We start from the raw sequence: 53,359 nt of genomic DNA on the forward strand, positions 1-53,359 counted from the left end.
ACTAGTAGCCAAGCATGGGGAAGTGCTATATAAGGAAGCATTTGGTATTGCGAATAAAGGTTTTGGAATTCCGAATCGAACCGACACCAAATTTAATCTGGGTTCGGTAAACAAGATGTTTACTGCAGTTGCGATCATGAGGTTAGCAGAAGACGGGTTGTTGAACGTAAATGATAGGATCGGCAAATACTTGCCTCATTTCCCATCGGATCTGGCTAACCGAGTTACGATTCACCATCTGCTGACGCATACATCGGGAACAGGACTGTATTGGAATGATAAATTTAAGGCGAAATTTACACAACTCAAACGTGTTGATGATTATATTCCACTCTTCATCGAAGACCCCTTATTATTCGAACCTGGAACCAAATGGGCATACAGTAACTCAGGGTACATCATTCTTGGAGCGATTATCGAATCTGTGACAGGAGGGGATTACTTCTCATTTGTAAAAGATAACGTGTATGTACCGGCTAATATGCTCAACACAGATTGTTATGATCTGGAGTATGATGTTCCTAATCTAGCAGTTGGCTATACTCGCGTCGGTACAGAAGATGATGGTCCATGGCGTAATAATACATTTCTCCATGTCGTAAAAGGAGGCCCGGCAGGAGGAGGATACTCCACAGTAGAGGATCTTCTGCATTTCGACATTGCGCTCCGCACAAACAAGTTACTTAGCCCGGAGTGGACTACACTTGCTACGACCGACAAGTTCCTTTCGCAGGAGAGCCCGGATATGAAAATGCGGCACGGATACGGATTTATGGATTTGAGGACGCAAGGGGAAAGGATCATAGGTCATAACGGCGGATTCCCTGGTGTCAGCGCGCTTTTGAACATGTATATGCACAGCGGATATACGTTAGCGGTACTTTCTAATTACGACATAGACCGAGGCATTAAGGGTGTACATCTGAAATTTGATGAGTTGCTCTTTAGAAAGCAGACAGTCTAAACCACGGAGTAACGGACATAGGATTCGCTATTCATTTCCAAAACACCGTATTTCACCCGCTTACGGACATACGATCCGTTAATGGCAGTAAATCCGTAGAAATCGGCTCCAAGTCTTGTGAATAACGGAATCTGTGTCCGATAAACATCCATATGGGCACCTCAGGACGGATATAACGGATCTACGGTCCGAACGTACGTTACTCTTCTAAAATAACAGGAAAGGAGGTCAACGAATGGAGACCCAATACATCCAAATCGCAGCCATCATTGGCACTGTTATTTTAACGGGTGTCGCCATCTTTCAAATCTTGCTCTTGCTTGGATTTCCACTAGGGGAGTACAGCTGGGGCGGGAGGCACAAGGGAGTGTTGCCGCCGATATTCCGTTGGATGAGTCTACCATCGGCCATTCTTCTATTGTTTATGGGCTTTGTCTTATTAATACATACGAAAGTGGTTTCGATCAGCGGCACCCTTATACCTACACATATATGGGTATGGATCATTACGATCTTCCTGGGTCTGAACACATTAGGGAATCTCGCATCGAAAAGCAGAGGGGAGAAACTCGTCATGACCCCTCTATCCGGTATAACTTTTGTATCGTGCTTAGTTGTGTCCATTTTTGGTGGGTGAGAATCAGAGGGCAGATCGGTATCGTCTCCCAGAATAATATTTATTATGATGCGACGGATTTCAGATGTGCCGTTCGTCTATATATGGAATTCACACGATTGTGAAAAAATTTCAGTATGGGAGTGGTTGACCAATGGACGAGAACAACAAGAAAGCAACTTTCTACGACGGGTTACAAGTGAGACTGGTATCAGATCTTCAGAAATCTCTTGCTTATTATCGGGAGGTACTAGGTTGTGAGACGAGTGGTTGGGGGCATGCCAATCGAGGGGGAATGAAATTAATTCTTCAGCAAGCCCGGGATAAGAGTGAGGTCAGGCCGAACCAGGTGTCAGCGAAGCGAGATACATATCCGACAGATTGGCAAGGCCCTGATCTGGGGTGGGATACGTTTGTTCATGTGGATTATGAAGAGTTCGATGCGTTGGTAGCAGAAATGAGAGCAAGCGGAGCTAACATTATCCTGGGACCTATAGAATCGACACATAGCAATGGGGTGCTTTTCAAAAACCTGTATATCCAGGACCCGGACGGATATATCATCGTATTCGGATGATGGTATAAGACAATAGTCATAACCTGAAGAAAGACCGAGTGCCACAAGCGCTTGGTCTTATTGGATATTGTAGAACTTTCCGGCTGCTTATGGCTGAGGTCGTTATTCGAACGTTTTTCAAGAGTTACAAGTCCATGCGGGTGTCAAATAAAGAAAAGGTGTTGACAATTGGATGCTATTGATATATCTTTAAATCAAGATAAATGAATTTAAAGTAAATTGCAGGAGGTGGTTGAGTTGCCAATGTCAGTCGATGAGGGTCAGAACGAATCGCTTAAGTTGTTCGTAGTCCTGTCCAAGGCGTACAAGTCCTTAATGGAGAAGACATCTCGTGATGCCAAGAAGTACAACTTATCTCCTTCGGAATTTGGAATTCTTGAGGTGCTGTATTCCAAGGGGCGAGTTCCGCTGCAGCAAGTAGGAGAGAAGATATTGATTACAAGCGGAACGATCACATACAACATAGACAAGCTTGAGCAGAAGAAGCTGTTACAGCGCGTACCCTGCACGGAAGATCGTAGAGTCGTTTATGCAGAGCTTACAGCAGCTGGGAGCGAATTATTCGATCATATTTTTCCCCAGCATGTGGCWTATATCCACGAACTGATGAGCGGTCTTACCTCGGATCAGAAGCGACAAGCGATTGAACTGCTCAAGCTATTGGGTAAAGGAGCGAAGAACAGCTAGTCGCTTTTTCATGCCAAATATCTTGAATTAAAGAAATTTGAATATGAGATAAATGAAGGGGTAATCTAAGATGAGTGAGTTCAGTCAAGTTGTTAAGGAACGCAGGTCAGCGGTCAAATTTATTCCGAATATCGAGCTACCGCAACAAGAGTTGGAAGACATATTCAGCTTGGTGAAATATGCGCCATCAGCTTTTAATCTACAGCATACGCACTATGTGGTTGTTCAAGATAAGCAAGTGAAGGAGAAGGTATACGATGCCGCGTACAAGCAATACAAGATTCAATCGGCTTCCGCCGTCGTTCTAGTGTTCGGTCACATGGATGCATACCGCAATGTGTCGACCATCAACGAAGGGCTGCTTCATCTGAACGTGATCAGCAAGCAGGAATATGACCAGGAAGTGGAATCTGTTACGTCGTTCTACGAGTCAAGGGGAGACGTGTTTATGCGGGAAGAAGCGATCCRCAATGCGAGTCTATCCGCTCAGTTGTTCATGCTTGCGGCCAAGGAGAAGGGGTGGGATACTTGTCCTATGATCGGATTTGACCCAGCAGTTGTGCAAGATATTGTTCAGGTGCCGGATCGCTATGTACCTGTTATGCTCATTGCCATTGGCAAAGAAGACACGGCAAGGCAGCGCCCGCGCGGTTATCGGAAGCCCGTCGGAGAGTTCGTCAGCTACAACCGTTTTTTATAATCCACCCATTCCATATCACTAGGAGGCATATCAGATGCAAACACGTGTATACACACCTACTATGCAAGCAACAGGCCAATTTGATGGCGGGAAGATTCAGGAGCAAAAACCGATCGGCTTTCCAAGGGAAGGCTCCGTTGTAAAACGTGTCGGTCCGTTATTTTACTGGGCGTGGGCGACGTCGAGCGAAGAGGCGATGATCGGACTACATCCGCATCAAGGATTCGAGATCATGACTTATGTGGTTCAAGGTAAGAGTGTGCATGGAGATACATTAGGTACGAATAGCGAAGTAGGTGCGGGTGGGGTTCAGGTTATGCAGACAGGCTCCGGGGTAAGCCATCAAGAGAAGATAGCTGCGGACTCAGAGCTCTTCCAGATCTGGTTCGAGCCCTATCTGAACGAAGCGGTCACCAGACAGCCTACTTATCGGCAGTATGAGCATCCGGTATTCCCTACACAGGCTGGGTCAGGTACACAAGTGAAGACGGTTATCGGCGAGGGAGCTCCAGTCGAATTGGTGGCCGACGCCAAAATGTGGGATGTGGAGGTCGAAGCGGGTGCACACTATACGCATACGACAGCTGCGGGGCATACTTTAACTGCACTTGCGATTCGTGGACACGGTACTTGGATGAATGCAGGTGAAGCGCAGGGTGTAGACTTTAATCACAAGGACTTCATCCTGGGCGCTGTCGATCTCGATACCGAAGTCGTCTTGCGCAACACGGGTGAGGAGCTAATGCGGCTTATTCTAATTGAAGTACCTACAACAGTAGATTACCCATTCTATCGTTAATAAGTATCCGTTACACGACCGGGAAGCCTTCCCGGTCGTATTGTTGCTTGATTTGCTTTCACTTAACTGGAGCGCTCATTCGTGCCGTATCGCCTTCATATATTCTTCGGGCGATTTGCCGATCAGTGCTTTGAAGTCTTTGATGAAATGGGCTTGATCGTAGTAGCCCAAGTCTTGCGATAACTTCGGCCAGTCTGTGATCTCGCCTTGTTCCATTCGATCGGCTGCCTCTTGGAGACGATACCGCTGAATGACCCATTTCGGGCTGACTCCGACGTAGCGACTGAATAGACGCTGCAAGGTTCGCATGCTTATGTCGAATCGGCTCGCAATATCCTCCACTCGAACGATCTCCCGATCATGGATGGCGGTTTCAACGATTCGATTGATCAATTCAACCCGCTCGTCCTTTTCGGGAAGATGCTCGAGCAAGTAGAGCTCTGCAAGTCGGGCCATCTGGTCCCCATCTTCCTGGGCCCATATTCGCTCCTCCAGCTCAGTAGCTTCAATCCCGAATACGTCCCGGAAAGGGAGGATGTGATCGGTAAGCTTGGAGACCGGCTGCTTCCAGAACGGATAAAATCCTCCAGACCGGAACTTAACGCCCAGTACCGTACCTTCGTCTTGGAGAAAACGAGTAAACTTGGAGCTTGGAACGCCGTAGACCCCGGTAAACAGTCCGCTGGACGTTTTCTCGAAAGATAGGTTAATGTTGGGATACGACAAGATCGTTTGCTCATAAGGGGATTGTCCCCGCAAGTCCCAGCGTACTACCCAATAATGCTCTATCAACGAGGCTAATTCCGGAGCAGGCTCATAGCGCATAAGAGAGAAATTCCGCATGCCGGCTTCCGACTGCAGGATGCCCCTGGTGGACGAATGGTCTGTTGATTTCATAGATTCTCTCCTCATCTGAACGGCTTGTCGCGAATTTACAATACATGAGAAGTTCAAATGCTCTATATTAAGTCTAGCAGGTAGATGCTTCTCCAGCAATCAATCACTAATGTAATGGAGGCTACATGATGGACGATCTCAAGTATGTGCAGTATATCGGAGCCAAGCCGGAAGACGTATGGCGCGTATTCGTAACGCCGGAAGGAACGAAGGCGATCTTCTTCGGATGCATTCTCGATTCTACATTCGAAATTGGGTCTCCTTATGCCTACAAAGGACCAGGCAACGATGGTGAGGAGACGGTTCACGTCTATGGGACCGTGCTCGCGTTCGAGGAGAATAAATTGATGAGTTATACCGAACATCCCGGCCCCACGTATCGCGACAATCATGCTGAACTGGAGACGAGAGTTACACTGACATTAGAGGCGGTTGGCAATTGTACGAAGCTAACGCTGATTAACGATAAGTGGCCGGCGGACCATCCTTCCTACGCAAGTACCAACGATAGTTGGCCTATGATTTTAAGTAATGTCAAGACATATGCCGAGACAGGAAAAACGCTGGATTTTGGCTGGTGATGCGACGAACGGGTTCACAGGAAAGGCGGTGACGTCTGATTGCAGACATTCACCGCCTTTTTTTTCGCTGCGATTCGTGTTCATTCATGACCGTTCTTCTTGCGCTTCAAGTCCCGATTCGTTACATATCACGACGCGATATAGTGCGCAAGCATGAAAAGCCTAAGTGTCCGAACCGCCAGCCAGCTCCGCAATATGTAGCACAACCGGGCAATGATCGCTGCCTAATACATGCGCATCGATCTGTGCGTCTGTTAAGAATGGGCCCAGTCGAGAGGAGGCGAGGAAATAATCAATACGCCAACCCACATTCCGTTCTCTCACCTTGGGCATATTCGACCACCACGTATAAGCGTCATCCTTATCGGGGTAGAAGAACCGATACGAATCGAGGAATCCGGCTTCCAGCAGTTGCGTCATTTTGCCCCGCTCCTCCAAGGTGAATCCGGAGTTGTTGCGATTGGACTTGGCGTTCTTCAGATCAATCTCCTGGTGAGCGACATTCAAGTCCCCGCACACGATTACCGGCTTCAGAGCATCCAGTTGCAGCAGATACGTGCGGAAGCGGTCTTCCCATTCCATCCGATAGTCCAACCGGGTCAGATCGCGCTTGGCATTCGGCGTATATACATTAACGAGATAGAAGGTGTCGAACTCCAGCGTAATGATCCGACCTTCAGGTTCTTCGTCTTCTTCGATGCCATATCGTACGGAAAGCGGCTGTTGCTTGGTGAAGACAGCCGTTCCAGAGTAACCCTTCTTCACAGCATAGTTCCAATATTGCGAATAAGCGCCATCCTGCTCCAGGTTAATCTGGCCTTCTTGCAGCTTCGTCTCCTGGATACAAAATATGTCCGCATCCGTCTCCTTGAAATATTGTTCAAAACCTTTATTGACACATGCCCTTAACCCATTCACATTCCAGGATACCAGCTTCATCCTTGTTTCTCCCCTGTCTGAATGACGATGATAGTTGATTTATTTAGTGTAACATACAACTTGACCCCTGCCGATACGATCGTGGTAATTGTCGCTTTTTTACAATACATGTTTGTCGGATGTCGTGTACATTGTGCATAATCGAGATAGAGGACTGGTTGTACAAGCCATAGATGAAGGGGTGAGAGAATGGCGGTTTATATCGCGCTGTTGCGTGGGATTAATGTAGGCGGGAAGAACATGGTCAAGATGCCGGAATTGAAAAACATGCTGGAAACGATGGGCTTAGGCCAAGTGAAGACCTATATTCAGAGCGGCAATGTAGTATTCGAATCGGCACAATCGGCGGAACTATTACGTGAGCGAATCGAACGGGAGTTCCAATCGAGGTTCGGCTTTTCGGTGACTATAGTATTGCGAACGGCCGAACAATGGCGTCAGCTTATCGAGAATTGCCCGTTCCAGCAGACTGCACTATCGGAGGGGCAGAGCATTCATATTTCTTTGCTGACTGAAGAACCTTCACCCGAAGTGCTCCGCATCCTATCGGAAGCGAATGATGGAATGGATGAGTACGAGGTGCTTGACCAACAGGTTTATTTCCTGTTCCGGCAAAGTGTGCTCGATTCGAGACTGGCCAAAGGCTTGCAGAAGCTGGGGAACACCGTGACATCGCGGAACTTGAATACGATCGTTAAGCTTGATTCCATGGCCGAAGCGATGAAGGCTTGACACAATTAATGGACCGGGTGAGTTAGCACCCGGCCTGTAATTAACGCGTATTCACTCAGGGAGATTGGCTAATCGGACCATATCCTTGTGGTCAATAATCGTCTTCTCATAGTCGGCATGCACGCTATGAATCATCGCCGTGCTTACTTCGCGGAGTGATATGACGACATTTGGGAATAGCCGCCTCAGAACAGGATACATCCAACCCATGTAGCGATAGTAGGGTTGAGCATTGTTCAACCCCGGGATAGGCTGCATATAGCCAGGACGGAACATATATGCTCGTTTGAAGGGCAGGCGCAAGATGGCGTTTTCCGTTCGGCCCTTGACTCGGGCCCACATGCTCTTGCCGTGTTCCGTACTATCGGTTCCCATTCCGGTTACGTAGCAGAACACCATGTCGGGATTCAATCTGGCGAGCAAGCCCGCGACGTGCATAGTAAGGTCATATGTTAACCGTGTATACTCAGCTTCCGTCTTCCTGACCGAGGAGACGCCCAGGCAGAAGAAACAAGCATTGTAACCGCTTAGATGAGACTCGATCGGAGAGAGGTCAAGGAAGTTATCGTGGATAATTTCTGATAATTTGGGGTGCGACATTCCACAGGGCCTGCGGGTGATAACTAACACCTGTTCCACATTGGGATCGAGCAAGCATTCATGCAAGACGCCTTCACCGACCATTCCTGTAGCGCCGGTAATGATCGCTCTAATCTTGTCCTTGTCCTTGCTCTTGGAACCGTCTGATTGCATGGAATGGGACCCCCTTATGCGCGATGCGCGCGTTCGCCCTGTAAGCGATGTTGGACAGAATATTATAGGATTGCTGGAGCATTGTCAATTCACAGAAAGAGCAGGAGGGATCAGGATGGAATGGAATTACTACAATACATTCATCACAGTCGCTGCGGATTGTCCGGCCTCGAAGGGTACGGTTCCGCCAGACAAGAAGGGTGGGAAGACGAAAGCCGGCATTGAGTTCGAATTGGTCTCCGCGAATCCGTATATCTACACCCAGGAAGAGCTGCTGTTTGAAGTGCATATTCGTCACAAAGCCATTGCGCCAGAGGAGCTCGAGGCGCATGGGACGCAGCTCCGAGACGAATTCTACCAAGTGCCGATGCCTTGCTTGCGAGCATCGATGCTGCCCAAGAAGTTCGGGTGGGGCTTGCATTTCAACAAGGCGGGTAAGGTTGCGCTCGTTCCAATCGAGTCTGAACATTATCAGCATTTTGTTGGGGGCCACGAGGAAGAGGTGAAATTGGTGCCTGCGATGCGGAACAATCGCCCGCGTGCCAATATATGAAATTGAATTCCCAGTACCAGCTCTGATCGAGTAACTCGTCAACTTTTATGTGGTGACTTCTACTATCCAATTAACGGTGTTGGAAGCGTCAGCGCCTTCAAGAGCGGAGCAAAACGTCATGGAAATAGAATTGACAACATTAGGAGGGATTGTTACAATTTATTTGCCTCCCGAACCGGGAGCGCTCCCAAATGGACAAATAGGAGGTCGCTATGAACAAGCTAGTTCAGATGCTTCAACAGAAGACGGCGTTGATCGTCAGCCTGCCCGGCAACTCTCTGGAGCTGTTTCAGGCTGCGGTAGAGGGTGGAGCCGACGCGATCAAGATTCATTTCAACATCGAGCATCGCGCGAGTGGGACACAATTCGGCTCTACCACCGAATATGGCGAGCTGCTCTCCGACATGTGCAGGTCCTTTGAAGGTCCGATCGGCGCGGTAGTAGGGGACTCGATCCAGAAGGTCACGCAGGAGGAAGTGAATCAGCTGGTGGTGGCCGGTGCGGATTTCGTGTCCTTGTACGCACACCATGCGCCAGGCTGGCTGCTCAGCAACAACGAGATCAGTAAGATGATAGCCGTGAATGGCGACTATGAGGAAGGGGCCGTGTCCGCTTATCGTTCCTTACCGATCGAGATGTTGGAGGCTTCCATCGTTCCCGCTCAGGAGTATGGAAGCCCGCTGTCCATCCAGGATTTGCTGCAATACCGGTGGTTGGTGGAACGATCGGGCAAGCCAGTTATCGTACCCAGCCAGCGCAGCATACGAGTCGAAGAACTCGAAGCGCTTCAACTGGCGGGCGTTGGTGGTGTGATGATCGGCGCGATGGTGACCGGCAACGACACGGGCTCCATATATGAAGCGACCCGCAGGTTTCGCCTCGGATTAGACCAGTTGTTGCGCTGAGCTTTTTTAAATGGGAGCGCTCACATTCGCAAAAAACGTAGATACGCAATTGGCGGTTCAGCAGGACTGAGTGGGTGAGTTGAACCTGAAGATGCCAAACCAATAGATGAATTTTATTGCTGAATACATTCAAAGAGAAAAATACGTTATTCCGCTGGCGGGCCACTTGGGAATTGAACTCAAGAAAGGGAGTGTAATCACATGACGAGGCAACCTCATATCGCACTGGTTCCATTGGATAGCCGTCCGTGCTGCCAATGGTTCCCTCAGCAAATCGCCGCGATTGCGGGCGTGCAACTGCATACGCCCCCGATCGAGCTGCTGGGGAAGTTTATGAAGTCCGGGAGCTGTGCCAGTATCCGCGATTGGCTGCTCGCGGCCGCCGAACAGGCGGACGGCTTGGTAGTGGCAGCGGATCAGCTCGCCTTCGGTGGCTTGATCGCCTCGCGGACGAACGAGCGGACGTTGGAGCAGGCCAAGGAAACGTTGGACGTGCTGCGGACGATCAAGGAGAAGCATCCGAACAAGCCGCTGTTCGTCTCCAGCGTGCTTATGGGGATTACGATCACCGGGAGAAATGCTGAATACGTGCATTATAAGGAGTTGGTGCAGCAGTATTCGGAGCTATTCGACCGGCACCACCGCTTGAGGGAGGTCGGGCTGGAAGCGGAATTAGCCCAAGTGCAGGCGCAGATTCCGGCTGAAATTCTGGAAGACTTCCTGCAGGCGCGCAAGCGAAATATGTTCATCCATAAGCTGTTGATTGATTGGGCGGCTGAGGGCGTCATTGATTACTTGAACATTACGCAAGAGGATGCGAGCGCCGTCGGCGTGCATATCTCCGAGCAGATGGAGCTGCAACGATACATGTACGAACGTCATGCGCAGGCGAAGTCCATTCTGTATCCGGGCGCGGATGAAGCGACGCAGACGTTGCTTGCCCGCATGTTGCAAACACTCGGCAAGCGCAAGGTCAAAGTGTTCGTACGGTTCACATCGGAGTCCGGCAAGCTTGCCATTCCGAAGTATGAGGATCGTCCAATAGAGGAGACGGTGAAAGCCCATCTCTGGGCGGCCGGTACCGTGATCGTCGACTCGCCGCTGGACTCGGACTTGATTCTGGCCGTGAACCCGCCCATGATGCACATGAACAATGATGGCAAAGAATCGCAGGAGGTGAAAGCGTGTTTCGATTCGAGGCATTTGCTCACCGATCTGGTGGAGAACGCTCGGTATTATATCAAGCAGGGCCGCCGGGTGGCGATTGCAGACGTCGCGCTGCCGAATGCGTCGGATATGGAGCTTGTGCGGTATTTGCTAGACGAGCGACTTTTTACCCGGCTGTACGGTTATGCGGGCTGGAATACGGCGGGCAATACGCTAGGCACTTGCATTTCCCAGGCGGTGGCCCGCACGCTGTATGACCTGTCAGGTATTGGGGTGGGCATGGATATCGACATCGACATCAACATGACTTCCAAGACGGACGTTGTCGTGAAGGCGAATGAGGTGCATACCTCATTCTTGCTGTCACGCTTGCTGGACGAATGGGGCTATCAGGCCCAGGTCCGGGGGGAAACGCACAAGTGGATCGTGTCCCATTTGCCCGTCAGCCCGTGGGATCTGGAATCACACTATGACCAGGTCAATGCGCTCGTCGCGGAGCGTATGGAGGAGCTGTTCGCGGCCACGAAGCCACTGCTTGTGAATGCAGAATCGGCGGCTGCCGGGCTTCTCGTTCGAGATGTGCGGCTAGCGTCTGTAAGTCTGCCTTGGAACCGTATATTCGAGGCTGACATACATGTGGACGTGAAACTGGGTTAAATGGGTTAGGGGGGCCTGGGACCTCGGGACTTGCCGAAATGACGCCACCCAAAAAGAAACGCCTTAAGCTGCACTTTCATGTGCGCGCTGCAGGCGTTTTTTGTTACCTATACAATTGTACCTATCCATATTGCGTACGCACCTTGCATGGATTCAACTCTTGGGCTGCCACACCTTGAATTTGTTCCAATCGGGATCGTAGAAATTGAATTCCCAGTACCAGCTCTGATCGAGCAGTTCGTCGACTTCAATGTTATGACTTCTCGTGTACTCGTACAGCTGTGCGATATCGGACGTCTGGAAGCAGATTGCCGGCATTTCATAATGCGTTACGCCCGCGATCCAATCACCGGTGTGGAAATTCAACGTTTGCTTCGGCGTGCATTCCAGCAGGAATATTTCTTGTTTTCCTGCCAGCAAGTGATCGCCCTCTACGAGGAGTCCAAAGTGCTCGACGAACCACACGGTGGAGCGCTGCTTGTCCGTAACCGGAATGTATACCGCATCGATGCTCGTTAATAGGGCTTTCTTCGATTCTGGCTGCTCCATAGTATCCTCCTGATTATATCCACGATTTTCCGTACGCGTGCTTGGTTCGGTCCTCTTGTCTTCGATCTGAAGATTGTTAATATCCACACCCTCTATAATAAATTCGGTTCCATGCGGGATGTTCCTGCCGGGTTGACAAGAAAAAGAAACCCATATATTATGTATAATTATTCATTAATAATAATAAATATACATTACGAGGTGCAATTGTGAACCATCTTTTAACATTGCAGGAGCTCAGTAAGGCTGATCTACAAGCGATTATTCATAAGGGACTGGAGATCAAGCGCCATCCGGAAGCCTACTACCAAGCATGCTATCGAAAAGGGCTTCTGATGCTGTTTCAGAAAACTTCGACACGGACTTATCTTTCCTTTCAATCGGGGATTCAGCAGATGGGTGGTTACCCGGTTACGATGGATTGGGATTCGAGCAACTTCAGCCTTTCTCCCATCCAATACGAGGCCCGGTATGTCTCGAGAAATTGCGATATCATCATGGCCAGGCTCAAGAACCATTCCGATCTCCTTCAACTGGCCCAATATTCCAACGTACCTGTCATTAACGGATGTTGTGACAAATACCACCCCTGCCAGGCATTGGCCGATCTCATGACGATCTATGAGGTGTCCGGGACGTTCGAAGGGATCACTCTAACGTACGTGGGGATACATAACAATGTGGCGAATTCACTTGTGGCAGGCTGTATGACGTTGGGCATCCACCTGATTCTCGTGACGCCGATTGTGAATGAGCCCTCGTGGGACGAGTCCTTGATGCAAGCTGCCTATAGCAGCGGCTATGTAACGGAGATGGACAGCTTATCTACGGCCGTTGCCCAGTCGGATTATGTATACACAGACACCTGGATCGATATGGAGTTTTATAGCGACCCGGATTACCAGGACGAGAAGGAACGACGCCTTCGGACGATGCTGCCCTTCCAACTGAACCGCGATCATCTTCAGGGGTATTCACCTTATATTATGCATGATATGCCGATTCATCCCGGGTTCGAAATTGCCGAAGATCTGGTCGAATCCGAGAAATCGATCATCTATCAGCAGGCCGAGAATCGCATGCATGTGCAGAAGGCGCTTCTTCTGCATTTGCTCGAATCATCCTCCTAGGGCTGTCCGCCGATGTGAGAGTCACCTCGTTTCGGCTCTTTTTTAATTGAGGGCTTGCTTGTCGTACAAGGTCTTGTAGAGCGCATGTCCGGCAAGGAGGAATATGGAAGGGGTATGCAGAATATGTCCTCCTAAGTAAATCATTGGAACATTTAGGAGGAAAAATCATGGCCTATTGCACACAATGCGGCAACCCTATTACGGAGGGAGAGTCGCACGATTGCACAGCTCAGGAATTGGCAGCTACCGCAACTGTTGCTCAGAAGGGCGAATTTGTCATCGGAAGCTATACACTGAATAATGGAGTGTTGTTGAAGCTTCTGAAGAATCCGTACTCCAGCCTGCAATTGGACCCGACCAAGGATATCCTGTACGGCGTGCTCGGTATGGTCGTCTCCGTTCTCGGCTTCTTTCTATGGGCATTGGCGTTGCAAAAAGGTCTCGTTGACGCGATTTCTTCCGCATTGGGAGGACTGGACTTTTTCGGCGTGGGCTCTACGATCAAAAAGAAGGTATCGATCGCTCCGAACGCTCTGCTGATAGGTCTCGTTTCCATGATTGGCTTGTTAGCGATCTTGGGGGCTGTTGGGAACTGGCTGGGGACGCGCAAGGCGGGAATCAAAGAGATCGTCACTTATTTGGGAGCGATGCAACTGACATTCGGTGTGGGGTATATAGTGGCCGCCATTCTCTTATTTGTCTCGATCAAGTTCTCCCTCTTCCTCTTGATGATCGGGCTGCTGACGACACTGCTGTCCACGGTGATGGCTTCGCATGACATACATAGCATAGCACGGGACAAGCGTATGCCTGCCATCACAGTGAGCCTGACAGGTTACATTGTTGGGGTTGGTGTGATTTATACACTGTTTGCTTAGCGACTTTGCTGTTCGGTCTTTACTCATTTTTCACGAAGATTTCACATGTGGGCCTGCAGACAAAGAGGGATTATGGTCGAATCCGCTAATATCCTAGTAGTGCACCAACTTACCAATAAGGCTACAGGAGCGATTAGGGACACATGCGACAGGAATTAAGCTATTTTCTCCAACTGGCGGACGCCGTCATCATTACCGACCATGCCCATCTTGTGCTTGGCGTGAATGACAAATATGAAGAGTTAACGGGCTTCGAGCACAGTCAGATTGTCGGCCTGAAGGCCGGGTTTCTCAAATCCAAGTTGACGCCGCGGACTACTTATCAGCAGATGAAGGCGATGCTTGCGGATAACAAGCCGTGGTCAGGTGTGTTCATCAATCGCAAGAAATCGAGGGAAATCTGGCACTCGCATATTACGATTACTCCGATCGTCTTGGATGAAGAAACATACTTGGTGGGCGTATTCCGGGATATGAATCAATTGTCGGAAGGCGTTTATTTGTCGGAATCTCGGAAAAGTAAAATCCAGGGCGAAATCCTGAAGGTGCTTGCGATTTCCTGCGAAATCCGCGACCCGGCCATTGAAGAGCATCTGACACGTGTGCAGGAGTGGACGGCTGCCTTGTTGCAAGCATTCACCGATGAATCGGATAGTAAGATGAGCGGTGATTACAAGCAGCATATCGTCAACGCGAGCATCATGCACGACATCGGCAAGTCGGGTATTCCCGAAGGGATCCTCTACAAACCCGGCAAGCTCACCTCTTACGAGCGTAACATTGTAGAGACTCATCCGCTGATTGGCGTTGATATACTGAACAAAATCTCGCATGAGCTTGATGACGAGTTGATGACGCAGGAGCTGCAAGTGGCTCGGAATATTATTGCGTATCATCATGAGAAATGGGACGGATCGGGGTATCCGTACGGGCTGTCAGGTGCAGATATTCCGCTGGAGGCGCAGATCGTGTCGATCGTCGATGTGTATGACGCGCTGACAAGTCGCCGAGCGTACAAGGAAGCGTGGACCTCGGAACAGGCCGTTGACTTCCTGCTAAGTCAGAAGGCGGTTTCGTTCAATTCGGAGCTAGTGGATGTGTTCGTGGAGCAGGTTCTGGGTTAGGAGTCTGCCCAGCGAAAGCATATTCGTGAAGATTTATTCATTGTTGCGGTTATTGCGGGAAAGGGATGGCACTCCACCGCTGTTGAAATCCAAATTGTTTTTAATTTATCTTGTGGTAACAATTTGATTTCAAAGGCGACCGTATACTTTACGTACCATTCCCTTGTCCCTCCATAACCCTATGAATAAATATTCACGATAACCAGATCCTCCGACAGACTCCTAAAAAATAGGTAGGAATAAGAGAAGGCAGTCCTGTAGAGGGCTGCCTTCAACATGTAGCTAAGTATGATTAGGCTTTCAACACATCGTGATCGACATAACGAGCGCCGTTCAGTTCACTTATGATATTGATCGCTACCTTGGCTCCGTCACCAGCGGTGATGATTGTGTGCATACTGACTCCAGCGATCGTGCCAGCGACCCAGATACCGTTAATATTCGTTTTTCCTGTTCCGTCTGTCTGAACGATCGTCTTGATCCGTGGCTCGGTTCCAGGTATAGTCGTGACCCCGATTGCTTCCGCCAAATCTGTGAACATACCGGTTGCGAGTAGTACATGCTTGGCCTCGTAGGAGCCTTCTTCAGTCGTAACAGTAAACCCTTCGGATGCAGCCGTGACGTTCGTCACTTTCCCCTTTACCAACTCGGCGCCGAACTTGGCCGCTTGCTGCTTGCCAATCTCCACCAGATCAGGACCCGTTGTTTCTTTGACACCATAGTGGTTCTCGATCCAAGCTCGCTTGGTCACACTTTGGTCGCTGTCCACGATTAATGTTTTCTTGCCTGCCTTGGCAGCGAAGATTGCGGCGCTTGCGCCAGCAGGTCCTGCTCCGATAATAGCGATTTCGTACATGAGTTACACTCCTCCTTCAGCATGTGTGAATTGACTTCTACAACCACCCCATTATACCACTAAATTATAGTAAGTATAAAATAGTAATCTCCATAATGTGAAGATTTTCTCGGATGCCTACTCACATAGCTGTATCCTTCAACAGATGCCCCGTCAGAATACACACCGCTGTCTCCTCCGGGTGGATGTCACCCGAGGCGACCAGCTTGCGCAGTCCGGCGACGGTCGCGGCAGAGGCTGGCTCGCAACCGATGCCGCTGCGGTCAATGACGGCTTTGGCCGCCACAATCTCCGCATCGCTCACGATGGCGGTCAAGCCTTTCGTCTGGCGGATCGCGTAGTGCAGCGCCTTCTTCCATCCGGGCGGGTTGCCGATATTCAGCGCGGAAGCCATGGTGAGCGGGTGCGGCTCAGGCTGGAGCTCGAGTGCTCCCTCTGTCACCAGACGGTGGAAGGGTGCGGCGCCTTCAGCCTGAATAACGGCCACACGGGGGAGACGGTCGATGAAGCCGAGTGCCAGCAGATCGCGCAGGCCTTTGCCTAAGGCGACGGCGTTGCTCAAGGCTCCGCCAGGTACTACAATCCAGTCGGGCAACGTCCAGCCTAACATCTGCGCAATTTCGTAGACGATACTCTTCTGACCCTCGATGCGCAGCGGATTGATGGAGTTGCATACGTAAGCGTCGAGGCGGCTCCCCTCCGCTACGAAGGAGGCGATACCAGCGTCATATCCGCCACCCGTGATCGGCACGATCCTTGCACCATAGGCCTGCGTCTGATACAGCTTACCTGCGGCCACATGGGCGTCCGGCAGCCGCACGATCGTCTCGGCGCCGGCCAAGGCGGCATACATCGCTAGCGAGGCGGACGTGTTGCCCGTCGAGGTGCAGGTGAAGCGGCGATAGCCTTCCGCTACCCCACGGGAGACAGCCGCCGTCATGCCGTTGTCCTTGAACGAGCCGCTCGGGTTCTCGCTCTGCGCTTTCAACAACAGGCGGCGCACACCGGCATAGCTTTGAACTCGGGCCGGTGTATAGAGGCCGGTATTGCCCTCGTACTTCGTCACGATGGACGAGAGCGGCAGCTCCGGATCGATCAGTTCCTTATACCGCCATACGCCGCTGGCGTAGGGGGTCATCCGTTCGGCCAAGCGGTCGTGGAACAGCCGCTTCAACACATCCATGTCGATTCCACGGTAATCCTGCTCGATGTCATACCACCCGCCGCATCGGCACTGCAGCAGCTGCGATTCCGCAGCAGGCCGCTCCCGACGACAATCCCAACATACCCATCTCATGCGCTTCACCACTCCTGTATACTAAGGTAGCTTTACCATACAGCAGCCAGAAATATAAAACTAATATATAATAATCGTAATATCATATATTAAATTTATGAATGGAGCGTTGTTTCCCTATGAACCTGCATGCTCTCCGGCTATTTCACACGGTAGCCCGGTTAGGAAGCGTGACTCAAGCGTCCAAGGAATTAAGGATTAGTCAGCCGGCGGTCACGATTCAATTACGGAATTTGGAGCGTGAAATGGGATTGGTCTTGATCGAACCAAGAGGCCGAGGCGTCTCACTTACGGAGGCAGGTGAGCTGTTGGCCGAGCAAGCGGAGCGATTGTTCGCACTGGAGCAGGAGATCGAGGCCGGGATCGAGCAATATCGAGAAGGGAAGAGGGGCAGGCTGCGATTGGCTGCGACTTCCTTGCCTGCACATCGGCTCCTACCCCAATGGACGGCTGGCTACAAATTGCGCAATCCTGATCTGGATATCCTGGTGAACTCTTGCAACAGTCAGGAGGCCATTCGGCAGTTGCTCACGTACAAGGCGGAGTTAGCTTTTATAGGTGGAGGAGGGGGGATACCGCAAGAGCTGGAGAGTGAGCTGTTGTTGGACGACGAGATGATCTTCGTTGTGCCTCGAGACCATCCGCTGGCCGACCAGAGCGTGACGCTGGGTACGATGCTGCAACAACCGTTCATCGTCCGTGAGGTAGGGAGCTCAGCCCGCGATATGCTGGAGGGATTGTGCCGGGAGCAGGGGCTTACGCTGAAGATCGGCCTGACATTCAATGGGCTGTATGAGATTATTCGTGCGGTAGCTGCAGGTTATGGAGCCATGTTCGTCTCCGCCCTAGAGGTGAAGATGGCCTTAGCTGAAGGGGCGGTGGCGCAAGTCCATGTCCCTGAGATGAAGCTGACGAATTCAATTCGTCTATGTCGGCGAAAGGGAGAGAAGCTGAGTCCTGCTACGCTGGGATTCCAGACCTGGGTGCGAACGCAGCTCCAGCACTAGCCGATCATGAATACAAGCCCGGCACGGCGGATAGTTCCGCGTCGTACCGGGCTTGTTGTGGGGTTAAGCTTGGATCATCAAAGGGTGGTTCACTTGCTCACTTCTGCGGTTAACTGGTTGTAAGTGTCATCTGTGAGGAACCGCCGAGCGGATACATACGTCTTGACGTAGTATTTCTCGCTGAGCTTGTTTTTCACAATACCTTTGTCCGTAGCTGAATGTACGAACTCGTCATTACCCAAGTAGATACCTACATGGGAGATGCCGGAGCCATCGGTGTTGAAGAACACGAGGTCTCCTTGTCTCAGATCCTCTTTCGCAATCCAATAGCCTTCCTTGTTCTGGGCTTTGGATTGATGTGCCAGCTCGAAACCGAATTTGGCGAACACGAACATCGTGAAGCCGGAGCAATCGAAGCCAGTTTCCGGGGAAACTCCGCCGTACTTATACTTCGTGCCGACCAGCTCGTCCACCGTCGATTCGAGGACCGTTGATGCGGAAGCGCTACCAAGGTGGAAACTTAGTAGAATAACAAGACTTGCGAAAAACAAAAAAACCTTTTTCAAAACGACAAGCTCCTTCCAGTGCCTACGAGGTTAGCTGAGGGTTCGGTTGAAGGTTCCCTATGATCACTTTGAAGCGAGATCAATTCACCCAGATTGGATCCCCCGTTTCCCGGAAATCGGGAATTCGGCAAATATCGATTGTTTTTTTATACCAGGTTTATGTATTCGCCTTTGTCTGGCAAAATCCTCCTTCCTCTGCGAAAAAAATGCGAAAACAAGAAAAAAGCCCGAAATCCTTAGCGGATTTTGGGCTAATCGTGTCAAAAACCGAACTATGTGACGTTATTTTCTGTAAAATAGTGGTATTGCGTCGAAACGGCCCACAGCTTGAACAACATCTTCAGGATGTGGAACACTTGATGCAGGATCAAGGCAGAGAGGCCAGCCCACATTAAGGATGCCGATAAGGTCAGGGCAGTCAGCACGGCGGAAAGTGTCAGCAGCACACCAGCGATGATCAGGACTACAGGCAGACGGCGTATGAAAACACCAATCGTTTCGAGAGCAGGGGCCTGGATCGTCTTGCCAAGCATTAAGTAGAGGAAGATCAGATGGATGAGATAACCGTATACGAACATCCCGACTAGCCAAGGCAGCAGAGAGAGTGCGAGTGATTCGTAGGACGATTGGGTGCTCAGTGCCTTCTGCGCAATCGGATAGAGCCAATAGAGTGGGGCGGCAGTCAGGGCGATCTGGAACAAATAATAGAGCGCGAACATACCGCTGAGTTCTTTCACCCCTTTGAAGAAACGGTAGCCAGCATTCAGGTGCGTATGATGAATAGAGTAGAAAATGCCTGCGTTAATCATGGGTGTAAGAATCATCCTCGCCAGGATCAGTCCACATAAGGTCCAAATATAAGGGTGGCTAATATCGGTTTTCGTTAGTTGGAATTCGCCCTCGGTCAAGAATAGCTGTGTCGCAGAACTGGATAGGTGCCCGCTTGGATATCGATGCATTAAGGGCACGACGATGGATTTGACGAACGATAGCAGCAGCAGTCCCCAAGCGAATTGATAGATCCACAGTACGATTAGTAGAAAATATTGCGAAGTGGTCGTTCGAAAGCCGTCATTTAAATAGCGAAGCATAAGTATTCCCCCCTTACCGTTCATGGCTTACCAAGCGATCCCATCCACAAAAGTCTCAATCAGCTTAACAAGCCCTATGTTCCAGCGAACCTTCCATTTCTCGTTGATTTCGGTTTGATAGAAGTTGTTGATACGCTTGTTCTCCAGAACGAGTGTGTGAGCCGGATCGATAACGACCCATTCCAGAGGAAAGTTGCTTATGAGAGTGAACAGTACTTGAGAATCGGTACCCGCCCATGCGCGTTCCACCGTACTGCCGTCGGAGAAATGGAACTGCACCGGAACGTCTTTGTAAGAGCCCCCCAGCTTACGTACCAGAACGGAGTGTTCATACACAAGCTCGCCGTCGCGTTTCACCTTCTTGGACTGCACTTGATCGATGGAGTAATCGGCCATCAGACCGCCGTACACGAACTGGTCGAAGAAGCCGCTCCAGCTCGTGCTGGTCACATCTTCAAGCGTCTTTTGGAAATCCATGGTGGACGGGTGACGGAACTTCCATCGTTCGAAATAAGTGCGTAACACTTTCTGCATCTGCTTCTTCCCGATCTGATCCTCGATCCCCTTCAGCACCAGCTTGGCACGGATATACACATTGTCCGCATAGTGGCTATGGTTCTCATATCGCCAGGCGTCCTGCTTGAGCGGGGCAGGAGTCGTCATATAGCTCGATTCCAAGGGTAGATTCGGCTTCTCCCCGAACTCGCTCTCCATGACCATATCTTCGGCGTACGAAGTGAAGCCTTCGTCGAGCCAAGCTTCCTCGAACTCATTGCTCGCTACCATACCGTACCAATATTGGTGCCCGATCTCGTGGACGATGACCCGTTCCAGACCGAACCCGGACGTATTCCCGGAGGCAGCCCAGCCTGTGACGAGCGTTGGATATTCCATGCCTCCCGCACCATTCGCTCCATCAGGGGGTACGACGATGGACAGCGTGGAATAGGGATAGGTGCCATACCATTCGCTGTACTTGGCTAGTGCCCGCTTGGCTGCATAGAAGTAGCGATCCTTCAAGTCTTTATGCGCCGGATCGAGATAGAGCTTAATCTTTACGCCAGGGATGTTCGGCGTGGAGAAAGGTTCCTCCGCGTAGACGAACTCAGGTGAAGCGGCCCAAGCGAAATCGTGCACATCGTCAGCGTAGAAGGAGTAGGTCTTCTTTTTGCCATCGTCTGAAGCGGGCTTGGTTGGAAATCCGGTCGCGGCCACTGTATACGTGGACGGGACTTGAATTCTCACATTGTAGATGCCGAAGTCGGCGTAGAACTCCGAGTTCCCATGATACTGATGCAAGTTCCAACCTTCTTCTGTACGTCCTCGAGTGCCTTTGGGCTCGTACACGGCAAGCTTAGGAAACCACTGCCCTGCCATAACAAAATCGTCCTTATACCCCATGCGGGCGAATACACGCGGTAGTTGAACAGAGAAGTTCAGCTTAAGCGTCGTTCGCTCACCAGGGTTTACCGCCTTGGGTAAGCGCACTTTCACTAGGGTCTGATCCTGCTTGTTGCCGTCATCGGGCTGAACGAACTGTAGGGTTGAGGACAAGTCGAGCCCGTCCTCCGCACGAATAGACGTAATATCCATTCGGCCGAAGCTATCCTTGGTCATCTCATCCTGACGGAGCTTGCCGCCGGATTCCTTGTTGAAGGTTGTCCGTTTGGACTGGAACGCATTAGGGTACATGTGGAAATACAGCTCGCTGACTGGCTTACTGCCAGGATTCTCCCAAGTGATTGCTTGGGCGCCTTGTAGTGTTTTGTTGTCGGGGTCCAGTTGGACGGACATGTGGTACTCGACAATTCGGTCGCTCAGAGCCTTCGGCGCGATACGGATTGGTGCGGGAGGTTCGAGCTGATTCCCGGCGGACGGCTCTTGATGTAATGCGGCGCGATCGGAGGAGTTGGAACCCGGCAAGAAGGCCGCTGACAGGGTGCCGAGCGCAAGTACAGTAATGAGTATCCAGAGCGCCGGATGTTTGGACAGGCGTAAGAAGTAGTTGGACATTGACATATTCACCCCGTTGACAAGCTTTCTACCCCATCTATATGTTTGCATTTGGACAAATATTAGCTAAAATGAGTAAAAAGAATGATAATTCCAGAAACGACTGATAGGATGGTGCCGAAATGGACGATCGTGATTCAAATACAGTGCCGGAAAAGGCTCAAGGGCAAGAGCAGGAGCCAGTGAAAGAGAAGAAGAAGCTTTCGCTGAACGTAGTCAGCACTAAGGAGCACCGTGGGTTCGGAGCGGGCACGATTGATCTGAATAACTTGTCCAGCATCATTATCGATGGGGATGAGGCGTATATCGATCTGGGCGCCATCCATGCCAAGAGCAAGGTGGAGAAGGGCGTCAAGTTCAGCATGAACAAGGAGGATGTGCCGAACGGTCGCAAATGCTGGATCGTATGGGTGTATGTGGGACGTGACGATGATGGGCCGTTCTATGCGGGATTGACGGCTTGTGAGATGCTTGTGGATACGGAGGCGCGGCGCGGGTGGAAGATATTAGCCGATCATGTGAACAAGATGGACTATGCGATGAAGCGCCGCGTAATCACAGAGGGCTTGAACGAGACGGAGAAAGCTGCCTTGAAGCGAGTGCTGATTGAGCACAATACGGAATGGTGGGAGCGTACCGGCGAACAGTTGAAAGTAGCGCTTGCCTAGAAACTGGGACCGGGGCCCCCCGCAAAGTAATAGGAGCAGGTTTCGAAGGCCATCTTCACTTTGTGGGGTTGTAAATCCGAGGTCCCCGAAAAGTAATCGGAATACGCTACGATAGCAATACGTCACTTTTTGGGGTAATAAGTCCGGGGCCCCCACAAAGTAATAGGAGTAAGCATCGAAGGCTATCTTCACTTTGTGGGTATTAAATCCGGGGTCCCCGAAAAGTAATCGGAATACGCTACGATAGCAATACGTCACTTTTTGGGGTAATAAATATGTGGCGATTATGTGTCATGCGTTGAAACGAAACCACCTTCTCGAGTAAACTAGGTGGAGTATATCTTCGCACGATATGCTAGGACAGCAAAGAGGAAGACGCGTATTCGCGTCTTCCTCTTTGCGTATCTATTGTCTAACTCCGCTGAGGCCGCTCCCTGTGGAGCTTTTAGACGGAAAACCCGTCTAACTCCGCTGGAGACCGCTCCCTGTGGAGCTTTTAGACGGAAAACCCGTCTAACTCCGCTGGAGGTCGCTCCCTGTGGAGCTTTTAGACGGAAAACCCGTCTAACTCCGCTGGAGGTCGCTCTCTGTGGAGTTTTTAGACGGAAAACCCGTCTAACTCCGCTGGAGGTCGCTCCCTGTGGAGCTTTTAGACGGAAAATCCGTCTAACTCCGCTGGAGGTCGCTCCCCGCGGCGCTTTTAGACGGAAAACCCGTCTAACTCGGCACGAGGTCGCTCCTTGTGGAGCTTTCATCCTCTTTACTTTGTGAGGGACTTAATCATTCCACCAGCGCTTGAAATCATTCCACCAAGACTTCGAATCTTTCTTGCCCGGCTGCGCAGCACTGTCTGGCTCGACCTGTTGACCCGAGCACGATTCCGTCGGTTCCGTGCCTTTCACGAACGATTCCATGCGTGTGTTGGTGGTGCAACCGTTCGTCGCCAGCTTGCCGGTGATTGTGTCGATGTAGACACTCACCACATTGTCGGGCATCGGGAACAGCTTGGGCGGAATCGGCTCCAGCACTTGCTCCGTGAACTCCGCGAAGATCGGGGCAGCCTGATAAGAGTCGATCGCATTGATCGTCTTATCGCGATCATAGCCAACCCACACCGCCGTAGCCAGCTCCGGTGTGAAGCCGACCATCCACGAGTCGGTGTTGGTTGTACCAGTCTTACCGGCGACCGGCCGCTTCAACGTCGAGGCGACTCGACTGGCTGTCCCGCCTTCGGCGAACACGCTCTTCATCAGATTCGTCAGCACGTACGTGGACGCCGGATCGGCGACTTGTTCTTTCTTCGGCTTGGCCTCATACAACACTCTGCCGTTCGGCGTTTCGATCCGGATAATCGCGGTCGGCTCGATCCGGCTGCCCATGTTAGCCAATGTGCCGAAGGCAGAGGCCATCTCCAATGGACTTACCGGGAATGTACCCAGGGCAAGCGACGGAAGCGGTTCGAGCGGGCTAGTGACGCCTAACTTACGAGCCATTTGGATGACTTTGTCAACCCCCACCTGCATAATTGATTGTACAGCGAAGATGTTGTCCGATTTCGCAATCGCTTCGCGCAAATCGATCTCCGCATTCGGATATTTGTTGGCGAAATTGCTCGGCGTGTACGCCTTGCGCCCCTCATCATACGTGAAGACCGTCGGTTCGCTCTTGAATCGTGTGACTGGTGTGAAGCCGGATTGCTGCAAGGCGGTCAAGTAGACGAATGGCTTGAAGGCCGAGCCTGGTTGCCGACTGCTGGAGACGGCCCGATTGAACTGATTGGCATTGTACGACTTGCCGCCAACCATCGCTTTGATGTAGCCGGTTCTCGGATCGATGGCGACCAAGGCGCTCTGCAGCTCATCGTTGCCCTCCATATGCTTCGATACGATGTCTTCAGCCACTTGCTGCGCCTTGAGATCGATTGTGGTGTAGAAACGAAATCCACCCTCGTCAAACTCTTGCTCACTTATGCCAAGCTTCTCCGTGGCAATCGACCGAATATAGTCCTGAAAGTAAGGAGCAGCATTCGTGGGTGTCTTGTTCTCCCGTGGCTGATAGGCGAGCTTCTCTTGCTTCGCATTACGGGCTTCAAACTCGGTGAGATGGCCGTTCTTCACCATCGTATCCAGAATAAGCTCTTGCCGCTGCTTGGCACTGTCAGGGTCGAAATAAGGCGAATAATAGGCAGGTCCTTTCGGGATGCCGGCTAGCAATGCACTCTCCGCCAAGGTCAGGTCGCTCGCGTCTTTATGAAAATACATCTTGGCTGCCGCTTGAATGCCGTAGGCGGAATGGCCGTAATAGATCTGGTTCAAATATTGCTCGAGAATTTGATCCTTGCTGAACTTCATCTCCAGCTGGGTGGCATACAACGCTTCCTTAATCTTGCGACTCCACGTGCGATCGTGAGACAAATACAGGTTGCGTGCCAGTTGCTGGGTAAGCGTGCTGGCGCCCTGCACCTTCTCCAAATGTTCGAGGTTGATTACTGTAGCTCGGGCAATCCCTCTGAAATCAAGTCCGTAGTGATCGTAGAATCGTTCATCCTCAATAGATAGCGTAGCTTGGATGAGAGCGGGGGAGATCTTCGACAAAGGGACGAACTCCCGGTTCTGGCCAGGAGCGGAAGAGACGAGTGCTTCTCCGCGAATGTCGTAGAGCTGTAAGTTTTGCAGCGTCGTGCTGACAGGCAGTGCCTGTGAGCGCAAGTAGAACAGTAGACCGACCAGTCCGATGGTGCAGAGTAGGCTGAATGAGAACATTAGAGTGAACAATTTGCGCAACAGTCTGCGGGGTTTCTTGGTACGCATGCGCGATCTATTCGATCTGGAATCCGCCCTTGAGACAGACTCCGGTTCAGAAGTGGCTTTACTGGTTGTTCGATCGTCCCTCGGCATGCCTGATACTCCCTTTCGTCTCTACTTATCTCCCAAGAGGTTACTCATGGTTACTCTCATTAGCAGGGTAGCCGAAGGAGGACTATGGTATACGTCGGACCGCGCTTCTTAGCTATATCTGCTAGGTAGAAACTGATGTTCAGGAGTCGGGAATGTATTTTTTGTTTATGGAGTGCGACAGAAGTGTGGCGGTGTGGGATGGGGATTGCATTTTTACATCGATTTTATATAATACAATTTGTGCCTTGTGGTACAATAAGGGAGGCCTTTGTAAGCAGAAGCGTCTTCCAAGCGAATATTGTGAGAAAGAAGGAATGAACATGGAATTGTGGTATACGGAGAAACAAACTGAACATTTTGGCATAACGGCTCAAATCACGGAGACCCTCGTTAGAGAACAAACGAAGTTTCAGGATTTAGCCATCATTGATACGATTGAATTCGGGCGGATGCTCGTTCTGGACGGCATGGTTATGACTACGGAGAAGGACGAATTCGTGTATCATGAAATGGTGGCGCATCCCGCGCTGTTCACGCACCCGAATCCGAAGCATGTCCTCATTGTAGGCGGAGGCGACGGAGGAGTAGTCCGGGAGGTGCTTAAGCACCAAGCGGTAGAAAAAGCGGTGCTCGTGGACATCGATGGCAAAGTTATCGAATACTCGAAGAAATTCTTGCCCTCCATCGCAGGAGAGCTCGACAATCCGCGAGTAGAAGTCATCGTCAACGACGGCTTTATGCACATTCACGATCACAAGAACGCCTATGACGTCATTATGGTAGATAGCACGGAGCCTGTAGGACCGGCTGTTGATCTGTTCTCGCGTGGGTTCTATCAAGGGATCTATGAGGCGTTGAAAGAGGACGGTATCTTCGTGGCGCAGACGGACAACCCTTGGTTCAAGGCTGATCTGATCCGCACCGTGAACCGTGACGTTCGTGAGATATTCCCGATTGTGCGCGTATATTGCGCGAACATTCCTACATACCCGAGCGGCTTGTGGACATTCACAATGGGCAGTAAGAAGGCAGATCCACTCGCAGTCGACGAGACGCAAATTCCGGAGCTGGATACGAAATATTACACACCTCGATTACACAAAGCGGCGTTTGCGCTGCCTAAATTCGTGGAAGATTTGATTAAATAAGTGATGTAGGATAGTGAAGCCAAGGTGGGTTTTTGACCGCCTCTGGCTTCTTTTTTCATGTGAGGTCTGTCTTCTTAGGGTAAAGAATTGAATTTACCCCCGCTATATTATACACTTATCACTAACCAATAAACGGGAGTACGGTGGTAATATGACAGCTGGGAAGCGGCAGGTGCGCATCCGGATCGAGAGCAGCGGAGGCGGGCAGTCTTCGAAGCTGCAGGCGGAAGGCGAGTGGTACGAGACCACCACGGGCTCAAGCTACGTGAGATACCCGGAACCCGATCCTTCTCTTGGAAAGACGACCACAATGGTGAAGTGGAACGACAAGGAGGTTCGGGTGCTGCGGCATGGAGAGATCGAGTCGGATCAGACGTTCGTGAGCGGGGCTAGAATGGCGGGTAATTATTGGCTGCCTGCAAGCAGCGATCCAGCGGCAGATAAGATGAGTGGTTCGCAAACCCGCGGCCGTATGCTGCTGGAGTGCGTGACCCGAACGATTGCGCACAAGTCGGTCGAACGGGGGCATTCCGTTAAATGGAAGTACGAGCTCTACGTGGACGGACAATATACCGGCGTGTACAAGATTAGACTCGATATAGAAGAGAAAGAATGATGAATAGAGTACCAGGAATAAGCTACGAAGCATTCACATCACTTTATGGGGAATAGAATTGGGGTCCCCGGAAAGTAATAGGAATAAGCTACGAAGCATTTACATCACTTTATGGGGAATAGTCAGGGAGGAACCGATAATGAGTAGCAGTACAGTGGAACAAATCAAATCCCAGTTGAAAGAAGCGATAGTAGCAGCGGTAGCGACAACGGGTCTGGTTGAAGCGGAAGCGATACCTGATTTCGTGCTGGAGGTGCCCAAGGAGAAGCTGCACGGGGACTTCTCAACGAACATCGCGATGCAGCTGACCCGTCTTGCGAAGAAAAATCCGAAGCTGATCGCCGAGGGCATTGTGGAGCAACTGAACACGGCGAAGGCGGGCGTGTCCAGAATGGAAATTGCGGGACCAGGCTTTATTAACTTTTTCATGGACAAAAGCTATTTGTATCCGATAGTTGGCGAAGTGTTGAGCCAGGATGAAGCATACGGCCGGGTTAATCTCGGGCAGCAGCGCAAAGTACAAGTGGAGTTCGTAAGTGCCAATCCAACAGGCAGCCTTCATCTCGGACATGCCCGGGGAGCGGCTGTTGGCGACGCACTCTGTAATGTACTGGACTTCGCCGGTTACAACGTAAGCCGTGAATATTACATCAACGATGCGGGCAACCAGGTGGATAACTTGGCCAAATCGATTGAAGCACGTTATAAGCAAGCGCTAGGTCAAGAAGCGGAGATGCCGGAGGACGGCTATTACGGTGAAGACATCAAAGGTTTCGCACAGGAGCTGGCTGCTCAGGAAGGCGATCGGCTACTGTCGCTGCCGGAAGCAGAACGCCGCAGCTATTTCCGGACATACGGCTTGGATAAGGAACTGCAGAAGCTGAAGCGGGACTTGGCACGGTTCGGTGTCTCCTTCGATGTCTGGTACAGTGAAACCTCGCTGTATGAGAACGGCATGATTGATCCGGTGTTGAACATCCTGAAGGAAGCCGGTCACATCTATGAGGAAGAGGGTGCGACTTGGCTGCGCACGACACCGCTCGGGGATGACAAAGACCGCGTTCTGATCAAGAACGACGGCAGTTATACGTACCTGACACCAGACATTGCCTATCACCGGACGAAGTTCGAGCGAGGGTTCGACGAATTGATCAACATCTGGGGAGCGGATCATCATGGCTACATCCCCCGCGTGAAGGCGGCGATGGCGGCGCTCGGGTTCGACCCGGCACGGCTGACGGTACTGATCGCGCAGATGGTCAGCCTGTTCCAGAACGGCGAGAAGGTGAAGATGTCCAAGCGGACGGGGAAAGCGGTGACGATGGAAGACTTGATGGACGAAGTCGGCGTCGACCCGATCCGATATTTCTTCACGATGCGCAGCACGGATTCGCACCTGGACTTCGATATGGACCTGGCGATCTCCAAGTCCAATGAGAATCCAGTGTTCTACGTCCAATATGCGCATGCTCGTATTTGTAGTATATTCCGGCAAGCCGAGGAGCAAGGCGTCACGATGCTGCCGATCCACGAGATCGACTTGTCGGCGCTCCAGACCGAGGCCGAGTTCGACTTGCTGCGCAAGCTGGGCGACCTGCCTGAGGAAGTGGCGCAGGCAGCTGAGCAGCATGCACCGCACCGCTTGATCCGCTACGTGTATGAGCTGGCGTCGCTGTTCCACAGCTACTACAAGGCGGAGCGGGTCATCACCGAAGACGCGACGCTCACGCAGGCGCGTCTCGCGCTCTTGGCTGCGTTGCGGATCGACATCCGCAACGTGCTGAAGCTCGTCGGCGTATCGGCGCCGACGAGCATGTAGCTGCGGCGGCTCTGCACGCCGCTAGCCCTGAACTGCGGCGCGCCGAGCGCCCGCAGCTTGTACAACGCGGCGGCGTCCAGCACGCTGCGGCCATACTTGCAGCGCGTGCTGCAACAACAGCGAAGCCGCAGCAGGTTAGGACTGCTGCGGCTTCAACATGCGGAGCACGCGCACGGCGTCGATCTCGCCGCAGCTGCTCGGCTCCTTCGTGCGGAGCCCGGTGATCGGGTTCGATGTTTTGCGCAGCAGCGACTTGATGTCCTTCGGGCTCAGCTCCGGCTTGAGTGTCAGCATGAGGGCGATGACGCCGCTGACGTGCGAAGTCGCCATGGACGTCCCGCTTAGCTCCATGTACTTGCGCTGTAGCCAGGTGGAGTGAATCTTATCGCCTGGTGCATAAATATCGATGGCCTTGCCCCGGTTGCTGAACGGGGCTATTCGCGTATTCCGTGTAGTGGCCCCTACCGCAATCGTCTGGACGAACCGGGCGGGGTAATCAATCTGGGAGCGACGCCCGTCATTGCCGGAGGAAGCTACGATCGAGATGCCGGCTGCATAAGCGTTCCGCACCGCGTCGTGCAGGGATTTGCTGCGATTGCGCATACCGAAGCTCATATTGATGACGTGCATGCGATTGCGCACGCACCAGTCAATTCCGAGAATGATGTCGGAAACGAAGGCTGTGCCATTATGATCGAACGCTTTGACAGGATGAATCATCGCCATCGGCGCGACGCCGACCAAGCCTGAATACGAATTGGAGGCAGCAATTGTACCGGAGATATGCGTGCCGTGACCGTTGTCGTCGATCGGAAGATTACCTCGCTGGATCATATTGACGCCACGAGAAATACGGCCGCGCAGATCGGGATGCATGTAGTCGATCCCGGTATCGATGACGCCGATCCTGATACGGTTACCGCGGGCGTGGCGCCACGATTCCGGTGCCTTGATCTGCCGGACTCCCCATGGGACGGAGGGCGTATCTTCCCGCTGTCCACTCGTCTGCTGAGAGACGAGTCGGGCTTGTGGGGCATGGACCTGGAGGAGGACATCCTCTTCGATGAACCGGATGCCGGGATGCTGGTTGAGCACAGAACCGCTCGGCAGCGTGCAGGAAATCGCATGAATAAGTTGAATCGGTTGGATGGCCGGGAGTGCGCTTAGCGATGGACTCGAACTGTTCCAACTGCGGATGAAGCGAAGATAGTCGGATTTGGTTCTGAAATGGATGATGTGTTTTTTTGCCGGTTCTGTAGAAGGTACGGGGGGTTCTTGCAGCAAGCGCAACAGGGCTGCATCGTTCAACTTCAATTCCTCCCGGGCTCAGTCGAATGGTTTCATGCGCTATCATATGTACAGGGTCTGAAGCCCGATTGAGATTAGTGCCTTTTTTCTCGGAAATAGGCATTTTCAAGTGTCATTGGCCACCAAGCCTCATAGTATGGATGGAGAGTTCATTTCGGGCTCTTGGTATGGTGCAGGGTAGTGGGCGCTGGTCGTTCACTGTCCATGCGGGTACAGTCAAATGCGGGAGCCTTAGCGGGCTCTCGTTTTTTTTATTATTGCTGTTCAACCACGAACACGTGTAATATAGAGGGATACGCAATTGCGCATGGAAGGAACAAGAGAAAGGATCGACACCTTTATGAAAGTAACGATTAAAGATATAGCGAAGATGGCAGGTGTCACGCACCCAACAGTGTCCAAAGCGTTGAACGGAGCGCCAGGGGTCAGCAAAGAAATCAGGCAGAAGATTATGGACATCGCCGAGCAGATGAACTATGTTCCGAACTTGGCAGCCAAACGGCTTGTGGACCGGGCGTCGGACTCGATCGGGCTCATCTGGCCCAAATCGGAAGGCTTGTTCTTCTACCACCTGTGCCGGGAAATTCAGAAGGCTGGCTTCAAGCTAGGCTTGAACGTTATGATCTCCATGGCCGAGCCGCCGCAAGCGCTGCGGATGTTCAACGAACACTTCATCGATCGCGTCCTATTCTGGTGTCCGCCTAACTGGACGCCGACACTCGATTTTATGAAACAGAAGGAGCAATTCCAAGGTAGAATGCTGTTAATGGGAGGCGGGAAGCTGGAGGGAACGCACCGGATCAGCATTGACCGTAGAGGAGGCGCTTATGAGGCAGTCAAGCACTTGGCGGAATACGGTCACACGCGGATCGCGTTCGTCGGAGAACGAGCCGAGAAGTGGCATGGATTCACGCAAGGTATTGTGGAGCTGGGCTTGACCTACAACCCGGAATACATAATAACTGCGGAAGAAGGGGAGTTGTTCGACGAGCACAAGGTAGTAGAGCTGCTGGACAGRGCGGACCGCCCCACAGCATTCGTTGTGGACAGCCAGTCGTTCTCCTTCGAGTTGATGAAGCTGCTCCGCAAGAATGATGTGCGAATTCCAGAGCAGTTCTCGCTTGTCGTGTACGACGATATTCCGGAGATGGGAATGCTGGATATTCCGCTAACAACCGTTGGACCTTCCATACGGGCGCTGTCCGACGCCGCTTTGAAGATGCTTGTGCAGCCCCTAAACAGTGCGGAGTTAGGTCCGTGGATGAACATGGAGATCAAGTGTGAGCTGACGGTGAGAGACTCGACAAAGCCCCTAAACACTAAAGAACACGTGTAATAAAAAGTGTTGACGAATTGTGAAGAGGTGTAATAAACTAAACACGGGTCCAAAATATTCTAAGGAATGTGCTGGACCCGTTTTTAACTCCAATTACGAACACGTGTAACTAAAGGGTCTTCGACTATTTATCCAAGAAGGGGGTTGGCGAGAAAAACAGGAGATTTGCACCTTTTCCCAGACGCTTGACCGCATTACGATGAATGAACCTAACCTTACGTAAACAATCAGGAGGTCTTGTATATGAAAAAGAAGTTGACGTTGCTGGCTACTGTGGTAGCGCTTACTACAGCGGGCTGTGCTTCCAACACTGCATCGAAGGATCCCAAACCAGGTAATCAACCAAGCGCCACCCCTGCGGCTACGGCTACGGCGCCCAAAGAAGTCAGCTTGAAGATCGGTCTTCCGGGCAGCTATGACATCACGAGTAAGAAGATCATCGAAGGCTTCCAGGCGAAATACCCGAACATCAAGCTGGAAGTGGATGAGGCGCCGTGGGCTGATTTTATCGCGAAGATTACGACCCGCATCGCCGGTAACAACCCGCCTGATATTTGGCTGCAAGAGAATGCAGTTATAGCGGGTTACGGGAAACGCGGCGTGGCTGAGAATCTGGAGCCCTACATAAAAAGAGATTTGAAGACTGATGATTATGCAAGCGCTCTACTGGCCGCCAAGACGACGGATGGTAAAGTATTCGGAATTCCACATGGTATTAATGCAGGGGCACTAGCTTTCAACAAGAAAATATTCCAAGACGCCGGCGTTCCCCTCCCAACAGACAACTGGACGTATCAGGACATGATTGAAACGGCCAAGAAGTTGACCAAGGACACGGACGGCGATGGCAAAACTGACATTTACGGCTTCCAGGCCGGCAATAACATTACGTTAGGGTGGTTGCCGTGGATGAAGTCGTATGGAGGTTCGGCGCTAGACCCCACCATGACGAAGGCGATGTTCACGGATCCTAAATCGATTGCAGGCTTGACGGCATGGTCGGACACGATCAACAAGCTGAAGATCAGTCCTACTCGCGAGCTGGCGAATACCGGCAAGCTGTTCGAGAACAGCAAGGCTGCTATGGTGTTCTTCCAGTACTCCAGCCAAGTGGCGTTGAATAAGAACAAGCCTGACCTGGATTGGGATACGGTCAAGATGCCGATTGGTGCAGACGGCAAGCGATTCGTTCCAATGGTCGTCAACCAATGGGTCGTCTATTCCAAGGCGAAGCCTGAGGTGAAAGAAGCGGCCTGGACGTTCCTAAAGTATTACTTGAGCGACGAAGCGCAGACGTTCCTTTCCGAGAGTGGCGCCAGTATGCCAGTGAAGAAAACCGCGCTTGCCGCTGTGGAGAAATTGACGTTCAAGCCGCTCAACAAGAAGGCGTATACGCAAGGCATTCAGGAATCTGGCCAGACGCTTGACGAGAACCCTTCGTGGAACGAATGGAGAGCCGCAGCCGGTCCGATACTGGACGACATAATGGATGGCAAGCGTAAGCCTGAGGACGGCGTGAAAGAAATTCAGCAGAAGGTGCAGCAAATTCTCGACGATAACAAGTAGGCAACTCTCTGATCCAACACTGTCGGCAGCCGGCCTGACTCGGGCAATCGAGCCCGGTTCTGCAGCCGACGGACTAGTCAACAACGATTCCGCAATCATAAACGGGGTGTACCGATGCGCAAACAAGGCTGGTGGGGCTTCATCTTCACCGTACCGTTTGTCCTGCAATTGCTAATCTTCTTCTTGTTCCCGTTCGTCTTCTCCTTCTACTTGACGTTCACGAAGTGGGACTTGTTCAATGCTCCGCATTGGGTGGGGCTTCGCAACTGGAGCCAGATTCTGCATAATAAAGCGTTCTGGCTGTCTCTACGCAATGTCGGCTACTTCGCCGTCCTGTTCGTACCGCTGCAGACCGGGGCCGCCCTCATTTTGGCATACTTGCTGAATCAGCAAATATACGCCAAATCGTTGTTCCGTATGGTGTACTTCCTGCCGGTCATTACGCCTTGGGTAGCCGGAGGCATGATCTGGCTCTGGATCTACAACGCCAATTACGGCATGCTCAACTGGTTCATCGGTTTGTTCGGTTTCGATCCCGTGGAATGGGTGCGCAGCGGCCACTGGTGGCTGGTAATCGGCTCAATCGCCGTCGTGAACGTGTGGAAGGGTGCGGGGTATTCCATGATTCTCATTCTAGCTGGGATGCAGAACATTTCCAAGGAGATGATGGAAGCAGCGCGGATGGACGGGGCGTCCGGCTGGGCGCTATTTTCCAAGATTACAGTGCCCATCGTCTCCCCCATGGTGTACATGGTCATGATCCTGTCTACGATCTCGGCATTCCATGCGTTCGACGTGTTCCTGGTCATGCTGGGCGACATGATGGCGGTGGCCGACCGCAACATGGTGCCGAACATCCTGATCTACCGCGATGCGTTCCTGAACTTCAAGATGGGCAGCGCGTCCGCCATGGCGTGGGGGCTGTTCATCATCATCCTGGCCATTACACTTATTCAGAAAATGGCGGAGAAAAGGTGGGTGCATTATGAATAAACCATCATCTTCGCTAATCTGGACTGCCTATATCGTGCTCGGCATTGGTGCGATTCTGATGCTCATCCCGTTCCTGTACATGGTATCCACTTCACTCATGAAGCCGGGTAACGAGCTGATGATGCCGCCGGAGCTTATCCCGGACCCACTGGTCTGGAGCAACTTCAAGAGCGTATGGGTGGAAGTCAACTTTTTCAAATACACGTTGAACAGCTTATTCGTCACAATTCTCGATCTGATCGGCATGGTGTTTTCTTGCGCCATTGTTGCCTACGGATTGGCTTTCTTCCAATTTCGCGGACGCAACTTGATCTTTATCGCGATGCTGGGGACGATGATGCTGCCTTCACAGATTACGATGATTCCGACTTATTTTATATGGAAGAACGTGGGAGCGCTCGATACGTATTACCCGCTTATCATCAGAAGTTTTCTAGGCGGCGCGTTCGGTATTTTCCTGCTGCATCAGTTTTTCCGTACCTTGCCTAAGGAGCTGTACGATGCCGCTTGGGTAGACGGAGCGAATCCTTGGAAAATCTTTTACAAAATCTACTTGCCCCTATCGAAGCCGGCTTTGTCCGCACTAGCGGTGTTCACGTTCATCAGTGCATGGAACAATACGCTCGAACCGCTTATTTATTTGCAAAGCAAAGATTTGTACACCCTGCCGCTAGGCTTGCTGTTTCTGAAAAATGAAGTCAACAACCGAATGACGATGATTATGGCCGGTGCGGTCATTACGATCATCCCGGTACTGCTAGTATTTCTGTTCGCGCAAAAGTATTTTGTACAAGGCGTGGCCTCTACGGGGTTGAAAGGGTAGTTATTCCATGAGAGCGAGGGATGAATCATGAACAACGAACTGGAAACGAACAAGAAGGTAGATGAGACGGGTACTGGCGGAATCAGCAGAAGGAAGCTGCTTACATCGATTGGACTAGCGGGCGTGGCGGTAGCTTCGACTGGATTGCTTCAGGGTGTGGGCTTAGGTTCGGCTTTTGCCAAAGATGCAACATCTGTGACCGATTCGGTATACGGAACAGGCGGGGGGCCGGATCATTGGAAAGATTTGCTCAACCTCCAATATTGCTTAACCACGACCGTACAAGAGCTCAGGCAGGAAACGAATCCAATCGTGCGCTATGGATACTATGTGATCGATAAAGGACAGGAAGGGCTGTTCCTGTACGATCCGGCTGACTCCACAACACTGGACAACACCGGGACGGTTCTCGTCTCCACGAATGGCAAGCGATTCAAGCGCGTCTATAGCGATACGATAATCGCCACCTGGTTCGGGTTAATAGGCGATGGAGTGACGCCAGACACGACTGCTTTGCAAAATGCGTTGAATGCTGCGACAGGAAGAAAGCTGTTCCTGCCCAAGCAGCAGGGAGCCTATTATTTGACAGGCCAGCTGTTTGTGCCGAGCAACATCGCGATTGAATTGGAGCCCGGAACGATCATTCAGGCTGTAGATAACCTTCGACTTACAGCGCCTTACGAACGGTTGATCCGTATCAAGAACGCGAAGAACGTAACGATTACGGGTAACGGTGCGGTCATTCGTATGAACAAGGCCGCTTATACATCTGGCGAACAAGCCCACATCTTCGACATCGGCGGTTCGGAAAATGTGACCATCGACAATCTTAGCGCCAATGATAGCGGGGGAGACGGCTTTTACGTTGGGGCTTATGAAGCGACACTTCCATATAGCAAGAACATTGTGCTGCGGAACTGTACAGCGAACAACAACCGTAGACAAGGGCTATCTGTTATTTCTGTAGACGGGTTGCTTGTGGAAGGCTGCCGATTCACGAACACGAAGGGTACCTCTCCGCAAAGCGGCGTCGACATTGAGCCGAATAGCGCTGTCGAGCTGCTCAAGAATATTAAGTTCATCGATTGCTTAGCCGAAGGCAACACAGGCCGGGGCTTTCTGGTCACCTTGTTGAGGCCGACCGCCGCGAGCGAGCGAGTGGACATCGTGTTCCAGAATTGCCGGACCAAGGGGAACTCTTTTGGCTATTCGGTCAATTATGGAGGCGACGGCATTAAGGGTGTACAGGGCGAGGTGAAGCTGATCGATTGTACGGCGGACAGCGATCAGTACGCGGGGTTCTCGGACTTGTCCTGCTCGGCTGATAGCGTTAGACGTACTTATGTACGCTGCAAGGCAATCAACTGCAACACGGTCAATATGCCGGACGACGCATACGGGTATGGGTCTTCCTTCATCGTAACGACGGTCCCGCAGCAGGTAAGACTGTCCATCGGCAACGTCGTCTTCATCGACTGCGAGTCGATTGACAGTCGGACTGCTGGACTGATCCGCAGAGGCTTCTCGCTCAAGCGCAACAAGACGGAGATTGTGCGTAACATTGCGTTCACGAATTGCAGAGTAAGCGGCGGCACCGATCATGCGTTGTATTACGTCGATCCTGTGACGGAGCAATTGCAGACCGAGAGCCGGCTGCTGCCAGTCGTGGCTTACCCGGTGTCAGGGGCAGTAAGCACCAGCCATACGGGGCACAAAATCACGAATAAGGGAGCGGCAGGCGGGACGGTATTAACCCTTCCTGTGGCGAAGGCAGGTTACACGTATACGTTCCTGATTGAAGCGTCCAATGAGCTGGCTGTGCAGCCTGCCTCCGGCGGGGCTATACGGAATCCATACGGTTCGGGGTCGGAAGTGAAAGCTGGTACAGTCGGCAGCTCGATTGAACTGCTTGGCCGCGCGGATGGGACCTGGGAAGTGACGAATGCGGTAGGACCTTGGCTCCAAAGCCCGGTTGAAGGGTAAGACATTCATACGAAAAGGCGGAAGCTTGCATGTACGACATATATGAAGACAGAATCCGCATCGAGGCGAAGGAGCTTCTGCCGGAGTTCACATCTCCTTATCAAGATTTCCGAATATACGAATCGTCGGTTACACCGGGTATCCGGTTAGCAATCAATGTGATTAAGCCGGTAAAACCCTCGTACATGCTCGTCCAGCTGCACGGCTGGCATATGAGCATGCCGAAGCCGCAAGAACGACACGTTCCTTATGAGACAAGCGATTATTTAATCGTCCAAGTCGACATGCGGGGCAGGGCATTCTCGCAGGGCGAGCCGGATTGCAATGGGCTAGAGTTAATGGACATCTACGATGCGGTTCAATTCGTGCGTGAGCAGTATGCGTCGTGGATAGCCGATGAGTCGGTTGTGTACTTGGAGGGCGGCAGCGGCGGTGGCGGCAATGTGCTGGCTATGGTGAACAAATTCCCGGATTTGTTCGCCGCCGCATCCGCCTTGTACGGCATTTCCGATTATGCAGTCTGGTATTCGATGGACGAGGTCGGCGAATTCCGCGACGATATGGACATCTGGATCGGCTGCCTGCCGCAGGATGATCCAGAGCGATATCGGTCCAGAAGCGGGTTGCACTTGGCCGAGAACCAATTGACGCCTTTGTATATGGCCCATGGGGATCGGGATGACCGTGTGCAGGTTGTGCAAAGTCGGCTGTATGCCGAGCGAATACATGAGTTGGGACGCAGTTCGCTTCTTCGCTACGACGAGATGGCGGGTGTGGGTGGATTCGGTCATGGAGACAACATGACCGAGGATCAGCGTGCACGTCTTGAGATAGGCAAACGCGACAATAAGCTGCTTCATCGGAAGCCAATCGAGATCCCGCAGCAAGGTTGCTTCACAGTCGGAGGCTATCTGGTGACGAAGAAGTTTCAAGTGTGGCTGGAGAGTATCGATCAACTGGCTTATGTCACGTATGATTGGGATAAGGGGTTGTTCACCGTGAAAGCCGAATCGCCATACATCTATGAAATTATTCTTCAAGGCGGGGCAACGCTTCGCGGGACAGCGGAGGTGGTAGCGTGAGCACGGCACATGCGGTTGTTACAGCTAGAGAAGGCAGCGGGCGATTAGATGGCAAGGTTATCTGGATCACCGGTGCGCTTGGCAAGCTGGGTCTGTCTGCTGTCTCCTTGTTCTTGAATCGTGGCGCCCTTGTAGTCGCGAACGATATTGTCGCTGAGGATGAGGCGATGAAACGGTTGGAGCTGGCGAATGGTGGGCCCAATCTATTGTATGTGCGCGCCGATATGAGCGATGAGACGCAAGTTCGCCAGGCGGTCGAACAGATCGAACAGCGCTTCGGTCGACTGGATGGTTTGTACCACAATGCCTACAGTCAAGTGATGAAATCCGTGACGGATCTGTCGCTGGAAGAGTGGAACCGTGTCATTACCGGTACGCTGACCAGTACATTCCTTACGAATCGGCAAGCATTACCGCTAATGATCGCAAGTGGTGGCGGCGTTATACTCAACACTTCTTCGGTGCTGGGGCAAGTGGTACGCAAGGATTGTCCGGCTTACGGCGCGGCCAAGGCTGGTATCAATCACTTTACCCGCGTCCTAGCAGCCGATTATGCGGCAAGCGGCATTCGGGCTAATGTGCTCGTTCCAGGCGACATCAAGACAGAGGCCGCGCTGGATTCGTTGCCGGCTTCCTTCAAGGAGTCCGTGAAGCGCGGCACTTTGCTGGGCCGGTCGGGTACGCCAGATGAAGTATCGGAGTTGGCGGCATTCCTGTTATCGGAATCTGCTTCCTATATAACTGGATCGTTGTTTACTGTGGACGGAGGGTTTACAGTATGAACTTGAATGATCGTATGATGGGGTGTCCGGATGAGAATCCGGACATTTGGTTGTCTCATTACACGCGCGATGAGCTGAAGCGTATGGGGGAGGCCGGTTGGACAGCCATTATCCCGCTTGCCGCCACCGAGCAGCATGGGCCGCATTTGCCGGTGTCCACCGACACGCTGATCTGTGAAGCAATTGCGGTGCAGGCCGGCGTGTTAGCCACGGCAGCGCTGGCGGAGCGTCCGCTGAAGTCGGGCGCCGGGTTGCTCTTGACCCCCGTGCTGCCGATTGGCTGCTCGAGCCATCATCTGGCGTTCGGCGGCACGTTGTCCTTCTCTTCGGCGACGTACTTGCAGATGCTGCGCGAGCTTGGCGAGAGCTTGGTGCAAGGCGGCTTTCGCCGCATCGTGTTCTTGAACGGCCACGGCGGCAATGAGCCGATGATGCACCAGACGGCACAGGACTTGGCCGTCGCGCACGATGTGTGGACCGCCTCGACCTCCTACTGGAGTGTCGCGCGGTCTGCTCTTGAAGCGTTGCAGGCCCAGGAGATGGGCCTCGTGCCCGGCCATGCCGGCGGCTTCGAGACGTCGCTCATCGAAGCGATCGCGCCGTCACTTGTGCGGCGGGACCGCTTCACGGCCAGCCACCCGAGCCGGCCTTGGATCAATGCCGGCCCGGCCGGTGCATTTATCGGCAGGCATGGTGAGCTGACCGGCGCCGATGGGTTCACCGACCCGCCGACGCCGGCTGACGGTGTCAAGGGTCGGCAGTACTTGGACGCCATCGCCGGTGCGGTGGCGGAGTGGGTCGTCCGGTCCATCCGCTGGATGGACGAGGACGTTCGCGCCCGCGAGGGCGGGGGCAGCCAGCGATGAGCGCGCTGCCCGAGCAAGAGCAGCGGCGCAAGTCGCGAGTGGCGGTGGCGGTCACGGAGTACCGCCACAACTCGCATGCGGAAGTGATCGTCGGCCGGCTGCTGGGCCAGCTCGGCCACGATTCGCAGCTCGACGTGGTTGCGCTGTACGCCGACCAGGTGCCGGCGAACGATATGAGCCGCGACGTCTCGCGGGTGTACGGCATTCCGATCTATGATTCGATCGGAGAGACGATTGCCGCTGCAGCCGCTGGCGGGACGCTGGACGGCGTCCTGCTCATCGCGGAACACGGGGATTACCCGTGGAACGAGAAGCGGCAGAAGCTGTACCCGCGGCGCCGGTTTTTCGAAGAGACATTCCGCGCCTATGATGCGCTTGGTCTGTCGGCGCCGATCTTCTCAGACAAGCATCTGGCTGCAAGTGCAGCGGATTGCGAATGGATCTACCGCCAGCTGAAGCTGCGCCACATCCCGTTCCTGGGGGGCTCGTCGATCCCGCTCGTGCCCCATGTCCCGGCCTATGACCCGGAGCGGCTCCGGGATGTACGGGACATCGTCGTCGTGAGCTGGCTCGGGATCGAGTCGTACGGCTTCCACGGGATGGAGGTGCTGCAGTCGCTGGCCGAGCAACGTACAGGCGGCGAATGCGGCGTCATCGCCGTGCAGGCGCTGGAAGGCCGCTCTGTCTGGGCGGCCATGGACAAGGGCGACTGGCCGGAGGAGCTGATGCTCCGAGCGCTGGGAGCGCTGCGGAGCGAACAGCCCGGCCATCCCCGTGATCACGTCGATGTCCCCGTGATCTTCATCGTCGAGTATGCCGATGGAGTCAAGGGCTACGTGCTGCAACTGCAGCGGTTCATCGGAGAATGGTCGTTCGCCTTCCGCCATCAAGACGGGGCGGTAGTCGCTGCACGATGCGATAGCGGCCTGGAACGGCCTTATATGCATTTCGGCGAGTTGGTCAAGCGAATCGAGCGGCTCGTGATCACGGGGCGTTCTTCAGTTCCCCTAGAGCGCACTTATATGACAACCCAACTGATTGCTGCAGGCATGGAGTCTCTCCATACAGGCAGACGGATGGAAACGCCGTGGCTTGCATTGCCCTATAACCCGATAGAATAATAGTAGAAGATACATAGAGAAGGAGAGATAGCGAAGATGGCAGACTTTACACAATTGTATTATTACAAGCCCGAGCGGCTTGAGCAGCATACAGGCAATCCAACGAGTAAGCCCAGTCCCCGCATCATCGAAGCGGATCTATGCATCTACGGCGGGACACCGGCCGGGATCGCAGCAGCGTTGCAAGCGGCGAGGATGGGGCTGCGTGCGGTTATTGCGGAATTCAGTCGTAATCTGGGCGGGATGACGTCCAGCGGTCTCGGTCGGACCGATGTCGGGAATAAGGCGGCAATCGGAGGTATCGCCCGCGAGTTTTACCGCGAGTTGGGCACGATCTACGGCGGGGAAGAGCCGGATGGCGTTACGTGGGCTTTCGAGCCGCATGTGGCGGAACAGATCTTCACCACCTGGATGGAGCAAGCCGGAGTCCCGGTTCACTTTAATCAACATCTGGCTACCGTGTCGAAGCGGGGAGACCGAATCACTGAGCTTCATATGGAGGACGGTACAGTATATCGCGGCTCGATGTTTGTCGATGCCTCCTATGAGGGGGACCTATTCGCCCGGGCGGGCGTTTCATATACCGTTGGCCGCGAATCCAATGCGACCTACCGTGAGACGTTGAATGGGATTCATTTCGGGCATCCGTCCCATAACTTCAAGGCGTGGATCGATCCGTATGTCGTGGCAGGTAAGCCGGATAGCGGGCTGCTGCCTGGGGTAATGGATGCAGAGCCTGGCTTCCAAGGGCAGGGCGACAAGTCGGTGCAGGCTTACAATTTCCGCATCTGCTTGTCGAATGTTGCGGCTAACCGCATTCAGTTCCCTGAGCCGCCGAATTATAATCCAGCCCAGTTCGAGCTGCTTCTTCGTTACCTCAAGGCAGGCGTGTGGGATGCGATGCAGCTGAACAAGCTCATGCCTAAGGGTAAGAGTGACCTGAACAATCGCGGCGGCGTATCCACCGACCACATCGGGGCCAACCACGCTTGGCCAGAAGCGGACTATTTGGCACGGGAGCAGATCTTCCAGGATCACGTCCACTACAACCTGGGGATGCTGTACTTTCTGGCTAACGATGAACGTGTCCCCTTGCATATCCGCGCGGAGGCGAGACAGTGGGGGCTGCCAGCGGACGAATTCGAGCGTACGAACGGTTGGCCGCACCAGCTCTATGTCCGGGAAGGTAGACGTCTTGTCTCCGATCTGGTCATGACGGAGTACCACTGCCGCCATTATGAAGTCATCGAAGACTCCGTCGGCTTGGCTGCCTATACGATGGATTCGCACAATTGCCGTCGAATCGTGCTGGATGGCCGCTGCATCAATGAAGGCAACGTCGAGATTAATCCGACAGGGCCGTACCCGATCTCCTACCGGGCCATCGTCCCTAAGGCGGAGGAGTGCGCGAATCTGCTCGTTCCGGTCTGTCTGTCGTCGTCGCATATCGCGTACGGTTCCATCCGTATGGAGCCGGTCTTCATGATCCTCGGTCAATCCGCCGCTACCGCTGCTGCCTTGGCACTGGAGAAGGGCTGCGCCCTTCAGGATGTGGATTACGCGGAACTGCGCACGCGACTGACCCTGGACGGCCAAGTGCTCCGCGCTTAGCCAGCTTGGATCTCAATAGCATTAGATGCTTCGCCTCCGCAACTATGCGGAGGCTACTCTACGTTTACCTAATTTTAAAGTAGAACCCGGCAAAAAAGAGTAGCTTCAGGAGGGAATGGGCAGGGAGTGGAAAAGCGAAGCGGCCGCCTTTGAAATATTGGGCCAACCTCTGAAAATATAAATAAAGGCCCAAGATTTCAACAGCGGTTGGAACCCCTGCCCATTCCCTCCAGACGCGCAAACGCATATCGAACTGGCTCCCATCCTTAATCTCACCCTCACTCCGTCACATCGCCCCTACATTTGCCACTTTGAAATTTCTGGACCCTAGTTGCATTTTTATATAAAATAGGTTTTACTTAATGAAGATATTGGGTATTTTAGAGAGATAGACATTTGAATTGTAGTTTACGAATTATCGAAGGGACGTGTGCAGCCCAATGAGCAGCGCATATACGCTGAAATTTTCTGCAGAACAAGCTAAGGAAATGCCGATGGTAGACCTCGCATTTGAGGTGCTGAAGGCATCCAATACCCCGTTTTACTACCGGGACCTGATGCAAGAAATCGCCAAGTTGAAAGGCTTGTCCGATGACGGAGTCATGAATGTAATTGCGCAATTATATACGGAAATTAATATTGATGGCCGTTTCGCTTGCGTGGGAACGAACTTATGGGGACTGAAGCGATGGTACCCTGTAGATAAGTCCGAAGATGGTGTGAACAATACCAAGCACCCGCGTATCATCAATGACGAGGACGACGACGAGGAAGATTATTACACCGAAGAAGAAGAGACGTACACCGAAGAGGAAGGCGAGTACACGAGCCTTGACGGCGAACGAGTCTTCGAAACCGAAGAAGAGGAATTCTTCGAAGCGGACGGTGAAGAGGAAGCAATCGACGGTGAGGGCATTGAAGAGGCAGTCGACGAGGAGCTGGAAGGCATAGCCGAAGGCGAAGAAGAAGACGGCGATTACGAGGATGACGAAGAAGAAGAAGACGGTGACGACGAAGATAGCGAAGCCGACAAATAATTATTCCCAGGTTGAGCCCAAGAGCTAAGCTGTAAGCTTGACAGGCTCCCCTCAAATGGGTAAACTATTTTCTGGGCTACAGATTTACATTCCGTTCATAATGAACGTTTTCTAGAAAGTGCCCCGTGTCCACGGGTGTGCTTTTTATTTTTTTTGGAACCAGACTGATCGGAGGGTATCACACAGTGACCAAATATATTTTTGTAACAGGCGGGGTCGTATCGTCCTTGGGTAAAGGGATTACGGCGGCCTCACTCGGCAGGTTGTTGAAGAATCGAGGGCTCAAAGTTACGATTCAGAAATTCGACCCTTACATTAACGTCGACCCCGGAACGATGAGTCCGTATCAGCACGGCGAAGTCTTCGTAACCGACGATGGGGCGGAGACGGATTTGGACTTGGGCCACTACGAGCGATTCATCGATATTAACTTGTCCAAGAACAGCAATGTAACAACTGGTAAGATATATTCCTCCGTCATTACCAAAGAGCGCCGTGGTGATTATTTGGGCGGCACCGTTCAAGTCATTCCTCATATTACGAATGAGATCAAGGATCGTGTATTCCGTGCGGGTCGTGAGACGCAGTCGGATGTCGTCATTACCGAGATCGGCGGTACAGTAGGGGATATTGAGAGCTTGCCTTTCCTGGAAGCAATCCGTCAGATTAAGAGCGATATCGGTCGAGACAACGTCATGTACATTCATGTAACCTTGATTCCTTACTTGAAAGCAGCTGGCGAAGTGAAGACCAAGCCGACCCAGCACAGTGTTAAAGAACTCCGTAGCATCGGGATTCAGCCGAATGTCATCGTGTGCCGGACCGAGTATCCGCTCACGGAAGAGATGAAGCGCAAGCTGGCGCAGTTCTGCGACGTAGATGCGAATGCAGTTGTCGAGTGTCAGGATGCTGAGACGCTGTACGAAGTGCCGATGATGCTGCGCGAACAAGGGCTCGATGACATCGTAGTCAAGCACTTGAAGCTGGACAACTTCACCCATCCGCCGGATATGCGTGAGTGGGAGCAGCTTGTGCAGCGTGTGAAGCAGCTTCAGCACAAGACAGAGATCGCTATTGTTGGGAAATATGTCGCTTTGCATGACGCCTACTTGAGTATTGTAGAATCCCTAGGACATGCGGGATTTGATTGCAATTCCGAAGTGAACATCCGCTGGGTGAATGCCGAAGATATCTACGATCACAATGTAGGTGAGCTTCTTGGTGGAGTGCACGGGATTCTGGTACCAGGCGGGTTCGGTGATCGAGGTATCGAAGGCAAGATCTCGGCGATTCGTTATGCGCGTGAACAGAATGTTCCGTTCTTCGGGATATGTCTCGGTATGCAGGTAGCAGTTGTGGAGTTTGCGCGTTCGGTCTCTGGATTAGATGGGGCGAATAGCTCGGAAATTCAGCCGACAACTCCTTACCCAGTAATCGATCTGCTGCCTGAGCAAAAAGAAATTGAAGATCTGGGCGGTACGATGCGTCTCGGATTGTATCCTTGCAAAATTTCTGAGGGCACATTAGCCATGGAGTGCTACGAGGATGAACTTGTATACGAACGGCATCGGCATCGGTACGAGTTCAACAATGAGTATCGCGATCTGATTGAATCTGCTGGCTTGAAGATTTCGGGGACGTCTCCGGACGGACGTCTGGTTGAGATTATCGAGATGCCAGGCCATCCGTGGTTCCTTGCCGTACAGTTCCATCCGGAGTTCACGTCCAGACCGAATCGCCCGCAGCCGCTGTTCAAACATTTCGTACGTGCCGCGTTGCAATATGGACAAGCCTGATCTTCATCCAGCTTGAATTCACACATAACTTTTTATGTAAAACCTTCAAAGTAATGTTCAAAGTCGGCAGGAAACCGAGAATTCATATCGAATAACTTTCATAGCTGGAAAAAGATTCGTTACTTTCTCAGACAAGTCGGCTTTGAATAGGGAGGGTTATTAGGTTGGAAAAGAGAAAAGTGTTGATCGTCGATGATCAGAATGGCATCCGTGTATTGCTTGTTGAAGTTTTTAGCTCCGAAGGCTATCAGACCTCACAAGCTTCTAACGGGAAGTTAGCTCTGGAGATAGTTCGCAAGGATCCACCGGATTTGGTTCTTCTGGATATGAAGATTCCAGGGATGGACGGACTGGACATCTTGAAGCACATTAAGCAGATCAACCCTTCTATCAAAGTCATCATGATGACGGCCTATGGTGAACTGGACATGATTAAGGAAGCGACAGATTTGGGCGCTTTGATGCACTTCACCAAACCATTTGACATCGACGACCTGCGCAGTGCTGTGAACAAGCAGCTTCGTTCACCCGATTCTCCCCGATTAGCAATTGGATCCTGATCTAGACTCAGGGTCCATTTTTTCTTTCCAATTTGTTCTTCTGCGCCCCTTGATCGCCGGACAGGCGTTACCATTCTAGATTAGATTGTGCTATAATTACTGCGTGCTATGACAACAGTCCGAGCCCAGCTTCTTTTGGCTGTACAATAAGGCTGTCCATTACTTGGTAGGAGGGTTCACGATGCCACTCGTTTCAATGAACGAATTTTTACCGAAGGCCAAAGCGAATAAGTTCGCTGTAGGACAATTTAACATGAACAACCTGGAGTTCGCGCAAGCGATCACAGACGCGGCGATTGCAGAGAAGTCGCCTTTTATTTTTGGTGTCAGCGAAGGCGCGTTGAAGTACATGGGGTATGAGTATACCGTTGCCATTGCTCAGGCAGCTGCTCAGAAGTCCGGTCTTCCGATTGCCCTGCATCTGGATCACGGTAGCTCGTTCGAAGTCGCGATGAAATGTATCCGCGCTGGCTTCAGCTCGGTTATGTTCGACGGCTCCCACTACACGCTGGAAGAGAACATTCGTCTGACGAAGGAAGTTGTCAAGGCAGCTCATGCTATGGGCGTGTCCGTTGAGGGAGAGCTTGGCACCATTGGCGGCGTTGAGGACGACATTAACGTGGATGAAGAGCATGCGAACTTAGCCAAGCCCGAGGAAGCTATTCGTTTCTACGAAGAGACCGGCGTGGATTGCCTGGCGATCGCAGTAGGTACAGCTCATGGGATGTACAAGGGTGAAGTGAAGATCCATTACGATATCATTGAGAAGGTTGCTAGCGCAATTCCAGTACCGATCGTATTGCACGGCGGTTCCGGCGTTCCGGATGAAGCGATCCGCTTGTCCATTGCAGCTGGTGTTGGCAAGATCAACGTGAACACGGAGAACCAAGTGGCTTGCACAGAAGCAATTCGTCAAGTGTTGAGCCAAGATTCCAAAGTTTACGATCCTCGTAAATATTTGACCCCGGCTAGAAAAGCTATGGTTGAAGTGGTGCAAACCAAAATTCGTTTGTTTGGCAGCAGCAATCAGGCTTAAGATAGAAATGGGGAATTCGCAGCCGAAAGGCCACGTGTTTCCCATTCTCTTCTTGGTGTCTTCTGGGGGGAAATGGACGCATGACGGGAAAATTATTAATTGCAGGGGGACGTCCGCTGCGCGGCACTATTCCGATTAGTGGTGCGAAGAACAGCGCCGTTGCTTTGATCCCTGCAGCGATCTTGGCAGAGACGACGGTCGTTCTTGACAATTTGCCGAAGATCAGTGACGTGGGTATTTATACGGAAATATTGTCTCAGCTGGGAGCTGGCGTACAATGGGATGGCGATTCGATGCAAATCGATCCATCCTCGAYGAAGTCGATTCCGATGCCGAACGGGAATGTGAAGAAATTAAGAGCTTCCTATTACTTGATGGGAGCCTTGCTGGGACGGTTCGGTGAAGCAACGATCGGTCTACCCGGGGGTTGTAACTTTGAACCAAGACCTATTGATCAGCATATCAAAGGATTCGAAGCGTTGGGAGCAGAAGTTTCCAATGAGAACGGCTCGATTCGCATACGGGCGAAGGCGCTGCGCGGTGCGAAGATATACCTCGATGTCGTTAGTGTAGGGGCGACGATTAACATCATGTTGGCTGCATCTCGGGCCAAGGGCATTACTTTGATTGAAAATGCGGCCAAAGAGCCTGAAATTATAGATGTAGCTACATTGCTTAATTCCATGGGTGCTAAGATTAAAGGGGCCGGTACGGAGACGATACGGATTGAGGGCGTCGATGCTATGCACGGTTGCAGGCATTCGATCATTCCTGACCGGATCCAAGCGGGTTCGTATATGATTGCCGCTGCTGCGACTAGAGGAGATGTGCTGGTCGACAATGTGATTCCGAAGCATCTTGAGGCTATTACCGCGAAGTTGCAGGAAATGGGCGTACATATCTATGAGATGGATGAAGCCATTCGCGTAGTTGGACAACCAGAATATGAGAGCATTGATGTGAAAGCACTTGTATACCCCGGGTTTGCAACGGACCTTCAATCGCCGATGACCAGCTTGCTTACACAAGCGAAGGGAATTAGCATTTTATCGGACTACGTCTATAATAACCGTTTCAAGCATATCCCGGAATTGGTTCGTATGGGGGCCAAGATCAAGGTGGAAGGTCGTTCGGCCGTGATCGAAGGCGGTCCGCTCTCGGCAGCCAAGGTGAAAGCAACCGATCTGCGGGCCGGAGCTGCATTGTTCATCGCTGCACTGACTGTGCCTGAAGGGGTAACAGAGATTACCGGAACCGAGTACATTTATCGCGGATATGAGAACCTTGTTTCGAATCTTAGAAACTTGGGCGCTGAGATCTGGGAAGAGGAAGAATAGATTACGTCGAAATCGGCAATGCTGATTTGATAGATAGACGACTTGAAAATTTAATAGTGTGGTGGTAATTAATGATGGATATGCAATTGTCTCAACTCGAAACGTTGAAACTGACTGAATTGTACAAGCTGGCCAAAGAACATCAGATTCAGGCCTACAGCCAGATGAAGAAGAAAGAATTGATTTTTGCTATATTGCGAGCTCAAGCGGAAAAAGGCGGGCTCATGTTTATGCAAGGCGTCCTTGACATTTTGTCTGAAGGATACGGATTTTTACGTCCAATTAATTATTTGCCAAGTGCGGAGGACATTTATATTTCCCAATCGCAAATTCGTAAGTTTGATTTGCGTTCAGGCGATATCGTATCAGGGAAGTGTCGACCTCCTAAGGAGAACGAACGTTACTTCGGATTGCTGCAAGTTGAAGCGGTCAATGGCGAGAAGCCGGAAACAGCCGCAGAACGGCTCCATTTCCCGGCTCTTACTCCTCTTTATCCTCAAACGAAGTTTATTCTGGAGACAACCMCTGCGAATCTTTCCACAAGAATTATGGATATGTTAAGCCCGGTTGGGATGGGGCAGCGCGGCTTGATTGTTGCACCGCCTAAGGCAGGGAAGACCTTGCTCCTGAAGGAAATTGCCAACAGTATTTCTACCAATTACCCTGAGGTTGAATTGTTTGTATTGCTCATCGACGAGCGTCCAGAAGAAGTAACAGACATGCAGCGTTCCGTTAAGGGAGAAGTAATAGCTTCCACATTCGACGAATTGCCGGAGAATCACATCAAGGTAGCGGAGCTTGTCCTGGAACGCGCCCAACGACTCGTGGAACACAAGAAGGATGTCGTGATCTTGCTGGATAGCATCACTCGCCTAGCACGTGCGTATAACTTGGTTATTCCGCCGTCTGGTCGTACGCTCACCGGTGGTATTGATCCTGGTGCATTCCACCGTCCTAAGCGGTTTTTCGGGGCGGCGCGCAATGTGGAGGAAGGCGGGAGCTTGACGATTCTGGCTACTGCCTTGATCGAGACCGGATCGCGTATGGATGACGTTATTTACGAGGAATTTAAGGGAACGGGTAACCTGGAGCTTCATCTGGACCGGAAGTTGGCGGAGCGCCGCATATTCCCGGCTATCGACATTCGTCGTTCGGGTACGAGGCGGGAAGAAATGCTTATGACCAAGGAAGAGCTGGATAAGATTTGGGCCATTCGCAAAAATATGAACGAGTCCCATGAGTTCACGGAGTCGTTAATTAAGAAAATCGGCGAGGCGAAGACGAACGAGGAGTTTCTGGCTACCCTTGAAGCGAAGCCGGACTCGAAGCGCGTGAAGCACTCCGCCTCGTAACGATGCATACTTGCTAATCAGATAGGGGTGAAGCGCATGTATCTTGTATATGCCGATGCAGAGGGGAATGTATTCGATCACCCCGAGCTGCTAGGGCTGGGACGCAGCGGTCACATGATCACAGAAATATTGGAAGATGAGCTCATTCCACTACCGGAGGGCGCTACGCTGGTCAGTTTGCCGGACACGCGCCCGATTGGTTGGAACGAAGAGTCCGGCCAGATGGAACCGTTAGAAGGATACTCCGCCGTAGGGGCGCTCTTGCCGCAAGGCTTTACGCGTCTCTTATTACCTGGCTACGCCAAGACGGACAAATCCAAGAAGTTCCCGCTCTTCGGGTACACCGCCGTCGTCTGGAGAGATGGCGGTTTCTTCGTAGCCGCAGAGCTGACCGACGATCCGGAGCCGTGGAACCCGCGCAACTGTGATGTGGAGGAACTGGAGTCGCAGGTCAAGCGAATTAACGAGCAATACCCAGACAACCGGTTGTATACGCATTTGACGAATTGCGCGTTGGGTTACGAGTGTCTGACGGCCTCGAATACGTTCCTGAACCGCTTGGAAGGTGCGGTGCCGGTTTCGTATTCTTGTAACGCAGGCTGCTTCGGCTGTATATCCGAACAGCCGGACGACAGCGGGTTCCCAGCACCGCAGACGCGGATGAACTTCAAGCCGACCACGGACGAGATCGTTGAGATCATGCTGGAGCACTTGAAGGCACCGGAACGTATCATCAGCTTCGGTCAAGGCTGTGAAGGTGAACCTTCGACTCAGGCCGCATTGATCATACCTGCAATTAAGCGGGTGCGTGAGCAGACGAAGCACGGGTACATCAACATCAATACGAATGCCGGTCTGACCGACCACATGCGAGCGATCGTCGATGCGGGGCTCGACTTGATGCGCGTCAGCACGATCAGCGCGCTAGATGAGCATTACAATGCGTATTACAAGCCAAGAGCTTACACGCTTGCGAATGTGGAGAAGTCGCTCAAGTATGCGACAGACAAGGGTGTGTATACTTCGATTAACTACTTGATCTTCCCGGGCGTAACCGATCGCGAGGAAGAGATTGAGGCCATGCTTGGATTTGCTCGAAGGACGGGCCTTAAGCTCATCCAGATGCGCAATCTGAACATTGATCCGGAGAGTTACATGAACCTGATTCCTCCACCACAAGGAGAGATTTATGGGATGAAGCAGATGCTCGATATATACCGTGCTGAGCTGCCGGACGTCGTTATCGGTTCGTATACCCATGTTCCTCCAATCGCTCACCGTGCAGGCAAATAAAAGTTGCGCAGGCCTGACCTGCGTGCTATAATCTCGTTATGTGTCTATATAACTCTGGTTCGACAAACTGATCCAGGGCGGAAAGAGGTGAAGTTCAATGAAAGCTAACACACATCCTAAGTACAACATTACGTCTGTTACTTGTGCTTGCGGCAGTACGTTTGAGACAGGTTCAATCAAGGAAAATCTTCGTGTGGAAATTTGCTCGGCCTGCCACCCGCACTTCACAGGTAAGCAGAAGTTTATCGATGCTGGCGGTCGTGTTGATAAATTTAAGAAGAAATACGGCGTTTAAGCTACATGCCGTTTCCTGAGATTTCATAAGCATATAACAACTTCTCTTGGTCATCCTAATGGCAAAGGGAGGTTGTTTTTTATGTGGAAGAAGCGAACAGCTGTTATTGGCCTATGGGTTGCTGCTGTGCTCCTGATAGGTGGATGCTCGAACCCATCTACCCAAAAGACCAAGTCCTATTCCAATGACGGTTATTTGGGCTTGACCAACACGAATCCTAACTTGCCGCTCAGTCCGACCTACCATAACTACCAGAGTGATACCGATATGATGAAGGGGGCGCTTGGACTCGTTCCCGGCATTACGAACTCCAGTATTACACTGAATGGTTCTCGTGCCACAATTAAGCTATATGTTCCGAGAGGAACGACTGCTGAGGAGCGCGAACGTATCCGACAAGGTGCTGAAACCGAGCTTACCAAGGCAGCTCCTCGATACCGATATTCCGTGCGAGTAGCTAGGTAATTGGACCGTTGTCTGTGATGCAGAATGCCAGACGAATGTCAGACGATTGCCAGATGATGCAGGTTGCTATTTGCAGCTTGATCAGCTATACTTATTTTTACCGTGCTAGATGGGGAGGTAGCGGTGCCCTGTAACCCGCAATCCGCTGTAGCGGGGTTGAATTCCTGTTTGAAGGTCTTGTCGATGTAAGGCCTGCCCTTTACACGTAGTGTTGACGGTYGGGTCCTCCGCAATGAGCACTTGTGAACCCGGTCAGGTCCGGAAGGAAGCAGCCGTAAGTGAGATCGTTCATGTGCCGGAGGGTAGCCTAACTCGAGCTAACCGGTAGAGGTAACGCTTGGATCGCATTGATCGACGTCAGGTGCACGGTACTTTATAGACTATAGTAGTAAACACGCTGGGGGGACTTTCCTTCCGGTGTTTTTTGTTTAGGCGGAAAAAAAAGGGATCGCGCGAATGATATCGAATTGTATATATATGGATATCCAGCCTGTTCGTAAAGGTGGTCATATTTTGCTGCATAAACTCCATTTACAAGAACATGATTTGAAGCTCTACCTACATAAGCTGCTTGCTCACCCTGCTGCCTGGACGGACTGTGACGGGAGGATATTGGATTGCAACGAGATGTTCGCCGATGTGACGGGAATGGACGAATTGATCGGCATTCAGGTGAATCAACTGTTTCCTGACGATCCGATATGTTTCAATTCAACCGCTCCTCAAGCTTGGACAGAGTCTACAGAACGGCCGGCATCGACTGAACCGACTGAAGAGCATGGCTCCCTGCTGGTCACATTGAGAAGTGTGGACGGAACGGAGACAAAAGGATATCGCAGTCTATACGTGGTCGGGACCGATGAGCAGCAATACTGGCTGATCGTCCTGCATGATTTTGCAACGGGTGGTCTTAGCTTATTGCAGCAATTTGCGGGGATGTTTATTAAGGATGTTAACATGGGAGTCCTGTTGATTGACAGCCGCTTTACACTTGTAGATATTAGTGAAACGGCTTGCCGCATCCTCGGCGTGAATAAAGAGAAGGCTTTGAACCGTCCGGTTGACGATGTGTTCCGGGTCGTTCCGAAGGAGCATCGGCTTGTTCAGCGAACCCTCCTGGATGGAGTGGTAGTACGCAATCACGCCGTTAGTTGGATGAACAATGCAGAGCGTTACGAACTGCTGATGGATTCCAACCTGCTGAAGGACAAGGGTGGGCATATCGTAGGGGCGTACGTCATATTTAAGGACGTTACGAATCTCCGCTCGCTCGAACAGCAAGTACAACGAAGTGATCGACTCGCGATGATCGGTCAGATTGCCGCAGGCACCGCACATGAGATTCGCAATCCGCTTACTTCCATTAAGGGTTTTCTGCAAGTGCTGCAGCGTACGTTCGTGCAGACGGGCATGGAGAAGGAACATGGCTTTACGGAGCTGATGCTTTCCGAGATCGACCGGATCAATGAGTTAGTGAGTGAATTCCTTTTGCTTAGCAAACCGCGTGATGTCTCCTATGATCGGATCGATA

The 53,359-nt window shown here is 51.9% G+C and carries 51 protein-coding genes, 1 other RNA gene and 1 riboswitch; of the genes, 41 read left to right on the forward strand and 11 right to left on the reverse strand.

Features of this window, described 5'->3' with window-relative positions:
* The 6 genes from AC1DWB_RS17850 to AC1DWB_RS17875 form a co-directional block, all read left to right on the forward strand.
* Positions 1-964 (forward strand): serine hydrolase domain-containing protein (locus AC1DWB_RS17850; RefSeq protein WP_477542435.1); only part of this gene is annotated, 964 nt, incomplete at its 5' end.
* 235 nt (positions 965-1,199) lie between these two features.
* Complete coding sequence (locus AC1DWB_RS17855) at positions 1,200-1,601, forward strand: hypothetical protein (protein WP_477542436.1); 402 nt, start codon at positions 1,200-1,202, stop codon at positions 1,599-1,601.
* Positions 1,602-1,734: 133 nt separating this feature from the next.
* On the forward strand, positions 1,735-2,157 hold the full coding sequence (locus tag AC1DWB_RS17860; protein ID WP_477542437.1) for a VOC family protein: 423 nt from the start codon (positions 1,735-1,737) through the stop codon (positions 2,155-2,157).
* A gap of 243 nt (positions 2,158-2,400) precedes the next feature.
* Positions 2,401-2,844: a MarR family winged helix-turn-helix transcriptional regulator gene (locus AC1DWB_RS17865; protein WP_477542481.1), complete on the forward strand. Its 444-nt coding sequence runs from the start codon at positions 2,401-2,403 to the stop codon at positions 2,842-2,844.
* A 70-nt stretch (positions 2,845-2,914) separates the two neighbouring features.
* Positions 2,915-3,544, forward strand: a complete 630-nt coding sequence (locus AC1DWB_RS17870; RefSeq protein ID WP_477542438.1) for a nitroreductase family protein — start codon at positions 2,915-2,917, stop codon at positions 3,542-3,544.
* A 34-nt stretch (positions 3,545-3,578) separates the two neighbouring features.
* Positions 3,579-4,343: a pirin family protein gene (locus AC1DWB_RS17875; protein ID WP_477542439.1), complete on the forward strand. Its 765-nt coding sequence runs from the start codon at positions 3,579-3,581 to the stop codon at positions 4,341-4,343.
* Positions 4,344-4,418: 75 nt separating this feature from the next.
* On the opposite strand, the gene AC1DWB_RS17880 is transcribed toward AC1DWB_RS17875, so the two are convergent.
* Entirely contained in the window at positions 4,419-5,240 is an 822-nt protein-coding gene (locus tag AC1DWB_RS17880) for a DUF6597 domain-containing transcriptional factor (RefSeq protein ID WP_477542440.1), read from the reverse strand.
* 128 nt (positions 5,241-5,368) lie between these two features.
* Between AC1DWB_RS17880 and AC1DWB_RS17885 the strand changes: the two genes are divergently transcribed.
* Positions 5,369-5,821 (forward strand): SRPBCC domain-containing protein, encoded by a 453-nt coding sequence (locus AC1DWB_RS17885; RefSeq protein ID WP_477542482.1) that lies wholly within the window; start codon positions 5,369-5,371, stop codon positions 5,819-5,821.
* A 162-nt stretch (positions 5,822-5,983) separates the two neighbouring features.
* Here AC1DWB_RS17885 and AC1DWB_RS17890 read toward each other — a convergent pair whose 3' ends face one another.
* Positions 5,984-6,760: an exodeoxyribonuclease III gene (locus AC1DWB_RS17890; RefSeq protein WP_477542441.1), complete on the reverse strand. Its 777-nt coding sequence runs from the start codon at positions 6,758-6,760 to the stop codon at positions 5,984-5,986.
* Between the two features lie 189 nt (positions 6,761-6,949).
* Between AC1DWB_RS17890 and AC1DWB_RS17895 the strand changes: the two genes are divergently transcribed.
* Positions 6,950-7,492, forward strand: a complete 543-nt coding sequence (locus AC1DWB_RS17895; RefSeq protein WP_477542442.1) for a DUF1697 domain-containing protein — start codon at positions 6,950-6,952, stop codon at positions 7,490-7,492.
* Positions 7,493-7,543: 51 nt separating this feature from the next.
* On the opposite strand, the gene AC1DWB_RS17900 is transcribed toward AC1DWB_RS17895, so the two are convergent.
* Complete coding sequence (locus AC1DWB_RS17900; RefSeq protein WP_477542443.1) at positions 7,544-8,245, reverse strand: Rossmann-fold NAD(P)-binding domain-containing protein; 702 nt, start codon at positions 8,243-8,245, stop codon at positions 7,544-7,546.
* Positions 8,246-8,360: 115 nt separating this feature from the next.
* Between AC1DWB_RS17900 and AC1DWB_RS17905 the strand changes: the two genes are divergently transcribed.
* The 3 genes from AC1DWB_RS17905 (at position 8,361) to AC1DWB_RS17915 (ending at position 11,527) form a co-directional block, all read left to right on the forward strand.
* Positions 8,361-8,798: a DUF6157 family protein gene (locus AC1DWB_RS17905; protein WP_477542444.1), complete on the forward strand. Its 438-nt coding sequence runs from the start codon at positions 8,361-8,363 to the stop codon at positions 8,796-8,798.
* 212 nt (positions 8,799-9,010) lie between these two features.
* Positions 9,011-9,703 (forward strand): hypothetical protein, encoded by a 693-nt coding sequence (locus tag AC1DWB_RS17910; RefSeq protein ID WP_477542445.1) that lies wholly within the window; start codon positions 9,011-9,013, stop codon positions 9,701-9,703.
* 201 nt (positions 9,704-9,904) lie between these two features.
* Positions 9,905-11,527, forward strand: a complete 1,623-nt coding sequence (locus AC1DWB_RS17915) for a DUF4127 family protein (RefSeq protein ID WP_477542446.1) — start codon at positions 9,905-9,907, stop codon at positions 11,525-11,527.
* A 153-nt stretch (positions 11,528-11,680) separates the two neighbouring features.
* Here the strand turns inward: AC1DWB_RS17915 and AC1DWB_RS17920 are convergent, their stop codons facing one another.
* Positions 11,681-12,076: a VOC family protein gene (locus AC1DWB_RS17920; protein WP_477542447.1), complete on the reverse strand. Its 396-nt coding sequence runs from the start codon at positions 12,074-12,076 to the stop codon at positions 11,681-11,683.
* A 209-nt stretch (positions 12,077-12,285) separates the two neighbouring features.
* Here AC1DWB_RS17920 and AC1DWB_RS17925 point away from each other — a divergent pair, with 209 nt between their 5' ends.
* From AC1DWB_RS17925 to AC1DWB_RS17935, 3 genes are all read left to right on the forward strand, one after another.
* The gene (locus AC1DWB_RS17925; RefSeq protein ID WP_477542448.1) at positions 12,286-13,206 is read left to right on the forward strand and encodes a Rossmann-fold NAD(P)-binding domain-containing protein; all 921 of its coding nucleotides are present in this window, start codon (positions 12,286-12,288) and stop codon (positions 13,204-13,206) included.
* 167 nt (positions 13,207-13,373) lie between these two features.
* Complete coding sequence (locus tag AC1DWB_RS17930) at positions 13,374-14,084, forward strand: hypothetical protein (RefSeq protein ID WP_477542449.1); 711 nt, start codon at positions 13,374-13,376, stop codon at positions 14,082-14,084.
* A 143-nt stretch (positions 14,085-14,227) separates the two neighbouring features.
* Positions 14,228-15,208, forward strand: coding sequence for an HD-GYP domain-containing protein (locus tag AC1DWB_RS17935; protein ID WP_477542450.1), 981 nt, complete (start codon positions 14,228-14,230; stop codon positions 15,206-15,208).
* A 292-nt stretch (positions 15,209-15,500) separates the two neighbouring features.
* Here the strand turns inward: AC1DWB_RS17935 and AC1DWB_RS17940 are convergent, their stop codons facing one another.
* Together AC1DWB_RS17940 and thrC are read right to left on the reverse strand one after the other, a co-directional pair.
* Positions 15,501-16,064 (reverse strand): FAD-dependent oxidoreductase, encoded by a 564-nt coding sequence (locus AC1DWB_RS17940; RefSeq protein WP_477542451.1) that lies wholly within the window; start codon positions 16,062-16,064, stop codon positions 15,501-15,503.
* 121 nt (positions 16,065-16,185) lie between these two features.
* Positions 16,186-17,130: a threonine synthase gene (gene thrC, locus AC1DWB_RS17945; RefSeq protein ID WP_477542483.1), complete on the reverse strand. Its 945-nt coding sequence runs from the start codon at positions 17,128-17,130 to the stop codon at positions 16,186-16,188.
* Here thrC and AC1DWB_RS17950 point away from each other — a divergent pair.
* Both AC1DWB_RS17950 and AC1DWB_RS17955 read left to right on the forward strand, forming a co-directional pair.
* Positions 17,080-17,391: a hypothetical protein gene (locus AC1DWB_RS17950; RefSeq protein ID WP_477542485.1), complete on the forward strand. Its 312-nt coding sequence runs from the start codon at positions 17,080-17,082 to the stop codon at positions 17,389-17,391. The genes thrC and AC1DWB_RS17950 overlap by 51 nt on opposite strands.
* Before the next feature lie 89 nt (positions 17,392-17,480).
* The gene (locus tag AC1DWB_RS17955) at positions 17,481-18,368 is read left to right on the forward strand and encodes a LysR family transcriptional regulator (RefSeq protein ID WP_477542452.1); all 888 of its coding nucleotides are present in this window, start codon (positions 17,481-17,483) and stop codon (positions 18,366-18,368) included.
* 89 nt (positions 18,369-18,457) lie between these two features.
* Here AC1DWB_RS17955 and AC1DWB_RS17960 read toward each other — a convergent pair whose 3' ends face one another.
* The 3 genes from AC1DWB_RS17960 to AC1DWB_RS17970 all read right to left on the reverse strand — a co-directional run bounded on the left by AC1DWB_RS17960 (position 18,458) and on the right by AC1DWB_RS17970 (position 22,044).
* The gene (locus AC1DWB_RS17960; protein WP_477542453.1) at positions 18,458-18,934 is read right to left on the reverse strand and encodes a C40 family peptidase; all 477 of its coding nucleotides are present in this window, start codon (positions 18,932-18,934) and stop codon (positions 18,458-18,460) included.
* Positions 18,935-18,938: 4 nt separating this feature from the next.
* A riboswitch (cyclic di-AMP (ydaO/yuaA leader) is annotated at positions 18,939-19,074 on the reverse strand.
* A 132-nt stretch (positions 19,075-19,206) separates the two neighbouring features.
* Positions 19,207-20,025, reverse strand: a complete 819-nt coding sequence (locus AC1DWB_RS17965; protein WP_477542454.1) for a hypothetical protein — start codon at positions 20,023-20,025, stop codon at positions 19,207-19,209.
* A gap of 27 nt (positions 20,026-20,052) precedes the next feature.
* Positions 20,053-22,044, reverse strand: a complete 1,992-nt coding sequence (locus AC1DWB_RS17970; RefSeq protein ID WP_477542455.1) for a M1 family metallopeptidase — start codon at positions 22,042-22,044, stop codon at positions 20,053-20,055.
* Between the two features lie 116 nt (positions 22,045-22,160).
* Here AC1DWB_RS17970 and AC1DWB_RS17975 point away from each other — a divergent pair, with 116 nt between their 5' ends.
* Positions 22,161-22,706 (forward strand): YwhD family protein, encoded by a 546-nt coding sequence (locus AC1DWB_RS17975; protein ID WP_477542456.1) that lies wholly within the window; start codon positions 22,161-22,163, stop codon positions 22,704-22,706.
* 776 nt (positions 22,707-23,482) lie between these two features.
* Here AC1DWB_RS17975 and AC1DWB_RS17980 read toward each other — a convergent pair.
* The gene (locus tag AC1DWB_RS17980) at positions 23,483-25,603 is read right to left on the reverse strand and encodes a transglycosylase domain-containing protein (RefSeq protein WP_477542457.1); all 2,121 of its coding nucleotides are present in this window, start codon (positions 25,601-25,603) and stop codon (positions 23,483-23,485) included.
* Positions 25,604-25,923: 320 nt separating this feature from the next.
* Between AC1DWB_RS17980 and speE the strand changes: the two genes are divergently transcribed.
* From speE to argS, 3 genes are all read left to right on the forward strand, one after another.
* Positions 25,924-26,751, forward strand: a complete 828-nt coding sequence (speE, locus tag AC1DWB_RS17985; protein WP_477542458.1) for a polyamine aminopropyltransferase — start codon at positions 25,924-25,926, stop codon at positions 26,749-26,751.
* 151 nt (positions 26,752-26,902) lie between these two features.
* A complete protein-coding gene (locus AC1DWB_RS17990) occupies positions 26,903-27,367 on the forward strand; it encodes a YwiB family protein (protein WP_477542459.1) in 465 nt (154 codons plus the stop codon).
* A gap of 139 nt (positions 27,368-27,506) precedes the next feature.
* Positions 27,507-29,186, forward strand: coding sequence for an arginine--tRNA ligase (gene argS / locus AC1DWB_RS17995; RefSeq protein ID WP_477542460.1), 1,680 nt, complete (start codon positions 27,507-27,509; stop codon positions 29,184-29,186).
* Positions 29,187-29,321: 135 nt separating this feature from the next.
* On the opposite strand, the gene AC1DWB_RS18000 is transcribed toward argS, so the two are convergent.
* The gene (locus AC1DWB_RS18000; RefSeq protein ID WP_477542461.1) at positions 29,322-30,494 is read right to left on the reverse strand and encodes a S8 family peptidase; all 1,173 of its coding nucleotides are present in this window, start codon (positions 30,492-30,494) and stop codon (positions 29,322-29,324) included.
* A gap of 340 nt (positions 30,495-30,834) precedes the next feature.
* Between AC1DWB_RS18000 and AC1DWB_RS18005 the strand changes: the two genes are divergently transcribed.
* The 21 genes from AC1DWB_RS18005 to AC1DWB_RS18105 all read left to right on the forward strand — a co-directional run.
* Positions 30,835-31,830 (forward strand): LacI family DNA-binding transcriptional regulator, encoded by a 996-nt coding sequence (locus tag AC1DWB_RS18005; RefSeq protein ID WP_477542462.1) that lies wholly within the window; start codon positions 30,835-30,837, stop codon positions 31,828-31,830.
* Between the two features lie 243 nt (positions 31,831-32,073).
* The gene (locus tag AC1DWB_RS18010) at positions 32,074-33,396 is read left to right on the forward strand and encodes an ABC transporter substrate-binding protein (protein ID WP_477542463.1); all 1,323 of its coding nucleotides are present in this window, start codon (positions 32,074-32,076) and stop codon (positions 33,394-33,396) included.
* Positions 33,397-33,510: 114 nt separating this feature from the next.
* Positions 33,511-34,389 (forward strand): carbohydrate ABC transporter permease, encoded by an 879-nt coding sequence (locus AC1DWB_RS18015; protein ID WP_477542464.1) that lies wholly within the window; start codon positions 33,511-33,513, stop codon positions 34,387-34,389.
* Entirely contained in the window at positions 34,382-35,212 is an 831-nt protein-coding gene (locus tag AC1DWB_RS18020) for a carbohydrate ABC transporter permease (protein ID WP_477542465.1), read from the forward strand. The genes AC1DWB_RS18015 and AC1DWB_RS18020 overlap by 8 nt, the downstream gene beginning before the upstream one ends.
* A gap of 27 nt (positions 35,213-35,239) precedes the next feature.
* A complete protein-coding gene (locus AC1DWB_RS18025; RefSeq protein WP_477542466.1) occupies positions 35,240-37,195 on the forward strand; it encodes a right-handed parallel beta-helix repeat-containing protein in 1,956 nt (651 codons plus the stop codon).
* Between the two features lie 29 nt (positions 37,196-37,224).
* Entirely contained in the window at positions 37,225-38,277 is a 1,053-nt protein-coding gene (locus AC1DWB_RS18030) for an alpha/beta hydrolase family protein (RefSeq protein WP_477542467.1), read from the forward strand.
* Positions 38,274-39,059, forward strand: coding sequence for an SDR family NAD(P)-dependent oxidoreductase (locus AC1DWB_RS18035; protein WP_477542468.1), 786 nt, complete (start codon positions 38,274-38,276; stop codon positions 39,057-39,059). Before AC1DWB_RS18030 ends, AC1DWB_RS18035 begins: the two co-directional genes overlap by 4 nt.
* Positions 39,056-39,925 carry a creatininase family protein gene (locus AC1DWB_RS18040; protein WP_477542469.1) on the forward strand — a complete coding sequence of 290 codons (870 nt, stop codon included), beginning with the start codon at positions 39,056-39,058 and terminating at the stop codon, positions 39,923-39,925. The genes AC1DWB_RS18035 and AC1DWB_RS18040 overlap by 4 nt, the downstream gene beginning before the upstream one ends.
* 173 nt (positions 39,926-40,098) lie before the next feature.
* The gene (locus AC1DWB_RS18045) at positions 40,099-41,046 is read left to right on the forward strand and encodes a hypothetical protein (RefSeq protein ID WP_477542470.1); all 948 of its coding nucleotides are present in this window, start codon (positions 40,099-40,101) and stop codon (positions 41,044-41,046) included.
* 36 nt (positions 41,047-41,082) lie between these two features.
* On the forward strand, positions 41,083-42,657 hold the full coding sequence (locus tag AC1DWB_RS18050; RefSeq protein ID WP_477542471.1) for an FAD-dependent oxidoreductase: 1,575 nt from the start codon (positions 41,083-41,085) through the stop codon (positions 42,655-42,657).
* 440 nt (positions 42,658-43,097) lie between these two features.
* Entirely contained in the window at positions 43,098-43,694 is a 597-nt protein-coding gene (gene rpoE / locus AC1DWB_RS18055) for a DNA-directed RNA polymerase subunit delta (RefSeq protein ID WP_477542472.1), read from the forward strand.
* Positions 43,695-43,879: 185 nt separating this feature from the next.
* A complete protein-coding gene (locus AC1DWB_RS18060) occupies positions 43,880-45,490 on the forward strand; it encodes a CTP synthase (protein ID WP_477542473.1) in 1,611 nt (536 codons plus the stop codon).
* A gap of 164 nt (positions 45,491-45,654) precedes the next feature.
* A complete protein-coding gene (locus AC1DWB_RS18065) occupies positions 45,655-46,050 on the forward strand; it encodes a response regulator (RefSeq protein ID WP_477542474.1) in 396 nt (131 codons plus the stop codon).
* 181 nt (positions 46,051-46,231) lie between these two features.
* Positions 46,232-47,086 carry a class II fructose-1,6-bisphosphate aldolase gene (gene fba / locus AC1DWB_RS18070; protein WP_477542475.1) on the forward strand — a complete coding sequence of 285 codons (855 nt, stop codon included), beginning with the start codon at positions 46,232-46,234 and terminating at the stop codon, positions 47,084-47,086.
* 80 nt (positions 47,087-47,166) lie between these two features.
* Positions 47,167-48,423 carry a UDP-N-acetylglucosamine 1-carboxyvinyltransferase gene (locus tag AC1DWB_RS18075; protein WP_477542476.1) on the forward strand — a complete coding sequence of 419 codons (1,257 nt, stop codon included), beginning with the start codon at positions 47,167-47,169 and terminating at the stop codon, positions 48,421-48,423.
* Between the two features lie 74 nt (positions 48,424-48,497).
* Positions 48,498-49,775, forward strand: a complete 1,278-nt coding sequence (gene rho / locus AC1DWB_RS18080; RefSeq protein ID WP_477542484.1) for a transcription termination factor Rho — start codon at positions 48,498-48,500, stop codon at positions 49,773-49,775.
* Between the two features lie 36 nt (positions 49,776-49,811).
* A complete protein-coding gene (locus AC1DWB_RS18085) occupies positions 49,812-51,068 on the forward strand; it encodes a radical SAM family protein (protein ID WP_477542477.1) in 1,257 nt (418 codons plus the stop codon).
* 97 nt (positions 51,069-51,165) lie between these two features.
* Positions 51,166-51,363: a 50S ribosomal protein L31 gene (gene rpmE / locus AC1DWB_RS18090; protein WP_477542478.1), complete on the forward strand. Its 198-nt coding sequence runs from the start codon at positions 51,166-51,168 to the stop codon at positions 51,361-51,363.
* A gap of 81 nt (positions 51,364-51,444) precedes the next feature.
* Positions 51,445-51,828 carry a hypothetical protein gene (locus tag AC1DWB_RS18095; RefSeq protein ID WP_477542479.1) on the forward strand — a complete coding sequence of 128 codons (384 nt, stop codon included), beginning with the start codon at positions 51,445-51,447 and terminating at the stop codon, positions 51,826-51,828.
* Between the two features lie 100 nt (positions 51,829-51,928).
* Positions 51,929-52,197, forward strand: an RNA gene (ffs, locus tag AC1DWB_RS18100) — signal recognition particle sRNA large type.
* A gap of 144 nt (positions 52,198-52,341) precedes the next feature.
* On the forward strand, positions 52,342-53,359 hold a 1,018-nt coding region (locus AC1DWB_RS18105), incomplete at its 3' end, for a histidine kinase dimerization/phospho-acceptor domain-containing protein (protein ID WP_477542480.1).

The organism is Paenibacillus sp. P4_E11 (assembly GCF_056401635.1).

What these genes read in the sequence shown, in the direction of transcription:
- speE (WP_477542458.1), top strand. Translation starts at nt 25,924, where the DNA reads ATGGAATTGTGGTATACGGAGAAACAAACTGAACATTTTGGCATAACG.
- AC1DWB_RS17855 (WP_477542436.1), top strand. Translation starts at nt 1,200, where the DNA reads ATGGAGACCCAATACATCCAAATCGCAGCCATCATTGGCACTGTTATT.
- AC1DWB_RS17885 (WP_477542482.1), top strand. Translation starts at nt 5,369, where the DNA reads ATGGACGATCTCAAGTATGTGCAGTATATCGGAGCCAAGCCGGAAGAC.
- AC1DWB_RS18095 (WP_477542479.1), top strand. Translation starts at nt 51,445, where the DNA reads ATGTGGAAGAAGCGAACAGCTGTTATTGGCCTATGGGTTGCTGCTGTG.
- AC1DWB_RS17905 (WP_477542444.1), top strand. Translation starts at nt 8,361, where the DNA reads ATGGAATGGAATTACTACAATACATTCATCACAGTCGCTGCGGATTGT.
- AC1DWB_RS17900 (WP_477542443.1), bottom strand. Translation starts at nt 8,245, where the DNA reads ATGCAATCAGACGGTTCCAAGAGCAAGGACAAGGACAAGATTAGAGCG.
- AC1DWB_RS17915 (WP_477542446.1), top strand. Translation starts at nt 9,905, where the DNA reads ATGACGAGGCAACCTCATATCGCACTGGTTCCATTGGATAGCCGTCCG.
- AC1DWB_RS18040 (WP_477542469.1), top strand. Translation starts at nt 39,056, where the DNA reads ATGAACTTGAATGATCGTATGATGGGGTGTCCGGATGAGAATCCGGAC.
- AC1DWB_RS18050 (WP_477542471.1), top strand. Translation starts at nt 41,083, where the DNA reads ATGGCAGACTTTACACAATTGTATTATTACAAGCCCGAGCGGCTTGAG.
- AC1DWB_RS17880 (WP_477542440.1), bottom strand. Translation starts at nt 5,240, where the DNA reads ATGAAATCAACAGACCATTCGTCCACCAGGGGCATCCTGCAGTCGGAA.
- AC1DWB_RS17980 (WP_477542457.1), bottom strand. Translation starts at nt 25,603, where the DNA reads ATGCCGAGGGACGATCGAACAACCAGTAAAGCCACTTCTGAACCGGAG.
- AC1DWB_RS18030 (WP_477542467.1), top strand. Translation starts at nt 37,225, where the DNA reads ATGTACGACATATATGAAGACAGAATCCGCATCGAGGCGAAGGAGCTT.
- AC1DWB_RS17940 (WP_477542451.1), bottom strand. Translation starts at nt 16,064, where the DNA reads ATGTACGAAATCGCTATTATCGGAGCAGGACCTGCTGGCGCAAGCGCC.
- AC1DWB_RS17895 (WP_477542442.1), top strand. Translation starts at nt 6,950, where the DNA reads ATGGCGGTTTATATCGCGCTGTTGCGTGGGATTAATGTAGGCGGGAAG.
- AC1DWB_RS17860 (WP_477542437.1), top strand. Translation starts at nt 1,735, where the DNA reads ATGGACGAGAACAACAAGAAAGCAACTTTCTACGACGGGTTACAAGTG.
- AC1DWB_RS17920 (WP_477542447.1), bottom strand. Translation starts at nt 12,076, where the DNA reads ATGGAGCAGCCAGAATCGAAGAAAGCCCTATTAACGAGCATCGATGCG.
- AC1DWB_RS17890 (WP_477542441.1), bottom strand. Translation starts at nt 6,760, where the DNA reads ATGAAGCTGGTATCCTGGAATGTGAATGGGTTAAGGGCATGTGTCAAT.
- AC1DWB_RS17965 (WP_477542454.1), bottom strand. Translation starts at nt 20,025, where the DNA reads ATGCTTCGCTATTTAAATGACGGCTTTCGAACGACCACTTCGCAATAT.
- AC1DWB_RS17930 (WP_477542449.1), top strand. Translation starts at nt 13,374, where the DNA reads ATGGCCTATTGCACACAATGCGGCAACCCTATTACGGAGGGAGAGTCG.
- AC1DWB_RS17955 (WP_477542452.1), top strand. Translation starts at nt 17,481, where the DNA reads ATGAACCTGCATGCTCTCCGGCTATTTCACACGGTAGCCCGGTTAGGA.
- AC1DWB_RS18015 (WP_477542464.1), top strand. Translation starts at nt 33,511, where the DNA reads ATGCGCAAACAAGGCTGGTGGGGCTTCATCTTCACCGTACCGTTTGTC.
- AC1DWB_RS17910 (WP_477542445.1), top strand. Translation starts at nt 9,011, where the DNA reads ATGAACAAGCTAGTTCAGATGCTTCAACAGAAGACGGCGTTGATCGTC.
- AC1DWB_RS17935 (WP_477542450.1), top strand. Translation starts at nt 14,228, where the DNA reads ATGCGACAGGAATTAAGCTATTTTCTCCAACTGGCGGACGCCGTCATC.
- AC1DWB_RS18085 (WP_477542477.1), top strand. Translation starts at nt 49,812, where the DNA reads ATGTATCTTGTATATGCCGATGCAGAGGGGAATGTATTCGATCACCCC.
- rpmE (WP_477542478.1), top strand. Translation starts at nt 51,166, where the DNA reads ATGAAAGCTAACACACATCCTAAGTACAACATTACGTCTGTTACTTGT.
- AC1DWB_RS18045 (WP_477542470.1), top strand. Translation starts at nt 40,099, where the DNA reads ATGAGCCGCGACGTCTCGCGGGTGTACGGCATTCCGATCTATGATTCG.
- AC1DWB_RS18010 (WP_477542463.1), top strand. Translation starts at nt 32,074, where the DNA reads ATGAAAAAGAAGTTGACGTTGCTGGCTACTGTGGTAGCGCTTACTACA.
- AC1DWB_RS18025 (WP_477542466.1), top strand. Translation starts at nt 35,240, where the DNA reads ATGAACAACGAACTGGAAACGAACAAGAAGGTAGATGAGACGGGTACT.
- argS (WP_477542460.1), top strand. Translation starts at nt 27,507, where the DNA reads ATGAGTAGCAGTACAGTGGAACAAATCAAATCCCAGTTGAAAGAAGCG.
- fba (WP_477542475.1), top strand. Translation starts at nt 46,232, where the DNA reads ATGCCACTCGTTTCAATGAACGAATTTTTACCGAAGGCCAAAGCGAAT.
- AC1DWB_RS17970 (WP_477542455.1), bottom strand. Translation starts at nt 22,044, where the DNA reads ATGTCAATGTCCAACTACTTCTTACGCCTGTCCAAACATCCGGCGCTC.
- AC1DWB_RS17990 (WP_477542459.1), top strand. Translation starts at nt 26,903, where the DNA reads ATGACAGCTGGGAAGCGGCAGGTGCGCATCCGGATCGAGAGCAGCGGA.
- rpoE (WP_477542472.1), top strand. Translation starts at nt 43,098, where the DNA reads ATGAGCAGCGCATATACGCTGAAATTTTCTGCAGAACAAGCTAAGGAA.
- AC1DWB_RS17975 (WP_477542456.1), top strand. Translation starts at nt 22,161, where the DNA reads ATGGACGATCGTGATTCAAATACAGTGCCGGAAAAGGCTCAAGGGCAA.
- AC1DWB_RS18020 (WP_477542465.1), top strand. Translation starts at nt 34,382, where the DNA reads ATGAATAAACCATCATCTTCGCTAATCTGGACTGCCTATATCGTGCTC.
- AC1DWB_RS17875 (WP_477542439.1), top strand. Translation starts at nt 3,579, where the DNA reads ATGCAAACACGTGTATACACACCTACTATGCAAGCAACAGGCCAATTT.